At 71.4% G+C, this 56839-nt stretch carries 50 protein-coding genes and 2 pseudogenes (1 of these 52 cut by a window edge); 26 read left to right on the forward strand and 26 right to left on the reverse strand.

What is annotated here, in order from left to right; genetic code table 11:
- Positions 1-536, forward strand: partial view of a CoA-acylating methylmalonate-semialdehyde dehydrogenase gene (locus ACXKZF_RS16040; RefSeq protein ID WP_488984881.1) — the 3' end only. The gene continues 979 nt to the left of window position 1, outside the view; the window shows 536 of its 1515 coding nt (coding positions 980-1515); the start codon falls outside the window, past its left edge; its stop codon occupies positions 534-536.
- Positions 537-608: 72 nt separating this feature from the next.
- On the opposite strand, the gene ACXKZF_RS16045 is transcribed toward ACXKZF_RS16040, so the two are convergent.
- The gene (locus ACXKZF_RS16045) at positions 609-2123 is read right to left on the reverse strand and encodes a PucR family transcriptional regulator (RefSeq protein ID WP_488984882.1); all 1515 of its coding nucleotides are present in this window, start codon (positions 2121-2123) and stop codon (positions 609-611) included.
- 85 nt (positions 2124-2208) lie between these two features.
- Between ACXKZF_RS16045 and ACXKZF_RS16050 the strand changes: the two genes are divergently transcribed.
- Positions 2209-3534 (forward strand): aspartate aminotransferase family protein, encoded by a 1326-nt coding sequence (locus ACXKZF_RS16050; protein WP_488984883.1) that lies wholly within the window; start codon positions 2209-2211, stop codon positions 3532-3534.
- 255 nt (positions 3535-3789) lie between these two features.
- Here the strand turns inward: ACXKZF_RS16050 and ACXKZF_RS16055 are convergent, their stop codons facing one another.
- From ACXKZF_RS16055 to ACXKZF_RS16070, 4 genes are all read right to left on the reverse strand, one after another.
- Positions 3790-4206 (reverse strand): DoxX family protein, encoded by a 417-nt coding sequence (locus ACXKZF_RS16055; RefSeq protein WP_488984884.1) that lies wholly within the window; start codon positions 4204-4206, stop codon positions 3790-3792.
- 230 nt (positions 4207-4436) lie between these two features.
- Entirely contained in the window at positions 4437-5096 is a 660-nt protein-coding gene (locus tag ACXKZF_RS16060; RefSeq protein ID WP_055952357.1) for a methionine ABC transporter permease, read from the reverse strand.
- Positions 5093-6118, reverse strand: a complete 1026-nt coding sequence (locus ACXKZF_RS16065) for a methionine ABC transporter ATP-binding protein (protein WP_488984885.1) — start codon at positions 6116-6118, stop codon at positions 5093-5095. The genes ACXKZF_RS16060 and ACXKZF_RS16065 overlap by 4 nt, the downstream gene beginning before the upstream one ends.
- Positions 6115-7017 carry a MetQ/NlpA family ABC transporter substrate-binding protein gene (locus tag ACXKZF_RS16070; protein ID WP_488984886.1) on the reverse strand — a complete coding sequence of 301 codons (903 nt, stop codon included), beginning with the start codon at positions 7015-7017 and terminating at the stop codon, positions 6115-6117. Before ACXKZF_RS16070 ends, ACXKZF_RS16065 begins: the two co-directional genes overlap by 4 nt.
- Before the next feature lie 349 nt (positions 7018-7366).
- Here ACXKZF_RS16070 and ACXKZF_RS16075 point away from each other — a divergent pair, with 349 nt between their 5' ends.
- Genes ACXKZF_RS16075 through ACXKZF_RS16100 form a run of 6 tightly spaced genes read left to right on the forward strand, consistent with a single transcriptional unit; the run spans position 7367 to position 14824 of the window.
- Positions 7367-8542, forward strand: a complete 1176-nt coding sequence (locus ACXKZF_RS16075) for a glycosyltransferase family protein (RefSeq protein WP_488984887.1) — start codon at positions 7367-7369, stop codon at positions 8540-8542.
- Positions 8532-9761: a glycosyltransferase gene (locus ACXKZF_RS16080; protein ID WP_488984888.1), complete on the forward strand. Its 1230-nt coding sequence runs from the start codon at positions 8532-8534 to the stop codon at positions 9759-9761. Before ACXKZF_RS16075 ends, ACXKZF_RS16080 begins: the two co-directional genes overlap by 11 nt.
- A complete protein-coding gene (locus ACXKZF_RS16085; RefSeq protein WP_488986015.1) occupies positions 9761-10897 on the forward strand; it encodes a glycosyltransferase family 4 protein in 1137 nt (378 codons plus the stop codon). Before ACXKZF_RS16080 ends, ACXKZF_RS16085 begins: the two co-directional genes overlap by 1 nt.
- Positions 10894-12723, forward strand: a complete 1830-nt coding sequence (locus ACXKZF_RS16090) for an ABC transporter ATP-binding protein (RefSeq protein WP_488984889.1) — start codon at positions 10894-10896, stop codon at positions 12721-12723. Before ACXKZF_RS16085 ends, ACXKZF_RS16090 begins: the two co-directional genes overlap by 4 nt.
- Positions 12720-13805: a phosphotransferase family protein gene (locus tag ACXKZF_RS16095; RefSeq protein ID WP_488984890.1), complete on the forward strand. Its 1086-nt coding sequence runs from the start codon at positions 12720-12722 to the stop codon at positions 13803-13805. The genes ACXKZF_RS16090 and ACXKZF_RS16095 overlap by 4 nt, the downstream gene beginning before the upstream one ends.
- Complete coding sequence (locus tag ACXKZF_RS16100; RefSeq protein ID WP_488984891.1) at positions 13802-14824, forward strand: hypothetical protein; 1023 nt, start codon at positions 13802-13804, stop codon at positions 14822-14824. The genes ACXKZF_RS16095 and ACXKZF_RS16100 overlap by 4 nt, the downstream gene beginning before the upstream one ends.
- Before the next feature lie 54 nt (positions 14825-14878).
- Here ACXKZF_RS16100 and ACXKZF_RS16105 read toward each other — a convergent pair whose 3' ends face one another.
- Positions 14879-15535 (reverse strand): response regulator transcription factor, encoded by a 657-nt coding sequence (locus ACXKZF_RS16105; protein ID WP_055952383.1) that lies wholly within the window; start codon positions 15533-15535, stop codon positions 14879-14881.
- 1 nt (position 15536) lies between these two features.
- Complete coding sequence (locus ACXKZF_RS16110) at positions 15537-17033, reverse strand: sensor histidine kinase (protein WP_488984892.1); 1497 nt, start codon at positions 17031-17033, stop codon at positions 15537-15539.
- Positions 17034-17159: 126 nt separating this feature from the next.
- Here ACXKZF_RS16110 and ACXKZF_RS16115 point away from each other — a divergent pair, with 126 nt between their 5' ends.
- Complete coding sequence (locus ACXKZF_RS16115; protein WP_488984893.1) at positions 17160-17543, forward strand: hypothetical protein; 384 nt, start codon at positions 17160-17162, stop codon at positions 17541-17543.
- 63 nt (positions 17544-17606) lie between these two features.
- On the opposite strand, the gene ACXKZF_RS16120 is transcribed toward ACXKZF_RS16115, so the two are convergent.
- Positions 17607-18317, reverse strand: coding sequence for a TetR/AcrR family transcriptional regulator (locus ACXKZF_RS16120; RefSeq protein ID WP_488986016.1), 711 nt, complete (start codon positions 18315-18317; stop codon positions 17607-17609).
- On the opposite strand from ACXKZF_RS16120, the pseudogene ACXKZF_RS16125 reads away from it, so the two are divergent.
- The 4 genes and pseudogenes from ACXKZF_RS16125 to ACXKZF_RS16140 form a co-directional block, all read left to right on the forward strand.
- Positions 18316-19989: pseudogene (locus ACXKZF_RS16125) on the forward strand (amidase); the annotation flags it as partial. The gene ACXKZF_RS16120 and the pseudogene ACXKZF_RS16125 sit on opposite strands and share 2 nt — an antisense overlap.
- 374 nt (positions 19990-20363) lie before the next feature.
- Complete coding sequence (locus tag ACXKZF_RS16130; protein WP_488984894.1) at positions 20364-23222, forward strand: aminotransferase; 2859 nt, start codon at positions 20364-20366, stop codon at positions 23220-23222.
- A 36-nt stretch (positions 23223-23258) separates the two neighbouring features.
- Entirely contained in the window at positions 23259-24284 is a 1026-nt protein-coding gene (locus ACXKZF_RS16135) for an agmatine deiminase family protein (RefSeq protein ID WP_488986017.1), read from the forward strand.
- 56 nt (positions 24285-24340) lie between these two features.
- Positions 24341-25042 carry a gamma-glutamyl-gamma-aminobutyrate hydrolase family protein gene (locus tag ACXKZF_RS16140; RefSeq protein WP_488984895.1) on the forward strand — a complete coding sequence of 234 codons (702 nt, stop codon included), beginning with the start codon at positions 24341-24343 and terminating at the stop codon, positions 25040-25042.
- A 25-nt stretch (positions 25043-25067) separates the two neighbouring features.
- Here ACXKZF_RS16140 and ACXKZF_RS16145 read toward each other — a convergent pair whose 3' ends face one another.
- The 4 genes from ACXKZF_RS16145 to ACXKZF_RS16160 form a co-directional block, all read right to left on the reverse strand.
- On the reverse strand, positions 25068-26432 hold the full coding sequence (locus ACXKZF_RS16145) for a dihydrolipoamide acetyltransferase family protein (protein WP_488984896.1): 1365 nt from the start codon (positions 26430-26432) through the stop codon (positions 25068-25070).
- A gap of 79 nt (positions 26433-26511) precedes the next feature.
- Positions 26512-27489, reverse strand: coding sequence for an alpha-ketoacid dehydrogenase subunit beta (locus ACXKZF_RS16150; RefSeq protein ID WP_488984897.1), 978 nt, complete (start codon positions 27487-27489; stop codon positions 26512-26514).
- Positions 27486-28616, reverse strand: a complete 1131-nt coding sequence (locus tag ACXKZF_RS16155) for a thiamine pyrophosphate-dependent dehydrogenase E1 component subunit alpha (protein WP_488984898.1) — start codon at positions 28614-28616, stop codon at positions 27486-27488. The genes ACXKZF_RS16150 and ACXKZF_RS16155 overlap by 4 nt, the downstream gene beginning before the upstream one ends.
- A 243-nt stretch (positions 28617-28859) precedes the next feature.
- Entirely contained in the window at positions 28860-29933 is a 1074-nt protein-coding gene (locus ACXKZF_RS16160) for a histidinol-phosphate transaminase (protein ID WP_488984899.1), read from the reverse strand.
- Positions 29934-30030: 97 nt separating this feature from the next.
- Between ACXKZF_RS16160 and ACXKZF_RS16165 the strand changes: the two genes are divergently transcribed.
- The 5 genes from ACXKZF_RS16165 to ACXKZF_RS16185 all read left to right on the forward strand — a co-directional run bounded on the left by ACXKZF_RS16165 (position 30031) and on the right by ACXKZF_RS16185 (position 37535).
- Positions 30031-30435, forward strand: coding sequence for a phage holin family protein (locus tag ACXKZF_RS16165; RefSeq protein WP_488984900.1), 405 nt, complete (start codon positions 30031-30033; stop codon positions 30433-30435).
- A 337-nt stretch (positions 30436-30772) separates the two neighbouring features.
- Positions 30773-31279, forward strand: coding sequence for a low molecular weight protein-tyrosine-phosphatase (locus tag ACXKZF_RS16170; RefSeq protein ID WP_488984901.1), 507 nt, complete (start codon positions 30773-30775; stop codon positions 31277-31279).
- Between the two features lie 27 nt (positions 31280-31306).
- Positions 31307-32686 carry an adenylosuccinate lyase gene (gene purB, locus ACXKZF_RS16175; protein ID WP_055952432.1) on the forward strand — a complete coding sequence of 460 codons (1380 nt, stop codon included), beginning with the start codon at positions 31307-31309 and terminating at the stop codon, positions 32684-32686.
- A gap of 631 nt (positions 32687-33317) precedes the next feature.
- Entirely contained in the window at positions 33318-36149 is a 2832-nt protein-coding gene (locus tag ACXKZF_RS16180) for a discoidin domain-containing protein (protein WP_488984902.1), read from the forward strand.
- A 348-nt stretch (positions 36150-36497) separates the two neighbouring features.
- Positions 36498-37535 carry a zinc-dependent alcohol dehydrogenase family protein gene (locus ACXKZF_RS16185; RefSeq protein ID WP_488984903.1) on the forward strand — a complete coding sequence of 346 codons (1038 nt, stop codon included), beginning with the start codon at positions 36498-36500 and terminating at the stop codon, positions 37533-37535.
- A 666-nt stretch (positions 37536-38201) separates the two neighbouring features.
- On the opposite strand, the gene ACXKZF_RS16190 is transcribed toward ACXKZF_RS16185, so the two are convergent.
- The 3 genes from ACXKZF_RS16190 to ACXKZF_RS16200 all read right to left on the reverse strand — a co-directional run bounded on the left by ACXKZF_RS16190 (position 38202) and on the right by ACXKZF_RS16200 (position 39738).
- The gene (locus ACXKZF_RS16190; RefSeq protein ID WP_488984904.1) at positions 38202-38618 is read right to left on the reverse strand and encodes an amino acid transporter; all 417 of its coding nucleotides are present in this window, start codon (positions 38616-38618) and stop codon (positions 38202-38204) included.
- Positions 38615-39247 carry an acyl-CoA synthetase gene (locus ACXKZF_RS16195; protein ID WP_488984905.1) on the reverse strand — a complete coding sequence of 211 codons (633 nt, stop codon included), beginning with the start codon at positions 39245-39247 and terminating at the stop codon, positions 38615-38617. Before ACXKZF_RS16195 ends, ACXKZF_RS16190 begins: the two co-directional genes overlap by 4 nt.
- 107 nt (positions 39248-39354) lie before the next feature.
- Entirely contained in the window at positions 39355-39738 is a 384-nt protein-coding gene (locus tag ACXKZF_RS16200; RefSeq protein WP_488986018.1) for an LPXTG cell wall anchor domain-containing protein, read from the reverse strand.
- A gap of 239 nt (positions 39739-39977) precedes the next feature.
- Between ACXKZF_RS16200 and ACXKZF_RS16205 the strand changes: the two genes are divergently transcribed.
- A complete protein-coding gene (locus tag ACXKZF_RS16205) occupies positions 39978-40385 on the forward strand; it encodes an NUDIX hydrolase (protein ID WP_488984906.1) in 408 nt (135 codons plus the stop codon).
- Positions 40386-40487: 102 nt separating this feature from the next.
- Here the strand turns inward: ACXKZF_RS16205 and ACXKZF_RS16210 are convergent, their stop codons facing one another.
- The 6 genes from ACXKZF_RS16210 to pdxH all read right to left on the reverse strand — a co-directional run bounded on the left by ACXKZF_RS16210 (position 40488) and on the right by pdxH (position 46817).
- Complete coding sequence (locus ACXKZF_RS16210) at positions 40488-41975, reverse strand: SDR family NAD(P)-dependent oxidoreductase (protein WP_488984907.1); 1488 nt, start codon at positions 41973-41975, stop codon at positions 40488-40490.
- A 156-nt stretch (positions 41976-42131) separates the two neighbouring features.
- Positions 42132-42290: a hypothetical protein gene (locus ACXKZF_RS16215; RefSeq protein ID WP_156459090.1), complete on the reverse strand. Its 159-nt coding sequence runs from the start codon at positions 42288-42290 to the stop codon at positions 42132-42134.
- Between the two features lie 113 nt (positions 42291-42403).
- Complete coding sequence (locus ACXKZF_RS16220) at positions 42404-43561, reverse strand: acyltransferase family protein (protein ID WP_488984908.1); 1158 nt, start codon at positions 43559-43561, stop codon at positions 42404-42406.
- 185 nt (positions 43562-43746) lie between these two features.
- Complete coding sequence (locus tag ACXKZF_RS16225) at positions 43747-44406, reverse strand: HEAT repeat domain-containing protein (protein ID WP_488984909.1); 660 nt, start codon at positions 44404-44406, stop codon at positions 43747-43749.
- Between the two features lie 310 nt (positions 44407-44716).
- The gene (locus ACXKZF_RS16230) at positions 44717-45874 is read right to left on the reverse strand and encodes a GTPase family protein (protein WP_243501620.1); all 1158 of its coding nucleotides are present in this window, start codon (positions 45872-45874) and stop codon (positions 44717-44719) included.
- A gap of 295 nt (positions 45875-46169) precedes the next feature.
- Positions 46170-46817 carry a pyridoxamine 5'-phosphate oxidase gene (gene pdxH / locus ACXKZF_RS16235; protein ID WP_488984910.1) on the reverse strand — a complete coding sequence of 216 codons (648 nt, stop codon included), beginning with the start codon at positions 46815-46817 and terminating at the stop codon, positions 46170-46172.
- Positions 46818-47073: 256 nt separating this feature from the next.
- On the opposite strand from pdxH, the gene ACXKZF_RS16240 reads away from it, so the two are divergent.
- The 3 genes and pseudogenes from ACXKZF_RS16240 to ACXKZF_RS16250 all read left to right on the forward strand — a co-directional run bounded on the left by ACXKZF_RS16240 (position 47074) and on the right by ACXKZF_RS16250 (position 48543).
- The gene (locus ACXKZF_RS16240) at positions 47074-47676 is read left to right on the forward strand and encodes a DinB family protein (protein ID WP_488984911.1); all 603 of its coding nucleotides are present in this window, start codon (positions 47074-47076) and stop codon (positions 47674-47676) included.
- Between the two features lie 109 nt (positions 47677-47785).
- Positions 47786-47899, forward strand: a pseudogene (locus tag ACXKZF_RS16245) (alkylhydroperoxidase domain protein); the annotation flags it as partial.
- Positions 47896-48543: a VOC family protein gene (locus tag ACXKZF_RS16250; protein ID WP_488984912.1), complete on the forward strand. Its 648-nt coding sequence runs from the start codon at positions 47896-47898 to the stop codon at positions 48541-48543. The pseudogene ACXKZF_RS16245 and the gene ACXKZF_RS16250, both read left to right, overlap by 4 nt.
- Positions 48544-48897: 354 nt before the next feature.
- On the opposite strand, the gene ACXKZF_RS16255 is transcribed toward ACXKZF_RS16250, so the two are convergent.
- On the reverse strand, positions 48898-49896 hold the full coding sequence (locus tag ACXKZF_RS16255) for a hypothetical protein (RefSeq protein ID WP_488984913.1): 999 nt from the start codon (positions 49894-49896) through the stop codon (positions 48898-48900).
- 468 nt (positions 49897-50364) lie between these two features.
- Between ACXKZF_RS16255 and ACXKZF_RS16260 the strand changes: the two genes are divergently transcribed.
- From ACXKZF_RS16260 to ACXKZF_RS16275, 4 genes are all read left to right on the forward strand, one after another.
- Positions 50365-50961: a LysM peptidoglycan-binding domain-containing protein gene (locus ACXKZF_RS16260; RefSeq protein WP_488984914.1), complete on the forward strand. Its 597-nt coding sequence runs from the start codon at positions 50365-50367 to the stop codon at positions 50959-50961.
- An 18-nt stretch (positions 50962-50979) separates the two neighbouring features.
- Positions 50980-51252 carry a nucleotidyltransferase family protein gene (locus ACXKZF_RS16265; RefSeq protein WP_488984915.1) on the forward strand — a complete coding sequence of 91 codons (273 nt, stop codon included), beginning with the start codon at positions 50980-50982 and terminating at the stop codon, positions 51250-51252.
- Positions 51249-51596 (forward strand): HepT-like ribonuclease domain-containing protein, encoded by a 348-nt coding sequence (locus tag ACXKZF_RS16270; protein WP_488984916.1) that lies wholly within the window; start codon positions 51249-51251, stop codon positions 51594-51596. Before ACXKZF_RS16265 ends, ACXKZF_RS16270 begins: the two co-directional genes overlap by 4 nt.
- Positions 51597-51728: 132 nt before the next feature.
- A complete protein-coding gene (locus ACXKZF_RS16275; protein WP_488984917.1) occupies positions 51729-52805 on the forward strand; it encodes an alkene reductase in 1077 nt (358 codons plus the stop codon).
- An 86-nt stretch (positions 52806-52891) separates the two neighbouring features.
- Here ACXKZF_RS16275 and ACXKZF_RS16280 read toward each other — a convergent pair whose 3' ends face one another.
- The 4 genes from ACXKZF_RS16280 to ACXKZF_RS16295 form a co-directional block, all read right to left on the reverse strand.
- Entirely contained in the window at positions 52892-53518 is a 627-nt protein-coding gene (locus tag ACXKZF_RS16280) for an RraA family protein (RefSeq protein WP_488984918.1), read from the reverse strand.
- A complete protein-coding gene (locus ACXKZF_RS16285; protein WP_488984919.1) occupies positions 53515-54531 on the reverse strand; it encodes a tripartite tricarboxylate transporter substrate binding protein in 1017 nt (338 codons plus the stop codon). Before ACXKZF_RS16285 ends, ACXKZF_RS16280 begins: the two co-directional genes overlap by 4 nt.
- A gap of 63 nt (positions 54532-54594) precedes the next feature.
- Positions 54595-56118, reverse strand: a complete 1524-nt coding sequence (locus ACXKZF_RS16290) for a tripartite tricarboxylate transporter permease (RefSeq protein ID WP_440775124.1) — start codon at positions 56116-56118, stop codon at positions 54595-54597.
- Between the two features lies 1 nt (position 56119).
- Positions 56120-56755 carry a tripartite tricarboxylate transporter TctB family protein gene (locus tag ACXKZF_RS16295; protein ID WP_488984920.1) on the reverse strand — a complete coding sequence of 212 codons (636 nt, stop codon included), beginning with the start codon at positions 56753-56755 and terminating at the stop codon, positions 56120-56122.
- Positions 56756-56839 lie beyond the last annotated feature (84 nt).

The following is a 56839-nucleotide window of genomic DNA, read 5'->3' on the forward strand; positions in this document are numbered from 1 at the left end:
GCCCGCTGATCAGCGGACAGCACCGCGACAAGGTCTCCTCCTACGTCGACATCGCCGAAACCGACGGCGCGAAGGTCGTCGTCGACGGCCGCGGATACACCGTCGACGGTCACGAGGACGGCTTCTTCTTCGGCCCCACGCTCTTGGATGCCGTGCCCACGTCATCCCGCGCGTACACCGAGGAGATCTTCGGCCCCGTCCTCTCGGTCGTGCGCGTGGCCTCGTACGAGGAAGGCCTCGCGTTGATCAACAGCGGCGAGTTCGGCAACGGCACCGCCATCTTCACCAACGATGGAGGCGCCGCCCGCCGCTTCCAGAACGAGGTGCAGGTCGGCATGATCGGCATCAACGTGCCCATCCCCGTTCCGGTGGCCTATCACTCGTTCGGCGGCTGGAAGAAGAGCCTCTTCGGCGACGCCAAGGCGTACGGCGTGCACGGTTTCGACTTCTTCACCCGCGAGAAGGCCGTCACCAGCCGCTGGCTCGACCCCGCCACCCACGGCGGCATCAACCTGGGCTTCCCCCAGAACAGCTGAGCCCTCTGCACCGGATGCCGCGGCCCGAGCTCTTCGGAGCCCCGCGTCGCGGCATCCGTCGTCCGGAGACGATCACCCGCCGTCGTCGGAGAACTCCAGAGCGGCCCACAGCTCGGCGCGCGCGGCGAAGGTCGACAGGTCGAGCCGGAGCAGCCCCTCGAGCTGGGTGAGCCGTGCCCTCAGCGTGTGGCGGTGGATGCCGAGCGCTCGCGCAGCGGGATCCCACGCGCCGTTGGCCTCCAACCACACCCTCGCCGACTCCTTCAGGCGCTGCCGCTCCGCGGGGGGAAAGGCATCGAGCGGCTCGAGGAGCGAGCGAGCGAGCACCTCGCCGCCGCGCTCGCGCAGCGCCCCCACCAGGCCGCGACGGGCGAGATCGGCGTACGCGCGCACGGTGCCGGGCGGGGCATCGCGTGCCGCCTGCGCCGCCCGACCGAAGGCGGGAGCGAGGTCTTCGCCCTCCTCATGGCGGGCCGTTCCCACGGCGAGACCGCGCCGTTCGGCGAGCGCCGCCAGAGCGTCGCCCGCACCCTCGGCCACCAACACGATCACGTCGTCACCGCGTTCGGCCGAGAACAGCCGGCGCGGGTCGCTCGAGACGAGGTCGAGCTCGTCGAGCAGTCCGGGCGTCGCGCTCGCCCCGCGCAGGACGCCGATCAGGTAGGGCTCCGCGGGGAGTCCTCCGATCGCCGAGTCGGCCACCCGACGAGCGGTGTCGCCGTGGCCGTCGAGCAGCATCTCGACGACTCCCGCACGCACGCCGCGCAGCGACGTCTGCACCCCCCTCTGCTGCTCGAGGGCGATACTCGCGAGAGCGACGACAGTGGTGACGAGCTCCTTGCCTGCGGGGTCGAGCGGCTCCGCTCCCCCCACCGCCAGCACACCGCGCAGCCGCGAACTCTGCCCGATCGTCTGCAGCAAGGCGTGGCCGGCCGCCGGAACGGTGAGGCTCGCCGCGGTGCGGCGTTCGAGCAGGCGCCGCACATCGCGACCGACCTCGACTTCGGCCCCCACCGGCGCAGAGCGAAGACCGGGCAGCGACAGGCGCCCACCGACCGCGTCGTAGAGCTCGACCCAGGCGCCCAGCACACGGGACAGCGTCTGCAGGATCTCCCGAAGCCCGTCGTCGCGCACGGCTGCCCGCGCCACCGCCCGCTGCGCGTCGAGCAGCCACGACAGGCGCGCCGCGCGGTCGGCGGCGATGATGTCGGCGACGAAGCGGATGATGCGGATGAACGGCGCCCGATCTGCGATCTCGACGATCGGCAGGTCGGCGGCCTCCCCCGCCCGCACCACCGCGTCGGGCACGCGATCGTGGATGATTTGGGTCGCGAACCCGAGGCCGACGACCCCGTGCGCGCGCAGACGCCGGCAGTACTCAGTGGCGTCATCGGCATCCGGTTCGGAAGAGAACTGCGCACCGTTCGTCAGCAGGAGATTGCCGGGCTCGAGCCACGGAGTCGGATCCATGAGGTCGGAGCTGTGCACCCACGACACCGGCCGATCGAGGACCCTGTCGTCGAGTGCCGTCAGGACGCGCAGCGGAAAGGAGTCGTCGTCGAGGAGGACGCGGAGGGTGGCGGGCATGACTGGCCAAACTGTCGATCGTCATCCGACATTACCGACAGATCCGCGCTCCCCGCTCGCCCGGAGCCCGACGCACACTGGTGGCATGTCGACTCCCCTCACGACCACCCGTAACGCCGAGATCAGCGAGCGCGACCGCTCGAGCGTCTTCCACTCGTGGTCGGCGCAGGGCTCGCTCGCCCCGCTCCCCCTCGCCGGCGGCTCGGGTGTGGAGGTGTGGGATGCCGACGGCCGCCGCTACCTCGACTTCTCGAGCATGCTGGTCAACGTCAACATCGGCCATCAGCACCCCCGCGTCGTCGCCGCGATCCAGGAGCAGGCCGCACAGCTGACGACCGTCGCGCCGGCCCACGCGCACGAGATGCGCGCGCACGCCGCCGAGCTGGTGCTGAAACGGGCACCCCAGGGCTTCTCGAAGGTCTTCTTCACCAACGGCGGCGCGGATGCCAACGAGAACGCCATCCGCATGGCGCGCCTGACCACCGGCCGCGACAAGATCGTGTCGCACTACCGCTCGTACCACGGCAACACGGGCGCTGCCATCGTCGCCACGGGCGACTGGCGACGGATGCCGAACGAGTACTCGCGCGGCCACGTGCACGTCTTCGGTCCGTACCTGTACCGCTCCGAGTTCTGGGCCGAGACCCCCGAGCAGGAGTGCGAGCGGGCGCTCCGCCACCTCGAGCGCACCGTGCAGGCGGAGGGCCCCGACACCATCGCGGCGTTCCTGTTCGAGACGATCCCGGGCACCGCCGGCATCCTGGTGCCCCCGCCCGGCTACCTGGCGGGCGTGCGCGAGATCGCCGACCGCTACGGCATCCTGCTCATCCTCGACGAGGTCATGGCGGGCTTCGCGCGCGCGGGCGAGTGGTTCGCCTTCGATGCGTTCGACGTGCGCCCCGACCTCATCACCTTCGCCAAGGGCGTGAACTCGGGCTACGTGCCTGTCGGCGGAGTGGTGATCTCGGATGCCGTGGCCGCGGTGTTCGACGACCGCGTGTTCCCCGGGGGACTGACGTACTCGGGCCACCCCCTCGCGGCGGCGTCCATCGTGGCCGCGCAGGAGGCGATGGCCGACGAGGGCGTGATCGAGAATGCCCGTCGCATCGGCGACGAGGTCATCGGACCACGACTGCGCACCCTGGCCGAGGAGTCGCCGCTGGTGGGCGAGGTGCGCGGGCGCGGGGTGTTCTGGGCCGTCGAGCTCGTCGCCGACGCCGTCACCCGCGAGCCGCTGGCCGCCGCCCGTGTCGGTGGCATCAAGGCCGCGATGCTCGAGCGGGGCGTGCTCGGCTTCACCGCCGAGAACCGCGTGCACGTCGTACCTCCCGCCGTCATCGGTGACGCCGACGCGCACCGCGGTCTCGACGTGCTGGTCGAGGTGCTGCAGGCCGAGGCCGCGCGCGGCTGACGCGCGCCCCCCTCGGGGTCGAGTGTCCAGGACACGCCGCGGCCGCCGGTCCCCCACGGCGTGTCGCGGACACTCAACGCCCCCGCCCCCGCGCCGCGCCGCGCCCCGCGCCGCGCCGCGCCCACCTCGCGTTAAGTGTCCAGGAAACGCCGCACGCGCACGGCCGAAGCGGCGCGTCTTGGACACTCAACAGGGTGGGGATACCCGACCACGCGCGGCGGCGGGCAACCCGGGCATCAGCGCCCGACCGCAGGGTCAGCGGCCGGGGGACCGTCGCCGCGTTCGCCAGGCTTTCCACGCTCCGGTCGACCACAGGGCCCAGACCACCAGCAGAGGCTGGAAGAGCAGACGGATGCCGCGGGCCAGGTCGGTGTCGAGGCCGAACGCGTCGGTGCCCCGGACGAACTGCTCGATGTTGCCGGGGAAGATCGCGACGAAGAAGGCCGCGACGATCCACCCCACGGCCACGCGATAGCGGCGGAGGACGAGCAGGGCGAGGCCGAGCGCGATCTCGACGACCCCGGATGCCACGACCGTGACGTCGACCGGGAGCGGGAGCCACGACGGCACCTGAGCGACGAAGTCGTCGCGCGCGAACGTGAGGTGCGCGGTGCCGGTGAAGACGAGCGCGGCACCGAGCAGCCAGCGGGCGAGGGTGCGGGGCAGGCTCATCCTCCGAGGGTAAGCCGGGAGCCCCCCGGTCGAGATCGCCCTGACGATCCGACGTCACCGCCTTCCCGTCGGAAGCGACCCACGCAGCCGGACCACGTTGAGTGTCCACAACACGCCGCACGCTCACGCCGGGTGACGGCGTGTCGCGGACACTCAACGGGGCGGGGATGCCGCGGCCGCACCGTGCGAGGGCCGCGGGCGCGCGCACCGGGTGAGAGCGAGTCCTGACGTCAGCGGCGCAGGATGCGGTGGGCGAGCGCGTTGCCGAGCAGCTGACCGGCCTGCACGATCACCACGATGATCGCGACCGTCACCCACGTCGCCTGCTGGTTGAACTGCTGGTACCCGTAGATGATCGCGAAGTTGCCGAGCCCGCCGCCGCCGATGTAACCGGCCATGGCCGACATGTCGACGACCGCGATGAACATGAACGTGTAGCCGAGGATCAGCGGCGCGAGCGCCTCGGGGATCACCACGCCGAACAGCACGCCGATCCGCCGGGCGCCGACGGCCCGCGCAGCCTCGACGGTGCCGGGGTCGACGGCGACGAGGTTCTGCTCGACCACGCGGGCGATCACGACCGTGGCCATGATCGTGATCGGCACGATCGCGGCATCCGTCCCCAGGGTCGTCCCGGTCACCGCGCGGGTGACGGGGGCGACGGCGGTGAGGAAGATGATGAAGGGAATCGGGCGTATGAGGTTGATCACGAGGTTCGCGACCGCGAAGACGACCCGGTTCTCGAACAGGTTGCCGGGCCGGGTGGCGTAGAGCAGCGCCCCGATGACGAGTCCCGCGACGCCGGAGATGAGCAGCGAGACGGCGACCATGTAGACCGTCTCGCCGATGGACTGCAGCAGCACCGGGGTGAGGGTGTCCCACTTGTTCATGCGCGCACCTCCCCGGTGGGCACGACGACATCGGTGTGGGCGCGCAGCTCCGCGACGACGGCGCCGAGGTCGTCGGTGTGCACGCGATAGGTGAGCGTGCCGAGCTGGCGCCCGAGCACGTCGGTGACGCCGCCGTAGACGACGGAGTGACGGGCGCCGTGACGGTGGAACACGTTCGAGACGTCTTCGCTGGAGAACTCGTTGATCTCGACGCTGACCAGGTCGCCCCCGCCCGCGGCGAGCGCCGACAGTGTCTCTCCCGCCGGCACGCCCTGCGTCACCGCGGCGACGAACCGTTTGGTGAGGTCGGCGCGCGGGTGCGCGAACACGCGGTACGTGTCGCCGCTGTCGACGACGCGGCCGCCGTCCATCACGATGACCTGGTCGCACAGCTCGTGCACGATCGAGATCTGGTGCGTGATGACGACGATCGTGATGCCGAGGCGCCGGTTGATCTCGCGCAGCAGGTCGAGCACCTCGGCGGTGGTCTGCGGGTCGAGCGCGCTCGTGGCCTCGTCGGCGAGCAGGATACGGGGGTCGGTCGCGATCGCCCGCGCGATGCCGACGCGCTGCTTCTGCCCGCCCGACAGGCGCCGCGGGTACTGCTTCGCCTTGTCGCCGATGCCGACGAAGTCGAGCAGCTCGGCGACGCGCTTGTCGCGGTCGACCTTCTTCCACCCCGCCACCTTGAGCGGGTAGGCGACGTTCGCCGCGACGGTGCGCGAGGTGAAGAGGTTGAACTGCTGGAAGATCATGCCGACGCTCCGCCGCAGATCGCGCAGCTTCGCCTCGGAGGCCGCCCCCACGTCGACGCCGAGCACCTCGACGGTGCCCGATGTCGGCTGCTCGAGCCCGTTCAACAGACGCACCAGGGTCGACTTCCCGGCGCCGGAGTAACCGATCACGCCGACGATCGACCCCTCCTCCACGCTCAGCGACACGTCGTCGACGGCGGTCGTGGAGGAGCGGCGATCGGTGCGGAAGCTTTTCGAGACGCCCCGCAGCTCGATGACCGCGGTCATCCGTTCTGGGCCTTGAGGGCGTCTTCGAGACTCGTCAGTTCGTCCTGCAGCTGCGCGCCGGTCCACTCGGTCTTGAACTGCAGGTTGCCCTGGTTCAGCTCGGTGACCGCGGCCTCGACCTCGGGGCTGTGGTACGCCGCCACGAGCTTCTCCCAGCGCGGGTCGTCCTTCTTGTCGTCGCGCGTGACGAACGCGTTGATGTACGGCGCGAGCTGCGGGTTGTTCAGGTCTTCCTTGAAGATGATGAGCTCGTCGCCGAGCCCGCCCTTCTGGGCCTGCGTGTTGTTGACGATGGCGGCCTGGGCGCTGCCGTCTTTGAGCGCGGTGACGGTCTGGTTGGTGTCGACGGGGAGCAGCTCGATCTTCGAGGTGACGATGTCCGCCGGCGTCGAGAGGGCGGTGCCACCGTCCTTGAGGGTGAGCAGCCCCGCTGTCTGGAGGTTCAGCAGGCCGCGAGCGAGGTTGGTCGGGTTGTTGGGGATGGCGACCTTCGACCCCTCGGGCAGGTCCTTCACATCGGAGTACTGCTCGGAGTACAGCGCGAGCGGGTAGACCGCGGTGGCGCCGACCGGCACCAGCGAGCCGTTGTTCTCGACGTTGAACTGCGACAGGTAGATGAGGTGCTGGAAGAGGTTCACGTCCAGCTCGCCGTCCTGCACGCCCTGGTTGAGCTGCACACCGTCGTTGATCGTGCGCACCTCGAGCTCGATGCCCTCATCGGCGAGCTTCTGCGTCAGCACCGCCCAGTGCGCCTCGGTGCCGTCGTCGGCGCCCAGGACGATGCGCGAGGAGTCGTCGGTGGATGCCGCTCCCCCGGCGCACCCGGTCAGGGCGAGGAGGAGGGCTGCGGAGGAGGCGCCGAGGATCGTGGCCAGGCGTGCGGTGCGGTGCGAAGTCATGGACCCACGTCACCATGCGCTCGACGGACGCCCAAGCCGCGGCGTTACGGCCGGTAACGGGCTGTCACGCGAGGTAACGGATTCGTCCGGACGGCATCGTTCGACGATGATCGCGGCACCTCGGGCACCGGCATCCGGGGATCCGTCGCGCGAGGTTCGGCCGAAGCGGCCTTGGACGCCGGTGACGGATCGTCGGTAGGACGGGGCGCGCGCCCCGCACGCGGAACGCATTTCTAAGAACCCTCTCGTGGAGGGCTTAATCGCGCTTTACAGGCCGTGGCCAGCATGGGAGACGCGGGACACCCCGCGGATGAGGCGCAACGGGCGCCCACCACCCCAGGAGGCTGCTGTGGTTCACCGGATCGCCCTGTCGTCGCACGACTCCGTCGGGCTCGGACACGTGAGGCGCAACCTCGCCCTCGCCCATTCCCTCACCCGAGCGGTCCCCGGGATCGTCGGGCAGGACGTCACCGGGGTCCTCATCACGGGCCAGGCCTCCGCGACGGCGTTCCCGACCCCGCCCGGGTGGGACTGGGTGGTGGTACCCAGCGTCTCCGTCGACGACACGGGATACCGATCCCGGCACCTGGCGGCCGACATCCAGCGGGTCACCGCGATGCGGGCGGGCGTCATCGCCGGGGTGCTGCGGGCCTTCGCACCCGACCTCTTCGTGGTGGACCGCCACCCCTTCGGCGTGCACGGCGAGCTGCGCAACGCGCTGCGGGACCTCCGCGCCACCCACCCCTCGTGCACGACGGTCCTGGGTCTTCGCGACGTGCTCGACCGCCCGGCGGTCGCCCGGGCGGAGTTCCGCACGCTCGGCGGGGCCCGCGCCGTGCGGGAGCACTTCGACGCGATCTGGGTGTACGGCGATCCGGCCGTGCACGACCTGCGGCTCAGCGGCGAGACGCCCCCCGGGCTCGCGCCGCTCATCAGCTACACCGGCTACCTCGCGCACGGGCGTCCGAGCCGTCCGGCGCCCGCCGTCGACGGTCCGTTCGTGCTGACCACGGTCGGTGGGGGCTCCGACGGCGTGCACACCGCCGTCGCGGCGGCCGGCGCCGACCTGCCCGCCGGGCACCGCCACCTCATCGTCACCGGCCCCCAGATGTCGGATGCCGACCGCGATCGGGTGCGCGCGGCGGCGACGCGGACGGGCGCCGACGTGGTGCGGAGCGTGCCCGACCTGCCGGGCCTGCTCGAGCGCGCCGCCGCGGTCCTGACGATGGGCGGTTACAACACGGTGTGCGAGGTCATGAGCACCTCGACCCCCGCCCTCGTCGTGCCCCGCTCGGGCCGACGCGACGAGCAGCGCATCCGTGCTCGCGCCCTGGAGCGCATCGGCGCGTTCGAGACGGTCGGCGACGGCCCCCTCGACAGCGAGGCCATCGCCGCCTTCTTCCGCCGGACCCACCAGACCCGCTGCGCCCGTTCCGGCATCGAACTCGACGGCCTGTCCATGGCCGCCACCCTCTCGGCGCAGCTCCTCGCCCCGACGGAAGGACTCACCGCTCATGCCATCTGACGCCTCCCCCCTCATCGGCTACGTCGTGAAGATGTACCCGCGCTTCTCCGAGACGTTCGTCGTCACCGAGATCATCGCCCGCGAGGCGCGCGGCGAGCGCCTGGAGATCTTCGCGCTGCGCCCGAGCGACGACACCCGCTTCCACGCCGAACTCGCGCGCGTGCAGGCGCCCGTGCGCGCCGTCCCCGTGCCGCGTCGCCTGTCGGCGGCATGGGACGGCCTCCGTCGCGCGCAGACCGACCCCCGCCTCGGCCGGGCCGTCGCCCGCCATCTGCCGGAGCTGCTGGCCGTGGAGGCCGACGACGCGCTGCAGGCCGTCGAGGTCGCCCGGCAGGCGATCGATCGGCGCATCACCCACCTCCACGCGCACTTCGCCTCGACCGCGACGACCGTGGCGCGGCTGGCGGCGTTGCTCGCCGGCATCCCGTACTCGTTCACCGCCCACGCGAAGGACATCTTCCACTCCTCGGTCGACCCGGCCGACCTCGAGCGCAAGCTGTCGGATGCCGCGTTCACGGTGACGGTGAGCGACTTCAACCTCCGCCACCTCCGCGAGACCTTCCCCGCGGCGGGACGCATCGTGCGCGTCTACAACGGCATCGACCTCGAGCGCTTCCCGTTCGTGGAGCGCGCACCGCGGTCGGGGACGCTGCGGCTGCTCGCGGTCGGGCGGCTCGTGGAGAAGAAGGGCTTCGGCGTGCTGATCGACGCGGTCGGGCGCCTCCGAGCCGAGGGGGTGGATGCCACGCTCGACATCGTCGGCGACGGCGAGCTCGCGACCGCGCTGCGCAGACAGGCGGCCGCCTCGCCGGCCATCCGCTTCCTCGGTCCGCTGCCGCAGGGGGAGGTCTCGGCGCGCCTCCGCGCGGCCGACGTGTTCGCCGCCCCGTGCCTGGTCGGCGCCGACGGCAATGCCGACGGACTGCCCACCGTGCTCCTGGAGGCCATGGCGAGCGGCATCCCGTGCGTGTCGACGGCGGTCACCGGCATCCCCGAGATCATCGAGGACGGCCGCACCGGCGTGCTGTGCACGCCCGGCGATGTGGACTCGCTCACCGCGGGGCTGCGCCGCATCAGTCGGCCCGATTACCCCGTCGAGGCGACCACGCGTCGCGCGCGGCAGCTCATCGATCAGCGGTTCGACGCCGCGGCGCAGGCCGAGCGGCTCGCCGAGCTCACCGCGGCAAACGCCGCGACCGACCGGAAGGAGGCGGCGTGATGCGTGTGGCCTATCTCGTCGCCGACCCCGGCGTGCCCGTCTTCGGCACGAAGGGCGCGAGCGTGCACGTGCAGGAGATCGTGCGGGCGTTCCGTTCCCGCGGCGACGACGTGACGGTGTACGCCACCCGGCTGGGCGATCACGTCCCCACCGACCTCGCCGAGGTGCGCGTCGTCGTCCAGCGCGTGCGAGGAGCGGGGGCCGAGCAGCGCGAGCGCGGCATCCGCGACGCCGTCGAGGCTCTCTCCGCCGCCATCGTGGCCGACGGGTGCGACCTGGTGTACGAACGGTTCTCGCTCTTCTCGGCCGGTGGTGCCGACGTCGCCGACGCCCTCGGCGTGCCGGTCGTGCTCGAGGTCAACGCCCCGCTGGTGGAGGAGCAGCGCCGCCACCGCGAGCTGATCGACGAGCGGGCCGCGATCGCCATCGCCGGGCGCGCGCTGCAGCGCGCCGACGTGGCGGCCTGCGTCTCCGAGCAGGTGGCGGCCTGGGCGCGGGATCACGGCGCCCCGCGCCCGCTGGTGGCCCCGAACGGCGTGAACACCGACCGCGTGCGTCCGCCGCTCGTGCGGCGGGCCGACGACGTACCGCCCACCGTCGGGTTCGTCGGCACGCTCAAGCCCTGGCACGGGGTGGACGTGCTGGTGGATGCCATGGCCGAACTCGCGCGGCGGGGGCGACGGGCGCGGCTGCTCATCGTCGGCGACGGTCCGCAGCGCGCGGAACTGGAGGCGCAGGCGAAGAGCGAGGGAGTGGATGCCGAGTTCACCGGCGCCGTGGCCCCGGAGGACGTGCCGGCGGTGCTGCAACGCCTCGACATCGGCGTTGCGCCGTACCGCGCCGCTGACGACTACTTCTCGCCCTTGAAGGTCTCGGAGTACCTCGCCGCCGGGCTCCCCGTCGTGGGCAGCCGGGTGGGCCAGGTACCCTCCCTCGTCCGGCACGGGCTCTCGGGGCTGCTGACCACCCCGGGTGATGCCCGCGCGCTGGCCGACGCCCTGCAGACGCTCGTCGATGACACCGCGCTCTGTCGGCGGATGGCCGATCAGGCCCGCCAGCAGGCGGTCGCCGAGCACGGATGGGGCGGAGTCCTCACGGGCATCCTGGGCGGCGTGCCGACGGCGGTGGCGTCGTGAAGCGTCAGAAGACCGCCTCCCCCCGCGCCCTGCGGCGGAGCCTCGCCATCGTCCGACCGCACCTGCGCGGCAAGGCGTCGCTGATCGTGCTGGGCATGGTGGCGCTGCTGGCCGACGTGGTCTTCCGCGTGCTCGAGCCGTGGCCGTTGAAGTTCGTCGTCGACTCGGTGTCGGTGAGCCTGGGCGCATCGACGGGGGCGGCGGCGGGAATCCCGCAGGCGAGCCTCGGGCTGCTCGTCGCGTGCGCGACCCTGCTGCTGGGGCTCATCGCCCTACGGGCGGTGGCGGCGTACGCGAGCACGGTCGCCTTCGCCCTGGTCGGGTCGCGCGTGGCGACCGAGCTGCGCGCCCGCGCATTCGCGCACGTGCAGTCGCTGTCGGCCCGCTACCACTCGACCGCGTCGTCGGGCGACGTCGTGCAGCGGCTCGTGAGCGACATCGGCCGGCTGCAGGAGGTCGCCGTCACGGCGGGGCTGCCCCTGGTCGGGAACATCATGACCCTCGTCGTCCTCGTCGTCGTCATGTCGTTCATGGACCCCCTCCTCACCCTCGTCGTGGTGATCGCCGCCGCGCTGTACGCGGTGTCGTCGAGGCGGAGCTCCACCCGCATCACCGACGCATCGCGCACGACGCGGAAGGGCGAGGGTGCCCTCGCCGACACGGCGTCCGAGGCCCTGGGCGCCATCCGCGTCGTGCAGGCGTACGGTCTGGAGCGCCGCCTGGCCGGCGCCTTCGCCGACGGGAACGACCGGGCCCTGACGCAGGGTGTGCGCGCGCGCCGCCTTGCGGCCGGGCTGGAGCGACGCACCGACGTCATCGTCGGGTTCGCCACCGCGGCGGTGCTCCTCGGCGGCGGGTGGCAGGTGCTGTCGGGCAGCATGACCCCCGGCGACCTCGTCGTCTTCGTCGCCTACCTCAAACTCGCCATGCGCCCGTTGAAAGACCTCGCGAAGTACACCGGCCGCATCGCGCGGGCCGCGGCATCCGGCGAACGCGTCGCCGACCTGCTGGCGGAGCCCGTCGAGATCGCCGACGGCCCCGACGCCGCCCCCCTGCCCCCGCTTCGCGGCGACGTCGCCTTCGAGGCGGTCGCGGTCGACGACGGACGCGGCAGCACGGTCTTCCGGGACCTGACCCTGCACATCCCCGCGGGTCAGCACGTGTGTCTGCTGGGTCCGTCGGGTGCGGGCAAATCCACCCTGGCCGGCCTCCTCGTGCGCGCGGCGGATCCCCGCTCCGGTCGGGTGCGGCTGGACGGCATCGACGTCTCGCGCGCCACGATCGCGAGCGTCCGCTCCTCGGTGTCGCTGCTGCTGCAGGAGTCCATCCTGTTCGCCACGTCCGTCCGCGAGAACATCCGGTACGGCCGCCTGGATGCCACCGACGCCGAGGTCGAAGACGCGGCGCGCCGCGCGTTCGCGCACGACTTCGTCACCGCCCTCCCCGACGGCTACGACACCGTCCTCGGCGCGCGCGGCGGCACCCTTTCGGGCGGGCAGCGTCAGCGGATCGCGATCGCCCGCGCGCTGCTGCGCGACAGTCCGGTCATCGTGCTCGACGAAGCCACGACCGGGCTCGACCCGCACGCACGCGGCCAGGTCGGCGCGTCGCTGCAGGCGCTGACGAAGGGACGCACGACCCTGTCGATCACCCACGATGTGACCCAGGCGCTGTCGGCCGACCGCGTGCTGTGGCTGGAAGACGGACGCATCGTCGAAGACGGAGCGCCGCACGAGCTCACCGACCGCGCCGACTCGCGCGTGCACGCCTGGATGCGACGCGCCGACGACGAGGATGCCGTCGCGACGACGGGGGGCCGGCGATGACTCCGACCGTGCGCGCGCTGATCGCGCGAGACCCGGGCGTCCCCGGGCTGAGCACCCTGCTGGATCCGGCATCCCTGTCCGACGCCGTCGGGGCACCCGCCGAGGTGCGTCACCTGCGGTACAAGCCGGGGACGAGCCTGCTCCTCGCGTACACCACGTCGAAGGGCGCGTTCTGGGCGGGGGCGTGGGCGGGGCCCGACAAGCCGGGCTCGGCCGAGCGACGAGACCCCGCCGTGCGAGCCCTTCCAGGCGTGCCCTGGTCGGCCGGCGGGCCGGCGCGCAGCGACCGCGTGCTCACCCGAGCCGTAAGGGATGCCGAGCGGCACGAGCCGTCGTGGCGTCAGGCCGAGATCGTGCGGCACAACCCCGGGCGTCGGCTGGTCGTGCGCACCGGCGGCGAGTACGCCAAGACGGCCCCCGGACGCGCGGATGCCGCCCTGCGCAACGCCGAACTCCTTCGGCGCGCGGGTGTGCCCACCCTTCCTTCCCGTCTGGTCGCCGCCCACACCTGGGCCACGGCATCCTGGGGCGACGGAGACCTCGCCTCGTCTCCCTCACCGGCGCACGCCGCGGCCGCGGGCAGGGCCCTGGCCCGCCTGCACGCGGCGCCGCTCGTCGGCATCGAGGCCGGCGAGACACCCGCCGCCCGCGCCCGCAGCGCCGCCCTGGCCCTGCGCATCGCGCTCCCCGAGACCGCCCGACGCGCCGACGAGATCGCGCGGCGTGTTCCCTCGGCGCATCGGCGGACCATCGTGCACGGGGACTTCAGCGCCGACCAGGTGCTGCGCGGTCGCGACGGGCGGGTGCGGCTGATCGACCTCGACCGTCTCGGGGCGGGCGACCCGGCGCTCGATCTGGCCGGGTTCGCCGTCGAGGAGTTCCTGCGCACCGGCGACCTCGCGACGACGACCGCCCTCTTCGCCGCCTATCAGGCGGAGGGAGGTGTCGCGACCGAGAGCGAGTGGCGCGCCTGGACGCCGCTGTGCGCGCTGGAGCGGGCGATCGAGCCCTTCCGCCGGTGGCGACCCGATTGGCCCGTGGCCGTGTCTGCGCGCCTGGAGCGGGCGGAGGACCTGCGGTGATGCTTCCCCCGCGCGAGGTGCGCGACGAGCACGGACGCTGGCGCGTCCGCCGGGCGTGGCCGTCGTCGAACGGCTGCGACCTCGAGGTCGTCGACGCTGACGGGCGTCTGCGCGCCGGACGTCTGCGGGACGATCGGGTGGAGCTGCTCGCCGACGGTCGGGACAAACACCTGCCGGCCCTCGCACGCGCCTGGTCGACCGGCACGACCGTCTCGTGGCGGCGGGGACGCCGCGTCGTGCTGCGCGCCCACGACGGATCGGGCTACGTCAAGGTCGTCCGCAGCGACTCGCTCGCCGCGATCACGCGGGCACACGACCGCGCCGAATCCTTCCGCGGAGGGTTCGTCACCCCCGACGTCACACTCCTCGATCCGGCGGGCTGCGTGCACCTCACGCGCGTGGACGGCCGGACCCTGCACGACCTCGGTGCCGACCCCGGGGCTCCGGATGCCGTGGTGCACGCGGCGTGGGACGGGTGGGCCCGCGGCTGGGAACGTGTGCTGGCGGCGCCGGTCGCGGCCGACACCACCGTGCACACCGCGGCCGCCGAAGCCGAGATCCTGCTCCGGTGGCGCGATCACGCGGTCCGAGCCGGTGTCGAGCCGGCTGTCGCGGCAGCGTTCGACCGCGCGGCCGAGGCCCTCACGGTCGACGCCGGCGATGCCTCGGCTCCCGCCCACCGCGACCTGCACGACAAGCAGGTGCTGTGGGACGGGCACCGCGCCGGCCTGATCGACCTCGACACCGCCGCCCGCGCCGAACCCGCCCTCGACCTCGCGAACCTGCGCGCCCACGTGGCCTGGCGACGGGGGCAGGGGCGCCTGTCGCCGGCGCGCGCGGTCGGGGCGCTCGAGGCGATCGGCCGGGTCGCCGCCCGCTCGCGCGTCGACCCGGCGCGGATCGCCGCGTACGAGGCATCCACGCGTCTGCGCCTCGGGGCGGTCTACCTGTACCGGCCCGCGTGGCGGGCGCGGGCCGCGCAGTGGCTCATCCGCTGCGCCGCCGAGACGGGCCGGTAGACGGCTGGTCGGGCGCTCGGCGCGCCGGCGCCGCGCGAGGGCCCGTCGCCCTCCTCACACCAGCCGATACCCCGCGCCCCGCACGGTCTCGATGCGATCCGCGCCCAGCTTCTGGCGGAGGTAGCCGATGTAGACATCGGCGACGTTCGATCCGGGGTCGAAGTCGAAGCCCCACACCCGGCTGAGCAGCTGCTCACGGCTGAGCACCTGGCCGGGGTGACGCACGAGTTCCTCGGCGAGCGCGAACTCGCGCGCCGACAGCACGATCTCCCTGCCCGCGACGGAGGCGGTGCGCTGGCGCACGTCGAGCACGATGTCGCGGTGCTGCAGTTCCAGGCCCTTCGCCGTCGGCTCCCGACGGATGCGGAGCCGGATGCGGGCCACCAGCTCGTCGAACCGGAACGGCTTGCCGAGGTAGTCGTCGGCTCCGCCCTCGAGACCAGCGACGGTGTCTTCGAGTTCGACGCGCGCGGTCAGCATGATGACGGGCACGGCGGAGCCCGAACCGCGAAGCTGCTCCAGCACCTCGAACCCCGTCATCCCGGGCAGGTTGACGTCGAGCACGACGAGGTCGAACTCCCCCGAGAGGGCGAGTCCGAGGGCCTCGCGGCCGTCACCGGTGACGCGCGTCGCGTACCCCGCCGAGCGCAGACCCTTCTCGATGAAGGAGGAGATGCGGGTTTCGTCGTCGACGATGAGGATGGATGCCACGTCAGCCCTCCGGGCGATCATGTGCGGGGATGCCGCGGGGCAGCGGCGGTCGCGGGGGAACGGAATCGGTCGGCATCTCGGCGACGATCGGGATCGTGAGCACGAACTCGGCCCCCGGTCCCGTCGCCGGATCCCGCACGGTGGCGGCACCACCGTGGTTCTGGGCGATGGCGGCGACGATGTTGAGGCCGAGGCCACTGCCGCCGCGGCCGTCGTCGGCCGCTCCGCGGTGGAAGCGCTCGAAGACGCGCTCTCGCTCGTCGACGGGGACCCCGGGGCCGTGATCCCGCACGAAGAGCTCCATCGTCTCCCCGCGTGAGCGGATCCCCAGCACGAGGTCGCCCCCGCCGTGGCTGACGCCGTTCTGCGCCAGTTGCAGCAGGGCCTGGGTGATCCGCGCTCGGTCGACGACCGCGTGGATCGGAGCGACCGGTCCCCGCCGCACCGACGCCCCCTCGATCCCGCGCACCTTGACGACGACCTGCTCGACGAGCGCCGTCATGTCGGTCGCCTGCGGGCGGAGCGGGCTCGGTCCGCGCAGGGCGGCCTCCTGGGTGAGGTCCTGGATCAGGCGTCCCATCCGCCCCAGCTCGTCGAGCACGAGCTCGCGGGTGGCTCGCACGTCGGCGGGATCGCTCGCGTCCATCACGTCGAGGTGACCGCTCACGATGGTCACCGGGGTCTTCAACTCGTGCCCGACATCGCTGAGGAGCGTGCGCTGCGCGCCGAGCGCGCTGTCGAGGCGGTCGAGCATGTCATTCATCGTCGCGGCGAGCGCGCTGACGTCGTCGTTTCCCTCGACAGGCAGCCGTTCCGCGAGCGAACGCGCCGACACCCGTGCTGCCGTCTCACGCATGCGGCGCAGGGGTTGGAGCAGCCGTGCGGCCACCAGGCCCGCACTCGCCGCGATCACGACGAGCGCGATCCCGGCGGCCACGAGGTAGACGCGGGCGGCGTCGTCGATCTCGGCGAGCTCGCCCTCGAGGTCGTAGGCCGTGATGAACATCACCGGAGACGGGGGCGCCGACCCCTCGACCGCGATCGGAGCGGCGAGGTACCGCCAGGCGACCCCCTCTTCGGCATAGGTGCCGATCACGGGGTCGCCCTGGGCCACCGCGGTGACGTACGGCACGAAGCCGGGCGCGGACTGCAGGTCGACGTCGAGCGGTACCCCGGGGATGAAGGCGGCGACGCCGTCGATCACGCCGAGGGCACCGGTGTTGTCGTCGGGGCTGATGCGCGTGACCGTGGCCTCCAGCGCCGCGGTCGACGACGCCCACGCGGTCTCCCCGTTCCCCGCTGCGACCAGCGCGCGGGCCGACTCCAGCGCCGCCTCCAGGCGGGTGTCGACGTCGGCCAGGATGCGTGTGCGCTCCACCAGGTAGACGGCGGCGCCGACCGACATCAGTCCGATCGCGGCGACCACGGTGATGACCACGACGATGCGCGTTCGAACGGTCCACCCGCCGCCCGTTGCAGAGGCGGGCGCCGTTCCCATGCGCTTCAGTATGCCGGGGCGGCGACCCCCGACCCGTCGAAATAAGAAGGCTCTCACGATCGTCTTCCCACGCCCTTACCGGCGGACGACAGACTCGAATCACCTCACCACGGATGGAGTCCTCGAATGTCTCGTCGCGCTTGGATCGGCACCGCCCTCATCGCCGTCGCCGCCTTCGGCGCCATCGGGGCGACCGCCGCCGTCGCCACCGCCTTCGAGCCGCGCACCGCGACCGAGCGCGTCCTCCCGGGCGGCACGCTCACCGGCGGACCCGCTGCGGCCACGCCGTCGCCGACGCCCGTCGTCGACCCGTCGGCTGTCTCCACCGAGCAGGCGACTCCGGCCCCGGAGCAACCCGCGGCCCCCACGGACCCGCAGCCGGTCGCACCGCCCGCGCCGCAGCCGGTCGACCCTCCGGCCCCGGTCCCGGTCTCTCCCGTCGATGACGACGACGATGACACGGATGACGACGTCGACGACGACGGGTACGACGACGGCGACGACGACTGACCGTCCGCACCGTCCGCACCGCGCGCCGGCGTGCGCACGGCGGGGATCGGCCCGGCCGCGTCATCAGCGGGGCCGGGCGGAAGCGATCAGCATGTCGAGACCGAGCTCGAAGGCCCGCGTGGCCACCGGGTCGGCGGGGTCTTCCTCGGCGAGCGTCTCGAAGGCGGCGGAGAAGCGCGGGAACACCTCTTCCTGTCCCGTGGGGTCGAACACGACGGAGGGTCCCGACATGTCGAGGACGCTGCCGAGGATGAACGATTCGAACGCGGTCAGCAACGGGATGACGTCGCGCAGCGTCCAGCCGGCGGCTTCGGCGGCCGCGGCGAAATCCTCGTACTGGGCGAGGAGGACGGGCGCCGAGGCGCGCTCCGTCATCAGGAGGGGCACCACGCGCGCGTGACGGGCGAACGCCCGCCGGTACGACCGCCCCCAGGCACGCAGGGCCTCTTCCCAGGGCAGCTCTCTGAGCGGCTTCGAGTCGATGTGCGCCGAGACGAGCGCCCGGACGTCCTCGATCATCGCCGCGCGGTTGGGGACGTGGTTGTACAGCGACGCGGGGTTGACCCCGAGGCGGGCGGCGACGCGGCGCACGCTGGCGCCGTCGGGTCCGTGCCGGTCGACCAGCGCGAGGGCCGTCCGCGCGATGAGATCGCGGCTCAGCAGCGGCGTGTGCGGTCTGACGATGGCGGCCTCCCCGGGTCGGTGCGAGCCTACGTGCGGACTCCGAGATCCACTCTCGCACACACAAAACAAACGGTGTATGTTTACCGCCATGACCTCCGAGGCCTTCACCGTCGTCGACGCCGACGTCTCCGCCCTGAGCGCCGCCCTCGACTCCGGAACCGTCACCAGCGTCGAGCTCGTCGCGCGCTACCTCAACCGCATCGCGGCCTACGACCGAGCCGGCATCCGCCTCAACGCCGTGCCGGTGTTGAACCCCCGCGCCTTCGACGACGCCCGCGCCTCCGACGCGCGCCGCGCCCGCGGTGAAGCGCGCGGCCCGCTCGACGGCATCCCCTTCACCGCCAAGGACAGCTACCGGGCCCAGGGGCTGCCCGTGGCATCCGGATCCCCCGCCTTCCGCGATCTCATCGCGCAGGACGACGCCTTCGCGGTGGAACGGCTGCGCGCGGCCGGAGCGGTGCTCCTGGGCCTGACGAACATGCCGCCGATGGCCGCCGGCGGCATGCAGCGCGGCGTCTACGGCCGCGCCGAGTCGCCCTACAACGGCGACTATCTCTCGTCGGCCTTCGGCTCGGGCTCCTCGAACGGCTCGGGCACCGCCACGGCGGCCAGCTTCGCCGCCTTCGGACTCGGCGAAGAGACCTGGTCGTCGGGCCGCGCCCCCGCCTCGCACAACGCTCTCGTCGCCTACACCCCCTCGCGCGGGGTCATCTCGGTCCGCGGCAACTGGCCGCTGGTCCCCACGATGGACGTCGTCGTGCCGCACACCCGGTCGGTCGCCGATCTGCAGCACGTGCTGGATGCCGTCGTGGCCGACGACCCCGACACCACCGGCGACCTGTGGCGGACGCAGCCGTACATCTCCCTGCCGCGCCCCTCCGAGGTACGGCCCGAGTCCTTCGTAGCGCTCGAACCGCTGCCGCTCGCGGGGCTCCGCCTGGCCGTACCGCGCATCTACGTCAATGGCGACCCCGGCAGCGCCTCGCCCATCGTCACGCGCGACAGCGTCATGAAGCTGTGGGAAGACCTGCGCGCCGACCTCGAAGCCGCCGGGGCGGAGGTGGTCGAGACCGACTTCCCCGTCGTGGACCGCTACGAGAAGCTCCACCCCGGTGACGAGGACTTCCTCGACCGCGGGTTCGTCACCCGGCGCTTCCTCGACGACGAGGTGGGCGACCTGGCCGTCTGGGCGATGGACGCCTTCCTCCGCCACAACGACGACCCGGCCCTGAACCGCCTCGCCGACGTCGACGCCGCACTGATCTTCCCGCACCCCCCGGGCGCCCTCCCCGACCGCTACGGCATCTGGCACTACGACATCTCGTACGACATCGGCGACTACGTGCGCCGGGCGACGGAGTGGGAGCCCGACTGGCGCGAGGTGGCGAGCCTCGAAGAGGGCCTGCGCGGCCTCGAGCACACGCGCCGCGTCGACTTCGAGGAGTGGATGGATGCCGCCGGCTTCGACGCCGTGATCTTCCCGACGCAGTCCGACGTGGGCCCCGCCGACGCCGACGTGAACCCCGACGCAGCCGACATCGCGTGGCGCAACGGCGTGTGGGTATCCAACGGCAACCTCGTGCCGCGCCACCTCGGCATCCCCACCGTCACCGTGCCGATGGGCACGATGGATGACACCGGGATGCCGGTGGGCCTGACCATCGCCGGTCCCGCGTACAGCGACACCCGGCTCGTGCGGCTGGGCTCGGCCGTGGCCGCTCTCGGTGAGCGCCGCACGACGCCGCCGCGAACGCCGGCGCTGCCGGACGAGACGGTGTTCACGACCGCGCGACCGGTCGGCGACACGGCGCTCCGCGTGAGCATCGACACCGTCGAGACCGAGGTGGAGGGCGACCAGACCGTGGTGCGGTTCCGCGCGAGCGTCACCGGCGGATTTGCGCGCGACGGCGCCGCGTACGTCGACGGCGCGCGCGTCGAGACGCATCTCGACGGCGGTCTTCTGCGGGGCGCCTCTCGCGTCCCGACCGCGGATCACGCGACCCCGGCGAGTCCGTGGACCGCCCCCTACGGACCCCTGGTCGTGGTGGTCGTCCGCGACGACCAGGGCGCCGTGGCCGGAGACCTCGCCACCACCGCCGCCTCCCCCCTCTGACACCCGAGTCCCGAGGAACAGCCATGACCGAGGTCTTCGACTACTTCACGCAGGTCGATCTGCCCACCCCCACCCTCAGCGACGACGAGGTGCGGCGCCTGTTCGCCGAGGCGTTCGGCGTCGAGGTCGAGCTGCGCGGGCTCGGAAGTCAGCAGGACCAGAACTTCCGCGTATTCCCCCGCGGCTCGACCGAGCCCCTCGGCGTGCTCAAGCTGAGCAACCCGGTGTTCAGCGAGGCCGAGATCGAGATGCAGGATGCCGCCGCGGCCACGGTCGCCGCGCGCAGCCCCCACGTGCGCATCCCGAAGCTCGTGGAGGGGCCCCTCGGGGCGATGTCGGCGTGGTGGGACTCATCGCAGGGGCGCATCCACGCCCGCGTGATCGAGAACATCTCGGGCTCCACGCTCATGGGATCGGGATACCTCTCCCCCGCGGTGGTCGAGGCGATGGGCGCGCTCTCCGGTGCGGTGAGCCTGTCGCTCGCCGACTTCGTCCATCCCGCGAGCGGCCGCGTGCTGCAGTGGGATCTGCGCCACGCGGGTCGCGTCATCGACACCCTCCTCCCCGACGAACCGGATGCCGAGGTGCGCGCGATCGTGCGGCGCGCCGCCGACGCCGCCCGCGCCGCCCTCGCACCGGTGCAGGACGCCCTGCCGGTCCAGGCCGGGCACTTCGACGTCACCGACGACAACGTGCTGCGCGCCGACGGGGCGCTCGTCCCCGACGCCGTCATCGATTTCGGCGACGTGTGCTCCTCGTGGCGCGTCGGCGAGATCGCCACGACCGTGTCATCGGTGCTGCACCACGACGGCGCCTCGCCCGAGACGGCGCTGCCCGCCATCCGCGCCTTCGATCGCCTCCGCGACCTCGACGACGGCGAGATCACGGCGCTCTGGCCCCTCGTCGTTCTTCGCGGCGCCGTGCTGGTGCTGAGCGGTCGCGCCCAGGTGCGTCTCGACGACGCGAACGACTACGCCGCCGTCGCGCTCGATCGGGAGTTCCGCATCCTCGTGCAGGCGGCATCCGTCCCTCTTCCCGTCATCACCGCGGCCACGCGAGCCGCGCTCGGCCGCCCGCCCGCGAACAAGCCCGCGTGGACCGCCGCCCCGCTGCTGCCGGCGGGCCCCCACGTCGAGCTCGACGCGACGACCGAGTCGCCGCTGAACGACGCCGGCGCCTGGCTCGACGCCGGAACCCTCGACGTGGCCGCCCTCGACGCCCTCGACGCGGGAGCGGCGATCGTGACGGTTCCGGCCTGGCGCGCCCAGCTCACCGGCACGAGCGACCCCCTGCCCTCGACTCCCGACTCGGTGCCGACCGGCGTGACGGTCTGGCTCGCGCAGCCGACTCCCCTCGCCCCCGGCGACACGCGACGCGACGGCGACGATCTCGTCTGGACCTCGGGCCGCGAGACGGTGACGATCACGGGCGTGACCGACCCGGCATCCCCGGTCCTGCCCGCGCGCACGCGCCTTGTCCTGCGACGCGGGATCGACCGGTCGACCCCGCCGGTGCGCACCACGCCCGCCCTCGCCGCTGCCTGGCGCGAGACGGCCGGAGACCCCGGCGTCGCGATCGGCGCTCCCGCCGCCGCCCCGGTCGTCGACGACGTGCTCGCGCGCCGCCACGAGGTGCTCGCCGAGGTGCAGGAGCACTACTACGCCGCTCCCCCGCGCATCGAGCGCGGGTGGCGAGAGCACCTGATCGACGTGAACGGCCGCGTGTACCTCGACATGGTGAACAACGTCGCCTCGGTCGGCCACGCCCACCCGCACGTGGTCGAGGCGGGCTCGCGGCAGATGCACCTGCTGAACACGAACTCGCGCTTCCACTATCGCGCGATCACCGACTACGCCGACCGGGTCGCGGCGACCCTCCCCGAGGGCTTCGACACGGTGTTCTTCGTCAACTCGGGGTCCGAGGCCACCGACCTCGCCATCCGTCTCGCGATGGCCGCGACCGGCCGCCCCGACATCGTCGCGATGCGCGAGGCGTACCACGGCTGGACCTACGCCAGCGATGCGGTGTCGACATCCATCGCCGACAACCCGAACGCCCTCGCCACCCGGCCCGACTGGGTCCACACCGTGGACGCCGCCAACTCCTACCGCGGGACCCACCGGGGGGCGGATGCCGTGCACTACGCACCCGAAGCGGTCGCGGTGATCGACGAGCTCGCGGCATCCGGTCGGCCGCCTGCGGGCATGATCGCCGAGACGTACTTCGGCAACGCCGGCGGGGTGGCGCTGCCCGACGGCTACCTCACCGAGGTGTACGCCGCGATCCGCCGCCACGGCGGTCTCGCGATCGCCGACGAGGTGCAGGTCGGGTACGGCCGGCTGGGCGAGTGGTTCTGGGGCTTCCAGCAGCAGGGGGCGGTGCCCGACATCGTGGCCGTCGCCAAGTCGATCGGCGGCGGACACCCGCTCGGCGCCGTCATCACCCGACGCGAGATCGCCGACCGGTACCGCACCGGCGGGTACTTCTTCTCCTCGACCGGCGGCTCCCCGGTCTCCGCCGCCGTCGGCATGGCCGTGCTCGACGTCATCGAGCAGGAGGGCCTGCAAGAGAACGCGCGCGTCGTCGGCGGCCACCTCAAGAAGCGTCTCGAAGAGCTGGGCGAGAGGCACGAGCTCATCGGCACCGTGCACGGTTCGGGCCTGTACCTCGGCGTCGAATTCGTCCGCGATCGCGAGACGCTCGAGCCCGCGACCGCCGAGACCGCGGCGATCTGCGACCGCCTGCTCGAGCTCGGCGTCATCATGCAGCCGACCGGCGACCACCAGAACGTCCTGAAGATCAAGCCGCCGCTGGTCGTCACGCGCGCCTCGGTCGACGTCTTCGTCGACGCGCTCGATCGCGTCCTCACCACCGGCTACTGACCCGCCCGACCCCGAAAGGAGCACGCCATGTGGCGCATGCCCGCAGAATCCCACCCGCACGAACGCACCTGGATGGCGTTCCCGCGCGAGGGCATCACCCTCGGCGAGGGAGCGGAGAACCGCGAACAGGGCTACCGGGCGTGGACCGACGTGGCTCACGCGGTGCAGGAGTTCGAGCCGGTGACGATGGTCGTCGACCCCACCGAGATGACCCGCGCCCGGCGCATGCTCGACTCCGCGATCGAGATCGTCGAAGCCCCGCTCGATGAGTTCTGGATGCGCGACGTGGGCCCGACCTTCGTCGTCGATCCCGACCGCCCGGCGGTCCTCGGTGCCGTCGACTGGATCTTCAACGGGTGGGGCGCCCCCGACTGGGCCGAGTGGCAGAAATCGGCCGGCATCGCCCGCCTCGTCGCCGAGCACCTGGGGGCCGAGCTCATCGACTCGCTCCTCGTCGCCGAGGGCGGCGGCCTCCACGTCGACGGCACCGGCACCGTGCTGCTCACCGAGACCGTGCAGCTCGACCCGCGTCGCAACCCCTTCGCCGACCGCTCCCGCGTCGAGGCCGAGATGGCCCGCACGATCGGAGCGACGGATGCCATCTGGCTCTCGCGCGGCCTGACCCGCGACTACGACGACCTCGGCACCAACGGGCACGTCGACATCGTGGCCACCTTCGCCTCGCCCGAGCACGTCCTCATCCACGAGCAGACGGATGCCACCCACCCCGACTTCGAGGTCTCACGACTCGTGCGTCGCGAGCTCGAGGAGGCCTTCGCCGCGCGCGGCCGCCACGTCACCCTCACCGGCATCCCGGCCCCGACCGCCCTGCGCGACGACGAGGGGTGGCTCGACTGGAGTTACATCAACCACCTCGTCACCAACGACGGGGTCGTGCTGTGCGGGTTCGGCGATGACGCGGCCGACGCGCGGGCTCGCGAGATCGTGGCCGACGCCTACCCCGGCCGCCGCGTCGTGACGGTCGACGCCCGCCCCATCTTCGACCGAGGGGGCGGCATCCACTGCATCACCCAGCAGCAGCCGAAGCTCGCATCCGCGTAACGTCTCCGTCGCGCACCCCTGGCATCCTGAAGTTCTCGCTTCTCCCAAGGATTCGCATGCCGTCAGCCGCCCTGTTCAACATCCGCGACACCCGCCCGAACGCCCCGCGCTACCAGGCGCTCCTCGACGACCTCAACGGCGGAGCCGTCACGGCCCTCCGCGACGCCGGATGGACGGTGGCGCTCCACCCCGCAGCCGAACGGCCGCTCGCGACGCTCCTCGACGCCGCCCGCCGCTCCGATGTCGTCGTCATCCTCGGCGGTGAAGACGTCGAGCCGCGCGCCTACGGCTCCTCCGACCTCCGGCCGCACGCGACGCCCTACGACCCGGCCGCCGATGAGGCGCAGCTCGCCGTGATCCGCGACACGGTCGCCGCCGGTCGTCCCCTGCTCGGCATCTGCCGCGGCATGCAGCTCGTCAACGTCGCCCTCGGCGGCACCCTCCACCAGGACATCCCCGGACACCGCCGTTCTGAGGGCGACCCCTTCGTCGCAACCGAGGTCCGCTTCGACCGGCCCGACCCGGTCTCGACCGCCGGCGACCTCCTCTGCAGCCACCATCAGTCGGTCGACCGCCTCGGAGAGGGCCTGGATGCCACGGCTCGCGCAACCGACGGCACCATCGAGGCCGTGCGGCACCGCGACCTGCCGGTCTGGGCGTACCAGTGGCACCTCGAGCACCCGCGGTCGGCCGCCCGTCAGCTCACTCCCGTGATGACGTCACTGCTCGCCGCGGGCGCACCCGAGCGAGTCGCATAACCCGACCGCGCGAAGCCGCCCGCGCTCAGTCGAGCAGCAGCGCCGGCTCCTCCAGCACGGATGCCACATCGGCGATGAACCGCGAGATCCCGTCGCCGTCGACCACGCGGTGATCGAACGAACCCGAGACCGTCGTGACCCAGCGGGGGCGCACCTCGCCGTCGACGACCCACGGCTTCTGCCGGATCGCGCCGAGGGCGATGATGCCGGCCTCGCCCGGGTTGATGATCGGGGTGCCGGCATCCACTCCGAACACGCCGATGTTGGTGATCGTGAACGTGCCGCCGGACTGGTCGGCCAGGCTCGTCTTGCCCTCGCGGGCGGTGAGGGTGAGGTGCTCGAGGGCCTTTGCCAGCTCGCGCGTGTTCATGCCCTGTGCGTCCTTGATGTTCGGCACGAGCAGGCCGCGCGGGGTTGCGGCGGCGATACCGAGGTTGACGTAGTGGCGCACGCTGATCTGCGCGCCGTCTTCGGTGTCCACCCAGGCGGCGTTGATCATGGGCGTGCGGCGCAGGGCCCAGATCACGGCGCGGGCCATGATCAGCAGCGGCGAGATCTTCACGTCGGCGAAGTCGGCCGAGGCCTTGAGGCGCTTGACGAGCTCCATGGTGCGCGAGGCGTCGACGTCGACCCACACCGAGACGTGCGGGGCCGAGTACGCGCTCGAGGTCATCGCGTTGGCGGTGGCTTTGCGGACGCCCCGGACGGGAATGGACTCCTCGCGGGCGTCGGCGGACTGAGCTGCGGGAGCGGGAGCGGATGCCGTCGGCGCGGGCGCTGCGGGAGCGGAGACCTCGATCGTCTCCTCGCGCACGTCGCCCCACGCGGGCGTCTCGATGTTGCGGAAGACGCTGGCCTGCTCGGCGTGCTTCACCACGTCGTCGCGGGTGACCTCACCGGCGGTGCCGCTCGGCGTCACCGCCGACAGCTCGACGCCGAGATCGCGCGCGAGCTTTCGGATCGGGGGTTTGGCGACCACGCCGACGGATGCCGCCACCGGACGCTCGATGGACGGTCCCTGAGCCTGTCGAAGGGTGCGGCGCCGCGACGACACCGCGCCTCCCGTGCCGTAGCCGACGAGCACGGCGCCGCCCGGGTCGCTGGGCTCGGGGACCGTGGTCGGAGCCGAGGGCGCCGGGGGCGCGGCATCCGCTGAGCCGATCGTGATGATGGGCGACCCGACCTCGACGGTCGCACCCTCGGATGCCAGCAGCTCGCCGACCGTGCCCGAGTACGGCGAGGGCAACTCGACGAGCGACTTGGCCGTCTCGATCTCGACGATCACGTCGTTGACGGCGACGGTGTCACCGGGGGCGACGCGCCACTGCACGATTTCGGCCTCGGTGAGGCCTTCGCCGACATCGGGGAGAACGAACGTCTGATCGGTCACGGTGTGTCCTTTGCTCGGAAGCCAGCTTGTCACCGGGGTCGCCGCGACGGAATGCTCGGGCGAGGCGGAGGGGTGCGGGTCAGTAGGCGAGAGACCGGTCGACGGCCTCGAGGATGCGGTCGGCGTCGGGCAGGTAGGTGCCCTCGAGCTTCGCGGGCGGGAAGGGCACGTCGAAGCCCGAGACGCGCAGCACGGGAGCCTCGAGCGCGAAGAACGCCTTCTCCATGACGGTCGCGGCGATCTCGGAGCCGAGCGAGGTGAAGCCCGGTGCCTCCTGCGCGTAGACCATGCGGCCGGTGCGGCGCACCGAGTCGAGCAGCGGGCCGTAGTCGACCGGCGACAGCGACCGCAGGTCGATGACCTCGCAGCTCGTGCCCTCGCTCTCGGCGAGCGCGGCCGCCTGCAGCAGCGTCGTCACCATCGCGCCGTGACCGACGAGCGACACGTCGGTGCCGCGGCGCACGACGCGGCTGGCGTGCAGCGGCAGGGCCGGCGCCGACGTGTCGACCTCGCCCTTCTGCCAGTACTTCGCCTTGGGCTCGAAGAAGACGACCGGGTCGGGCGAGTCGATCGCCTGCTGGATCATCCAGTACGCGTCGTTGGCGTTCGAGGGGCTGACCACGCGCAGACCCGGGGTGTGCGTGAAGTACGCCTCGGGGCTCTCCTGGTGGTGCTCGACCGCGCCGATGTGCCCGCCGTAGGGGATGCGGATGACGACGGGCATCTGCAGGGCGCCCTCGTGGCGGTTCGTGAGCTTCGCCAGCTGCGAGGTGATCTGGTCGAACGCGGGGAAGACGAACCCGTCGAACTGGATCTCGAGCACGGGGCGGAACCCGCCCATCGCGAGACCGATCGCGGTGCCGACGATGCCCGACTCCGCCAGCGGGGAGTCGATGACGCGGCGCTTGCCGAAGTCCTTCTGCAGACCCTCGGTCACGCGGAACACACCGCCGAGCGGGCCGATGTCCTCGCCCATGAGCAGCACGCGGTCGTTCGTCTCGAGCGCGCGGCGGAGCCCGGCGTTCAGAGCCCGGCTGATCGGAAGGTTCTCGGTCACTGGGCGCCTCCGTCCATCGACGTCTCGTAGTCGTCGAGCCAGCGCTGCTCCTCCTGGATGAGCGCGTGCGCCTCGGAGTAGACGCTCTCGAACATGTGGCCGCGCGGGATCGTGCCCAGCTCGTTCGTGCGCACGCGCACGTCGTCAGCGAGGGCGGCGCCCTCGGCATCCGCGTCGTCGAAGAACTGCTGCGGTGCCCCTCGTCCCTCGAGGTAGGTGCGCATGCGGGCGATGGGGTCGCGCCCGGCCCATGCCTTCTCTTCGTCGGAGGTGCGGTACTTCGTGGGGTCGTCGCTCGTGGTGTGCGCGCCCATGCGGTACGTCATCGCCTCGATCGCGCGGGGGCCGCCTCCGGCACGCGCCTCGTCGAGGGCGGTCTTCGTCACGGCGTAGCTGGCGAGCACGTCGTTTCCGTCGACCTGCAGGCTCGGGATGCCGTAGCCCTCACCGCGCTTGTACAGCGGCGAGCGCGATTGCGTCGCGACCGGGACGGAGATGGCCCACTGGTTGTTCTGCAGGAAGAACACCTGCGGCGTCTGGAAGCTCGCGGCGAACACCATCGCCTCGTGCACGTCGCCCTGGCTGGAGGCGCCGTCGCCGTAGTAGACCATCACGGCTTCGTCGCTCTCGGGGTCACCCGATCCCGCCTTGCCGTCGAAGACGAGCCCCATGCCGAGGCCCGTGGCGTGCAGGGTCTGCGCGCCGAGCACGAGGGTGTAGATGTGCGTGTTGCCGTTCTTCGGATCGGTCGGGTCCCACCCGCCGTGGGTGAGTCCGCGCATGAGCCGGATGATGTCGATCGGGTCGACGCCGCGGATGCGGGTGACCACGTGCTCGCGGTACGAGGGGAAGATGTGGTCCTGTGCGCGGGCGGCGCGGGCCGAGCCCACCTGTGCGGCCTCCTGCCCGAACGACGGGGGCCACAGGGCGAGCTGTCCCTGCCGCTGCAGGTTGGTCGCCTGCACGTCGAACGCGCGGATCGAGACCATGTCGCGATAGAACGTCTCGAGTTCGGCGTCGGTCAGGGCGTCGATGAGCGGCAGGTAGCGCTCGGCCGCGGGCGTGGGCGCCAGCGTGCCGTCGGCTGCCAGAACGCGCACGAGAGCGGGATCGTCGAGCGGGGTCATTCCCCCACGCTAACGCCCGACCCATGCTCACGACCGCATGAGGTGCACAACGGATGACGGAATCCGCCGTCGACGTCAGACAAACGGATGCCGCCGGATGCCGCGCCGGATGGCGCCGCGTCAATGTCCGGTCGCTTCGACGGGCTCAGGGACCTAGGAGCGACCCAATGAAATCGCTGCGCGAGGTGGCTGAGCCTGTCGAAGCCGCCGGGGTGCCGCAACGACCGCGGCCACGTGCCGCGCTCAGGGCGCCGTCGCCGCGGCGACCTCGACGACGCGCTCCAGCGACTCCTCTTCGCCGATGGAGATGCGGATGCCGTCGCCTGCGAACGGGCGCACGATGAGACCCGCCTCCTCGAACGCCGCCGCGACCTCGAGCGTGCGCTCCCCCGCGGCGAGCCAGACGAAGTTGCCCTGCGCGTCGGGCACGTCCCACCCGGTCGCGCGCAGACGGTCGACCAACCGGTCGCGCCGTTCGGCGATGACGGCGACGCGGTGCAGCAGCTCGCTCTCGGCATCCAGGCTCGAAAGCGCCGCGGCTTCCCCGGCGGCCGTGACCGAGAGGGGTATCGCGGTGCTGCGGGCGGCGTTCAGCACCGCCTCGTTGCCGATGGCGTAGCCGACACGCAGGCCGGCCAGGCCGTAGGCCTTCGAGAACGTGCGGAGCACGACGATGTTGGGCCGGTCGAGCACGGCGCGGACGCGCTCACCCTCCACCGAGGTGCGGTCGGTGACGAATTCGGCGTACGCCTCGTCGAGCACGACGAGCACGTCGCGGGGCACCTCGTCGATGAACGACGCGAACTCGTCGTAGCCGACGGTCGGGCCGGTGGGGTTGTTGGGGCTGCAGACGATCACCAGGCGCGTGCGCTCGGTGACGGCGGCGGCCATGGCCGGCAGATCATGCCGCGCCTCTGCGGTGAGGGGCACCTGCACTCCGGTCGCGCCGGTCACCGCGACCAACGAGGGGTACGCCTCGAAGGAGCGCCACGCGTAGACGACCTCGTCGCCCGGGCCGGAGGTCGCCAGCAGCAGTTGCGCGAGCAGCGAGACGCTGCCGGCGCCGACGTGCACCTCGTTGGAAGAGACGCCGTACCGCGCGGCGAGTCGTTCGCGCAGGCGTGCCGCCGTGGCATCCGGGTATCGGTTGAAGGCCCCCGCAGCGTGGACCGCCTCGAGCACACCTGGGAGGGGCTCGAAGGGGTTCTCGTTGCTCGAGAGCTTGAAGGCGTCGGGGCTGGCCTGCCGACCCTGTCGGTACGCCGGGAGGGCGGCGATCTCGGGACGGATACGGGGCAGGACCGGCTGTTCGCTCACCCCGCGAGCCTATCCGTGGGCCCCCGGGTTTCGTCAGCCCCTCCTCCCCAGCCGCGAGACCCTGACGGCGGTGTCCCTCGCGTGCCAGGGTGGGGGCATGCGCTTCGTCATCCGCATCGCCGTCAACGCCTTCGCCATCTGGATCGTCACGCTGCTGCCCGCGCTGCAGGTGCGCCTCATCCCCTTCGCCCCGGGCGAGTGGGTGCAGGTGCTGCTCACGCTGCTGCTTGTGGGACTGATCTTCGCCCTCGTGAACACGATCGTCGGCACCGTGGTGAAGATCGTCGCCATCCCGCTCTACATCCTCACGCTCGGGCTGATCTCGCTGATCATCAACGGCTTCCTGCTGTGGCTGACGGCGGTCATCACCGAGAACTGGGACTGGGGCCTGCGCACGGGCGAGTTCTGGCTGACGGTGGTCGCCGCCCTCCTGATCGGCATCATCAACGCTGTGCTCGGCGGCATCCTGCGCCCGCGCCGCGAGGAGCGCGAGCGCCGCTGAGTCCCCGCGTCCGCGGTTCCCGAGCCGAAGGGAGCGCAATCCGCACGCCAGCCCCGGTCGCCGAGCCCGTCGAAGGGACCGCAACCCGCGCGCCAACCCAGGTCCCTGAGCCCGTCGAAGGGACCGGAACCCGCGTGTGCTCGGAGGCTTCGACGGGCTCAGCCTCCGTCGTCCGGGATGCCGCCCACCCAGGCCCCTGAGCCCGCCGAAGGGACCGCAACCTGCGCGTGCTCGGAGGCTTCGACGGGCTCAACCTCCGTCGTCCGGGATGCGACTTGGCGTGCTCCGCCAGGAATCGACGGGTGCGGACACGACGCGTCCCCGCCATGATGGAGGGATGACCGCGAGTGCCTACGCGCCCTTCCGCGTCGTGTTCGTGTGCAGCGGTAACATCTGTCGGTCGCCGATGGCCGAGGTGGTGTTCCGCCGTCTCGCCGAGACCGCGGGACTCGGCGCCCACGTCTCGTCGACTTCCGCCGGCACCGGCGACTGGCACGTCGGCGAGCGCGCCGACCACCGCACGATCGCCGCCCTCGATCGCCTCGGCTACGACGGCGCGGCCCACCGCGCGCGGCAGTTCCAGTACGCCGACTTCACCCGCAACGACCTCGTCGTCGCGCTCGACCGCAGCCACGAACGGGTGCTGCGCGGCTGGGCGCAGAGCGACGACGACACCGACAAGATCGCGCTGCTGCAGTCCTTCCTTCCGGATGCCGAGACCCCCGACGTACCCGACCCGTACTACGCGGGGGCCCCGATGTTCGACGAGGTGCTCGGTATGATCGAACGCGCAAGCCGAGCCCTGTTCCGACAGCTCGAGCCCGCCATCCGTTCCGCGGGCTGACCCGTTCGCGCGACCCTCGGGAGACCCGTGTCCTCTCTGCCTCCGCAGCCCCTCAGCCCGCTCGACGGTCGGTACTTCGCCACCGTGTCCGAGATTGGCGACTACCTGTCGGAGGCGGGCTTGAACCGCGCCCGCGTCGAGGTCGAGGTCGAGTGGCTGCTCGCCCTGACCGACCGCTCCCTGTTCGGCACCTCTCCCGTGTCCGACGCCGACCGGGGGCGCCTCCGCGCCCTCTACGAAGACTTCGGCGCCGACGAGATTGCCTGGCTCGCCGCCAAAGAGGCCGTCACCCGTCACGACGTGAAGGCCGTCGAGTACCTCGTGCGCGACCGTCTCGACAGCCTCGGGCTCACCGGCCTCGCCGAACTGACGCACTTCGCCTGCACGAGCGAAGACATCAACTCCACCGCCTACGCCCTCACCGTGCAGCGCGCGGTCGAGCGCGTGTGGCTGCCCAAGCTCCGCTCGGTCACCGCCGCCCTCGCCGAGCTCGCCGTCGCGCACCGCGACGCCGCGATGCTCTCGCGCACGCACGGTCAGCCGGCCACGCCCACAACGATGGGCAAAGAGATCGGCGTCTTCGCATGGCGTCTCGAGCGCGTCATCCGCCAGCTGGATGCCGGGGAGTACCTCGCGAAATTCTCCGGGGCCACCGGCACCTGGTCGGCGCACGTCGCCGCCGAGCCCGACGTCGACTGGCCGGCGCTCACGCGGGAGTTCATCGAGTCGCTCGGCCTGGGCTTCAACCCGGTCACGACGCAGATCGAGTCGCACGACTGGCAGGTCGAGCTGTACGACCGCGCGCGTCACGCGGGCGGCATCCTGCATAACCTCGCCACCGACATCTGGACCTACATCTCGCTCGGGTACTTCACCCAGATCCCCGTGGCCGGAGCCACCGGATCGTCGACGATGCCGCACAAGATCAACCCGATCCGTTTCGAGAACGCCGAGGCGAACCTCGAGATCGCCGGCGGACTCTTCAGCACCCTGGCATCCACCCTCGTCACCAGCCGTCTGCAGCGCGACCTGACCGACTCGACGACGCAGCGCAACATCGGCGTCGCGTTCGGTCACTCCCTGCTCGCGCTCGACAACCTGCAGCGCGGCCTCACCGAGATCTCGCTCGCCGAGGACGTGCTTCTCGCCGACCTCGACGTGAACTGGGAGGTGCTCGCCGAAGCCATCCAGACCGTGGTGCGCGCCGAGATCGCCGCAGGTCGCTCGCAGATCACCGACCCGTACGCGCTGCTCAAGGACCTCACGCGCGGTCGCCGCGTCGGCGCTCCCGAGCTGGCCGAGTTCGTGCGCGGACTCGACATCGGCGATGCCGCGAAGCAGCGCCTGCTCGCCCTGACGCCCGCCGCCTACGCGGGCCTGGCGTCGCGAGTGGTCGACGCGCTGTAGGCCCGTCCGCTCCCCGCGCGCCGCGCCAGCCTCACTCCCGGTCGCTCCACCCCTCGGTGGCGCCAGCCTCACCGCCGGTCGCTCGACCGGTGGGTCGCGCGCGCCTCACCCCCGGTCGCTCGACCGGTGGGTCGCGCGCGCCTGCCGCTGCGCCGCTCTTCCTGCTGAGCGTCCAAAACACGCCGCCCCCGGCACGACGAAGCGGCGCGTCCTGGACACTCGACGGGTCTCCGACGCGTGCCCCGCACCCGTGAGTACCCCCTGTCGAGCGCCCGACACCCCCGCACCGCTCCCTCGCCCTCGCCCTCGCCCTGTTGAGCGTCCAGAACACGCCGCACCCGACACGACGCAGCGGCGCGTCCTGGACACTCGACGGGTCTCCGGCGCATGCCCCACACCCCCGCACCCCTCCCCCCGTTGAGTGTCCAAGACACGCCGCCCCCGGCACGACGAAGCGGCGCGTCCTGGACACTCGGCAGGTGCTGCCGCATGCGCCGGCCAAGACGAGGCTGGACGCGGGCCAGCACCTCCCCGTAGGGTGTTGACGTCAACATCCCCGACCCCCGGGTCACCCGTGCGCCGCATCGTCGCGGCGCGGATCGGAACAGACGCGATGACGCATCGACGCCCCTTGACCGCACGCCGCCTCCTCGCGGCCGCAACGGCCGCTGTTCTGGCCGCCGCCCTGGCATCCCCGCTAGCAGCGGTCGCCGCCACGGGCGTACCGACGAACCCGAACGACGGGGTGCCCCGGATCGATCCACCCGTGACCTACGACAAATTCCAGCCCCTCGCCGACCCCGGTATGAGCGCCGCCGACTACTTCCAGCCGAAGTGGTACGACACCGACGGGCGGCACATCCAGGCGCACGGCGGCCAGGTCGTGACGACCGAGGAGAACGGTCAGACCGTCTACTACTGGTACGGCGAAGACCGCACCAACGGCTACTGGAACAGCCCCGGCGTCGCGGTGTACCGGTCGACGGATGCCAAGAACTGGACCAACCTCGGCGACGCCCTGCGCAGCATCAGCACGCGCGACGACCTGCTGACGCCGTACTTCGAAGACCTCTACGACACCCTCGACGATGCCGGCCAGCCTCGCAACGACAAGATCGATGCCCTCGCGTACCACTTGAACTCGACGCGAAACTCCGACTACACGGCGATCTTCGAGCGGCCCAAGGTGCTGCAGAACGAGAAGACCGGCCAGTGGGTCATGTGGTGGCACGCCGACGGGCGCATCGAGCCCGGCGGCAGCACCTACGCACGCTCGATGGCCGCCGTGGCCGTGTCGGACTCCCCCGCCGGACCGTTCCGCATGACGGGCGCCTTCCGCATGCCCAACCGCTCGAACTACCAGGCGTGCACGCAGTACGCGGTGCCCGGCCAGGCGCGCGACATGACCGTGTTCAAGGACGACGACGGTAAGGCGTACATCTCGTACTCGTCGGAGGAGAACTACAGCCTCTACGTCGCCGAGCTCGACGACTCGTACACGAACGTCACCCACACCACCGGCACGGACACGCTCGACGTGAATCAGTACTCCGAGGACGGCCGCTACCCCTACATCTTCGCCGACGGCACTCCCGAGGCGCCGGTGCGGGGTGAGGACTTCCAGATCGTCAAGGAGTGCGGCCACCTCGAGGCCCCCGCGATCTTCGAGCGCGACGGCACGTACAGCGTCGTCACCTCCGGCGCCACCGGATGGGCACCCAACCCGCAGACGTATTACACGACAAAGAACCTGATGGGCACGTGGATCCGCGGCATCGAGGCGAACGACGTGAACGAGAAGGTTCTGTACAACTCCATCCCCGACGGCGGCGACGGGCTGCTCTCGATCGGCGATGCACGGCGGACGACCTTCGGTTCGCAGACGACGAACGTGTTCGAGCTCGAGCCGGGCAAGTTCATCTACATGGGCGATCGCTGGAACGAGGGCGAGGCCGACTCGACCTACGTTTGGCTGCCGCTGACGGTGGGCGAGAACGGTCGCCTCGAGATGCACAACCCCGCGGCCGAGGACCCCGCGCGCTACGGCACCGGGTGGGACGCCTCGTACTGGGACGACAAGGGCTTCGGCCACGGCACGTGGAAGGTCACCACGGCACTGCCGACGACGGTCCTCCGCGGTCAGGCGCCGCAGCTGCCCAGCACGGTGTCGGTCGACACCGACGGCACCGCCTCCGCCGTCGCCGTGACCTGGAGCACCGTCGACACCAGCGTGCTCGGACCCCAGAAGCTCACCGGCACCCTCGCCGCCGACGCGAACTTCACGGTGGGGCGCACCTTCCAGCGCACGATCACCGTGACGACGCCGGGCATCGCCAACATCGCCCCCGAGGCGACGGTCACGGCCTCGAGCCGGAACGACCTCGTCGGCACGATCACCGACGGCAACCGCGCCGGCAAGGGCTGGGACGACTGGACGGGCAACGGCTACCCGCGCAACAGCTGGCTCCAGTTCGACTGGGGGACGAACCGCACCTTCGACTCCCTCGTCGTGTACACCTACAAGGACGGCGCCACCGCGACCTGGCCGTCGCGCATCCAGGTGCAGTATCGCGACGCCGCGGGCGCCTGGCAGGACACGACGGTCGCTACGACCCTGGCTCAGGATGCCGCTTCAGCCGCGCCCGTTGTGACTCTCGACGGGAAGGGACTGCCGGCATCCAGCGCTCTGCGCCTGCGCCTCACGAGCGATGCCAACACGTGGCAGTCGATCGCCGAGGTGGAGATCTGGGGCAACGCCCTTGCCGCCAACGTCTGCCGTGGCACCGACGCCACCGTCTCGGCATCCTTCTCCCAGACGAAGTGGGCGACTCTGCCCGCGGGCAACGCCTGCGACGGCCGGCAGAACACGCAGTGGTCGACGTGGACCGACGCCGGGTTCAAGGACTCCGCGACGTTCACCCTCGAGACGAGCGCCACACACCGTCTGGACAAGGTGCAGTTCACCAACATCGAGGGCTCGGTCACGGGCGTCTCCGCCGAGTACCGCACGACCTCCAACGAGTGGAAGCCGGTCACCCTGACCGGCGCCGCCCCGACGGTGACGAACGGCCGCGAGACGACCCTGGCGTTCACCCAGGTGGCCGCGACCGGCCTGCGGTTGACGTTCGCCACCCCGGGTTCGTACCTGAAGATCCCCGAGATCGTCGTTCCCGAGGGTGTTGCGGCACCGAAGGCCACCACCACGGTGACCTCTCGCTGCATCGCCGGAAAGGTGACGCTGCTCATCACATTGCGCAACGAAGAGACGACTCCCGCGACCGTCGAGGTCGCCTCGCAGTGGGGCCGCAAGACCCTCACCGCGATGGCTCCCGGTTCGACCACCTCCATCGCACAGTCGACCCGCGCGGCCTCCATCGTCGCCGGTGCGGTGACGGTGAAGACCTCGGTCGACGGCGCCCAGGGAGAGCAGAGCGTGCCGTTCACGGCGCGTAGCTGCAGCTGACCGGCGGGCGAGGCGACCCGACGCCTCGTCCTCCCGCCCTCGCGACCCGCCCCGACCACCCCCGGTCGGGGCGGGTTGCTGCGTGGCGACCGCGCTTCGCCTCCTCCCCCGTTGCCGGACGGCCGCCATGACCGCGGCACCGGAGCGGGTTGATGGGTGGCGACCGTGCTCCCTCCCGACGCCGGAGGGCGACGGTGACCGGAGCATCGGAGCGGTGCTGCGTAGCGACCGCACTCCCTCCCCGAGGCCGGACGGCGACCGCGGCACCGGGGCGGCTGCTGCGTAGCGAGCGCACTCCCTCCCGACGCCGGACGGCGACCGCGGCACCGGGGCGGGACAATGGATGCCATGCGCGCGATGATCATGGACGCCCTGGCCGAGCCCCTCGAGGTGCGCGACGTCGAGGCGCCGAGCGCCCCGGACGGAGGCGTGGTCGTCGAGGTGTTCGCCACCGGGCTGTGCAGGAGCGACTGGCACGCCTGGGTCGGGCACGACGACGTCTCCCTTCCGCACGTCCCCGGCCACGAACTGGCGGGCGTGATCGTCGAGATCGGTGCCGGCGTTCAGCGGTGGCAGGTGGGCGATCGTGTCACGGTCCCCTTCGTCATGGGGTGCGGGGCGTGCGAGTGGTGCCTGAGCGGCAATGCGCAGGTGTGCCCCGACCAGCAGCAGCCCGGCTTCACGCAGTGGGGCTCGTTCGCCGAGCGGGTGGTGCTGCGAGCCGCCGACACCAACGTCGTCCGCATCCCCGACGGGGTCTCGTTCGAGGCGGCGGCGGCCCTGGGATGCCGCTTCGCCACCGCGTACCGCGCGCTCACCGGCCGCGCGCGCGTGCAGGCCGGCGAGTGGATCACGGTGGTCGGCGCGGGTGGAGTGGGTCTGAGCGCGGTGATGATCGGCGCGGCCCTCGGGGCCCGCGTGATCGCCGTCGACCGGACGCCGGCGGCGCTCGAGGCAGCACAACGGCTGGGCGCCGAGCACACTCTCGTGGCCGGGTCGGATATCGCCGCTGCCGTCCACGAGCTCAGCGGCGGTGGCAGCCACGTCTCGGTCGACGCGGTGGGCAGCGCGCAGACGGCGCGCGACGCCGTGCTGAGCCTCCGCCGACGGGGTCGTCACGTGCAGATCGGCTTGCTGCCCACGCCCGACGGCATGAGCGCGATGCCCATGGCCCGTGTGATCGCGTGGGAGCTCGACCTGCTCGGCAGCCACGGCATGGCCGCGGTGGATTACCCCGAGATGCTGTCGCTCATCGAGAGCGGTGCCCTGCGCCCGCAGGAGCTCATCGAGCGGGTCGTCGGCCTCGGCGAGGCGGCCCGGCTGCTGCCGACCATGGACTCCGCGTCACCGGCCGGCATGACGATGATCGACCCTCGGCGCGACTGACCGCGGCGGCGCGACTAACCGCGGCGGCGCGACTGACGCGCGGCCGCAACGGTTCGCGGCGCGGGCGGAGCGGGGCGGTGCGCGGCACGACCGGGGCTGGGCCGGTCGAGTGATGAGCGGAGGAGATACGGCGAAGGGAGGACCAGCTCGGCTCGCTGAGTCCTCCGCTCACCCGAAGTCCTCCGCTCGCCACCCCGCCGCGCCGCGACCGAACCGCGCGCGGTCGGATACGGAACAGGGCGGGCCCCGGCGCGATACGCAGCGCAGGCGAACCGGTGCTGAGCGGAGGAGATACGGCGAGTGGAGGACCAGCTCCCCTCGCAGAGTCCTCCGCTCACCCGAAGCCCTCCGCTCGTCACCGCCGGGCGCAGGCGCGCAACGCGCGTGGCCGACGGCGGACCACAGCAGGGCACGAGCGCAACCAGGCGCAGCACGGGGCCGAGCGCGGGCACGCACGCCGCGAGAACCGGTGCTGAGCGGAGGAGATACGGCGAAGGGAGGATCAGCCCCCCTCGCTGAGTCCTCCGCTCACCCGATGCCCTCCGCTCGTCACCGCGCCGCACCGCACCGAGCCCTCCGCTCGTCACCGCGCCGCACCGAACCCTTCCCCCGTCACCGCGCGAGAGCTCGCGCAGGCGCGCAACGCGCAGGCGCGCGCAGCCGGCGTCAGGCCTTCGGGGTGGCGGCGTCGTCGTCGGGCTTCTCGGCCGCCGGCCGCACGGGCTGCTCAGACGCCGCGGAGCCCGCAGCCCCTGCAGCGGGGGCGGCCGTGGAGGCGCCGGGGGTGGTGGCATCCGGAGCATCCTTGGGCAGGAGCAGCGGACGATCGACGGTGGCGGTGACCTTGGCGGGATCGACGGCGAGAAGCATGAGGGCGACGCTGACGAGCACGACGATGAACGTCGCACCGGCCGCGACGAGCGCGACGATCAGGGCATTCTGGATCTGGTCGGCGGGACGCGTCTGGAAGAACCCCATCGACATCAGCGTGACGAAGCCGGCGAACAGGGCGGCGACGAAGGCCAGCCCAAGCAGCTGAACGGGCTTCATCAGGTCTTTGCGCGTGGTGGGCTTGTCGGTCATGACGCGGCCTCCTCAGGGGATACGGCCGCTACGGGCTCGGGGCGGCGCGGCGAGAAGCCCGCGATCGCGAGGAACACGGCGACGACCGCCGCGTATCCGCCGAAGAGTCCCACGGCGATGGTGATGCCGGTCAGCGTGAAGGACCCCGCACCGGTGATGTCGTAGTCGAGCGCGTACTGCGCCGGGGTGAGCAGCAGCACAGCCGCCAGCACGATGCTCAGGATGCCGATGAGCATCCCGTCGCGCACGCCCGCGGTGCGCCCCGCCTTGCGGTCGCGGAGGGCCCCCAGCAGTTCGATGAGGCCCGACACGAGTGCCCAGGCGATCACGACGCCGAAGAAGACGCCTGTCGTGCGCCACGCTCCGACGCTGGACACGAGGCCGGCCAGGATCGAGACGGATGCCAGGAGCACCGGGATCATGCGCTCCCCGCGCGGGAACACGAGCCACGCGGAAAGCGCGAAGACCAGTCCCGTCGCGAGCGCGAAACCGCTGAAGACGCCGAGCCCGAGGACGGCGGAGTGATCCGGCGAGAACGTGACCATGATGGCCGCGAGCGCCGCGAAGGCGGCGCGCGCCAGCTGCAGGTGGCGAACGTCGAAGGCGCGCGGTGTGGAGGAAGAGGTCACGGAGGGTCCCCGAAGAGCGGAATGGATGGGATCCAGTGTATTCCTCGGCACCTGTGCGGCCTCCGCGGAACCTCGACGGCGAATCAGTGGGTCCGCCGCCCCTCGCCTCAGACGCGTCGGCGACGACGGGCGCGGATCGCGAGTCCGGCTGCGAGCGCCAGGAGCGCGACCACGGCGCCGCCCACGGCGATCTCGCCGCCCGTGGCCGGAAGCGCACCGGGTCGGGGGTTCGCGGCATCCGATCCCGGGTCGGCCGGGCCGGGGTTCGCGGCCGACGTCGGGGCCGGCGACGCCGAGGGGGTGGGGACCGCCGTCGGAGACGGGGTCGCGGTGGGCGCCGTCGTCGGCGGGGGCGTCGGGGCGCCGGTGCGGGCGGGGATCTCGACCGAGATGAGCAATGAGTCGCCCGTCGATTCTCCGGGCGTACTCGGCGCGGCAAGGGGAGACCCCAGGGCCAATGCCACCACTACCGCCGCCAACGTCTTCGTCATCACGCGATCAACCTCCTTGTCGAGGATGCCGTGAAACGCCCGTATTGCGCAAGGAATCGACGGCGACGCACGATGAATTGCGCACGATGGCATCCATTCCGAGGCGTTCCACCCGCCTTCGGCGGTCTCCTCCGACGTGGCGAGACGCGATCGAGGGGACTTTCCGAACCCGTGACCACCTTCGGCACGGCGGCCGCCGACCTCCTCGACGCGGCCGGCGCGGGTGCTACCGTGCCGATGTGACTCCGGATGCCATCCCCCCGCGCCGCATCCACGTCTCGGCTGCGGTGATCACCGACGCCGACGGCCGGCTGCTGGTCGTGCGCAAGGCCGGGACGACGGCGTTCATGCAGCCCGGGGGCAAGCCCGAGCCCGACGAGACGCCCGCCGAGACCCTCGCGCGCGAACTCGCCGAGGAGGTCGGCCTGCGCGTCGCGCCCGAACATCTCGAGCCCCTCGGGCGCTTCACCGCGAGCGCCGCGAACGAGCCCGGCTTCGAGGTCGTCGCCGACGTGTTCCGTGTCGACATCGGCGACCAGCAGCCGATCCCGGATGCCGAGATCGCCGAGCTGCGCTGGGTCACCGCCGCGACGGCATCCGGAATCGAGATCGCCCCGCTGGCGCGCGAGTACTTCCTGCCCGCCTGACCGCCCCCGCGCGACTCAACCGCGGTTGAGTGTCCAGGACACGCCGCAAAGCTCCCGCCCGCGCGACGTGTTCTGGACACTCAACCGCGGTGGAACGCGACCTCACCAGGAGCTCTTGCAGTAGTCCTTCAAGAAGATGCCGAACAGGTCTTCGCCGGCCTCGCCGCGCACGATCGGGTCGTACACGCGGGCGGCGCCATCGACGAGGTCGAGCGGAGCGTGGAAGCCCTCTTCGGCCAGCCGCACCTTGGTGAAGTGCGGGCGCTCGTCGGTGATCCAGCCGGTGTCGACGGCCGTCATGAGGATGCGGTCGTTCTCGAACATCTCGCGGGCGCTCGTGCGCGTCAGCATGTTCAGCGCGGCCTTCGCCATGTTCGTGTGCGGGTGGCCGGGGCCCTTGTAGCCGCGGCCGAACACGCCCTCCATCGCCGAGACGTTGACGATGTACTTGCGGTCGGCCGTGGATGCCGCCATCGCGGGGCGCAGGCGGCTGACCAGCAAGAACGGCGCGGTCATGTTGGCCAGCTGCACCTCGAGCATCTCGAGCGGCTCGACCTGGTCGACGTGCTGCGTCCAGCTGTTGATGCGGTCCTCGTCGGGCACGAGGCCGCCGGCGTCGATCGCGGTGCCCGCGGCCAGACGGTCGAGCGACGAGGAGCCCGCGGCCATGGCCTCGGCGGTGAGCTCGTCGGCCGTGCGCGCCGCCGACGCGAGGATCGGGTGCGCCGACACCGACTGCGCGAGCGCGAGGGGGTGGGCGTCGTTGGTGTGGCCGAAGGTGAGCAGCTCGGGCAGCGGACCGTCGGGGAGCGGCGCCAACTCGGCATCCACCAGGGGTTTGTAGGCACCCGGCGAGCGCCGCACGGTTTGGGCTGCGTTGTTGATGAGGATGTCGAGCGGACCCGCGGATGCCACGGAGTCGGCGAGTCCGATCACCTGGGCGGGGTCGCGCAGGTCGATGCCGACGACCGTGAGGCGGTGGATCCACTCGGCGCTGTCGGGCAGCGATGAGAACCGGCGCACGGCGTCGCGGGGGAAGCGCGTGGTGATGGTGGTGTGCGCGCCGTCGCGCAGCAGCCGCAGCGCGATGTACATGCCGATCTTGGCGCGACCGCCGGTGAGCAGTGCCCGACGACCGGTGAGGTCGGTGCGGGCGTCGCGCTTCTCGTGGCTCATCGCCGCGCAATCGGGGCAGAGCTGGTGATAGAACGCGTCGACGAGGGTGTAGTCCTGCTTGCAGATGTAGCAGGCGCGTGCCTTGATCAGCTCGCCCGCGAACGGCATCGAGGTGCGGGCGGCCAAGGGGATGCCGCGGGTCTCGTCGTCGATGCGGTCGGCGGCTCCGGTCGCGGTGGCGGCGACGACTGCGCGGTCCGCATCGGCGATGCGCTGACGCTTCTCTTTGCGCGACTGCCGCTTGACGTCCTTGTAGAGCTTGCCGGTCTGGCGACGCAGGGCGATGTAGGCCGGGTCTTCGGGGTCGAGCGAGGAGGCCGCGTCGATGACGCGCAGCGCGATCTCGAGCTCGTGCGGGTCGATGGATGCCACGGCTCCGGCCTCGCGATCGGGATTCAGCAGTGTTTCGGGCACGGGGCATCGTATCGGAGCGTTGCTGAACGCGGGGTGGGCCGGGCGTGTCGCGGGTCGCCAGGGGCGGCGACGGGAACAGGGGATGCCCCGGGAACAGGCCGGAGCGGCGCCGATCCTCCTGTTCTCGACGCGTCTGGTGTTCTGGTGACCGGCGGGCTACTGCTTCCCGCCGTCGACCCAGCGCGTGTGCGCCTTGAGCGCGTGCAGCACCGCCAGGCGGACGACGAGGTAGACGACCGCGCCGATGACGGCGAGGGTCAGCCCCCACGTGAGGATGATGATGAGCAGGTGCGGTCCAGCGAGTCCGGAGAACATCCGGCGAGCCTAGCCACACGGGCGACGGCGATTCAAGGATGCGGAGCCCCGGCCGGGCCGTCTCGCGCGTCGGCGTCCGCGACACGATGCAGGCGCAGCACACAGCGATGCGTCTATCGCGCTGCGCCGACCTCCGCCGCCTGCCGAGAAGAGTCACGCCGCGCACGGTCCCGGTCGTACCGCAGCAGCCACCGCTGCGCGGGGATCTCGATCAGCCTGTGCATCGCCCACGCGATGGCGAGCGCGATGCCGAAGGCGGCGAGCGCGAGCGGCACCGCCTGCCGCCAGGGGAGTTCGGGGTGCCCCTCGGGCCAGCCCGACGACACCGAGGCGATGACGAGCAGGTGCACGAGGTAGAACGCGAACGACACGCGTCCGAGCTCCTGCCAGAGCGGCCGGGCGAGGAACGTCGACCGCCCCCGCGCGTCGGCGTTCGCGAGGGATGCGACCAGCAGCGCGTAGAACCCGACGGTGGCGGCGAGCCCCGGGTGGATGTCGGTGCCCGGCACCATCGGCGCCTCCGACAGCGCGTAGCCCGCGACGGCCAGGGGCACGGCGAGGCTGAGGCGCAACGGCATCCATTCCCCCCGCTTCATCATCACGGCGAGGGTCATGCCGATGACGAACTCGGGCAGGCGCAGGAGGGGGGTGGATGCCGACGACAGCACGCCCGGCGCGAAGGCGGCGATCTGCGGGGCGAGCGCGACGAGCACGAGGGATGCCACGGCCACGACCGTGAGCATTCGGTTCGACGCCCGCACGAGGGGGCGGATGAGGAAGGGGAAGCTCAGGTAGAAGAAGGCCTCGCACACGAGCGACCAGCTCGCGGGGTTGCCGGCCTGCCACCAATCCGGCACCCAGCCGTTGACGAGGAAGACGTTGGCGACGAGGGGCGCCGCGCCGTCGGTGCGGATCTCGGGCACGAGGGTCGCCGCGGCGATCAGCGCGAGCACGACACCGACGACGTGCAGAGGGTAGATGCGCGCGACGCGGTGCCACCAGAACGAGCGGGCGGTCTGCTGCGGTTTGTATCCCCACGCGAGCACGAAGCCCGAGAGGATGAAGAACAGCGTCACTCCGGTCTTCCCGGCCTCGAACAGCACGCCCCACACGACCCCGGCGTTGCCGCCGAAGTAGTTCACGGCCATGAGGTGGTGGCCGAAGATCAGCAGCGCCGTCGCCCAGCGCAGCCCGGTGAGCGACGGCAGGTTGCGGACGTGATCGAGGGGGCCGGGAGCGGCTGCCTTCGGGGGTGCGACGGGCGCGGTCATCGTGCTGGTGATGGTCGCCTCCCCTCGTCGTGTGCGAGCGCGACCGCGTGATCATCGACGACACCGTTGGAGTCGACCTGAGCACGTGGAGTCGCGCAGACCTTCCGAGAAGGTACTCCTCCTCGGTCTGGAGGTTCCTGAAAAGGGTGGGGCTTGACCCGGGGCACGCGGGCGGCGCGGTCGACTCAGTCTTCGGCCGGCAGCGCCCGCTGCGCCACGACCCGTCGCGCCTCGACCACCGCCTCGGCGAACTCGGTGTCGGGGTCGTCCATCACGATCGCGGTGGCCCGGGCATGCGCGCTCACGACGTCGTAGGGCGACGCGGCCGCCTGCTCGACGACCGCCTCGGCGCGGAATCCGATCGCCGCGAACGCCCGGCTGAGGCTGCGTTGGGTGTCGTGATCACCGCGTCCGAACTGGGTCGCGAGCTCCTCGGCGAGCGACTCGTGTGCGTCGTCGGGGACGAGACCGGATGCCGTGCGCCACGCCGCCCGCGCCACCTCGGGGTGCCGGTCACGCAGCACGGCCGGCGTGATCACCGCGAACGCGGCGGGATCGCCGATCTTCGACAGCGTGTGGAGCGCCTGGCTGCGCGCCTGTGGAATCTCCGACCCCACTTCGGGCAGCAGCGCCGCGACGGCCCGAGCGGGGTCGTGGCGCGTGAGCGCCCAGGTCAGCATGTCGCGTACGAAGAAGTCGGTCTCGAGCGCGCATCGGGCCACGAGCTCGACGATGTAGTCGTCATGCGGCCGCGTCCCCGCGGCGAGCGCGGCCTGCAACCGGCCCGACGCGTCGGACTGCGCGAGGGCTGCGCGGAGGCGTTCGGCGGGGGTGGTGTCGGTCATGGTGCCTCTAGCGTTCCACGGCGCGGGAGGTGTCGGGGCGGCGGTGGGCGCCGCGGCGGGCGCGGCGGGGCACCGCGGACGGTCGCGGCGGGGGGGGGAGGATATCCCGCGGAGGGAGGACCTCAGCCGCGGCATCCATCCTCCGCACGCCGAATCTCCTCCGCTCCCCACGCACGGCGCGAGCACCGTGACCAGCGGAGGAGGGCGGACGACGGGAGGACGCGTCAGTGGCATCCATCCTCCGCACGCCCCTCGCCCTCCGCTCATCACGGGCTCGGCGCTGCGCGGCCATCGCGTGGTGGCGCGGCGGCTACTTCCTGCCCACGCGGCGCTCGACCAGCTTGCGCGCGACGTCCATGAAGCTCGGCGCGTACTTGGCCCACTCCTTGTCGAGCTTGCGCACGTCGATCTTGCCCGTGTGCAGGAGCTCGCAGATCTTCATCCAGCTCTCCCCGGTCGCCGCGGTGAGGGCACCCGCCACCGCGGCGTTCACCACGATCCCGGCGCCCGGGATCAGCTTCAGAAAGCTCGTCGCCAGGGCCCGTCCCGCGACCTGCACGCCGAACTGGGCGAGGGCTCCCGCCGACAGCATCGTCTTGACCTCGAGGTCGTAGATGGCGGCGATCCGCCCCATCATCGTGAGCTGGATCGGCGCAAGAGTGAAAGCATCCGAGACAGGAAGCGGAACGGTCGCCGCTCCCGCGGCTGCCGCGGCCGCCGTCGCGATGATCGGGCGAGCCATCTCGCGCTTCCACGGGAGGTTGAGGCGCTGTGCGATGCGAAAGGCATCCTTGTCGCGCTCGGGAGCGAGGTCGAGCGTCTCGGTGACAAGGTCACCGAGGCCGTGCCCCTTTCCCTTCCCGTGCCGGTCTCGCGTCGAGGTGAGGATGACGCGCCGGTAGGGCACGTGCAGGCGTTCGCCGGTCGCGGCATCCACCGGATCGTTGAGCCAGTCGACGAAGGCCTGCACGTCCTTGGCGACACCCTGATGACCGGTCAGAGGGTTCTTGATCCAATCGACCTTCGTGAGCACGAGGATCACCGGCAGACCCCGCGCGTCGAGTTCGCGGATCATGGCGATGTCGGCGGGAGTGAGTCGGTCGTCGTTGGCCTGCACGCAGTACCAGACGACGGATATCTGGTGATCGCCGGAGTGCGCCGCGATGGCGTTCAGGTGGTTGCGCAACTGCTGGTCGGGGGGAACGGGCGAACCGATCTCGAAGCCCTCGACGTCCCAGATGCCGAGCGAGTCATCGCTGTAGAACTGCACACCCCGCGTGACGGGGAGGCCGCGGCCGACCTTCGCCCAGTCGCGACCGAACACCGCGTTCACGAGCGACGATTTGCCGACGCCGGAACTCCCGACGATGGCGAGATTGAACCGGCCGTAGCGCGACTTCGCCTCGGACGTCGCCTCGACGAAGGCCTTCTGGTCGAGGTCGGGTTTGTCCGCGTTCTTCTTCGCCATGGTGTCTCCTTACCCCCAGAGGAAATCGAGATCGCGCGTTGTTCCCGCGGGAATGCGGATGCCACGAATCTACGGCCCGGGGTCCTTCGCGGCGTTTTCGGCGCCTCCCCTTGCGTTCACGGTCGCGACGGGAGGAGATTCGGCGGGCGGAGGAACCTCGCCCGCGGTGCCGGTCCTCCGCCCGCCGAATCTCCTCCGCTCCACGCGGAGGAACGGGTCACGGCCGCGGCGCCCTCCGCTCCGCGCGGAGAAATCGCTTGCGGCCGCACCTGCTCTCCTCGCTTCCCGAGGCGCGTCACGGCTGCCGCCGCACCGCGGCCCACTCCCCCGCGGCATCCGGTCGCGAGAACACGATCCGGTCGTGCAGCCGGGACGGCCGGCCCTGCCAGAACTCGATCTCGCGAGGCTCCACCCGAAACCCGCCCCAGTGCGGCGGGCGCGGCACGGGCCGGTCGTCGCCGAAGCGGGCGCTGACCTCGGCCATCTGCTCCTCGAGGGCGGTTCGGGATGCCACGGGCTCCGACTGGTGGCTCGCCCAGGCCGACAGCTGCGAGCCGCGCGGACGCGAGGCGAAGTACGCATCGTCGCGCTCGGGCGGTAGGGGCGTCGCGGTGCCGAGGACGATGACCTGGCGCTGCAGCGCGTACCAGGGGAAGAGGACCGACACGGACGGGTTCTCGGCCAGGGCCCGTCCCTTCCGCGAGTCACGGTTGGTGAAGAACCACAGCGCTCCGTCGTCGTCGATCCCGCGCAGAAGCACCGTGCGCGAAGTCGGTCGGGCTTCGGCATCCACCGTCGACACGACCATCGCGTTCGGCTCGGGAAGGTCGGCGGCATCCTTCAGCCACCGGTGGAGGAGATCGTTGGGGGATGCCGCGAGCGCGGAGTCGTCGAGCTCGTCGAGCGTGTAGTCGAGTCGGTGGGCGAGGGGGTTCTCGGTCATCGCGGTCCTCCGGTTGCGGGAGGCCCATGGTACGGCGGGGTCGTGATGCGCGGCGTGGGGTCGCGCTGAAGACTGGGCCGTGACCAGCGGAGGAGACGGGACCGCGGGAGGACGCGTGCGCGGAATCCATCCTCCGCTCCTCCCTCGTCCTCCGCGCGGCACGTGCGCGCCCCCGCGGCGCATCGCCCGCGCTCCGCCCGACACGTGCGCCCGCGCCCCACCGGCGCACCGCGGATGCCCCCTCTAGCCGGTGTCGGTGGCCCGGAGTACCGTCGTCGCCATGAAGCCCGCCGAACTCTTCCTCCACTCCGATGCCGCTCTGCGCGAGGTCGTCGACCAGCTCGATCCCGCAGATTTCTCCACCCCGGTGCCGCCGGAATGGAGTCAGCACGAGGCGCCCACCCTGCGCGACATCCTCGGGCGCCACGCCTACGACGAAGCGTGGATTCCCGACGTGATCGCCGGTCGCGCGGCGGCCGACGGCGACCCGTTCGCCGACGCCGATCTGCTCGGCGATGACCCGATCGCCGCCTACGACGCCCTCAACGACACCGCGACCGCCGCCGTGCAGAAGGGCGACATCGCTGAGACCTTCCACTTCACGTACGGCGACTATCCCGCCGCCGAGGGGTTCGCGCACCTCGCGACCTATCGCGCATTCCAGGCGTACTCGATTGCGAAGCACTTCGGCATCCCGTTCCACCTCTCCCCCGACCTGGTCGACGGTTTCAACGAGCACGTCACCCCGCACGCCGACGAGTGGCGGCAGTGGGGCGTGTTCCCTCCGGCCATCGACCCGCCGGCGGACGCCGACGACGAGACGCGGCTGCTCTGCACGCTGGGGTTCTGGATGCGGTAGGGCGGCGGCGCATCGGGGCGAGCCTCACCCGCCAGAGGCGGACCCTCCGTATCCGAGCGATCCATGACGCGAGGGCAGTGACGCGCGTCTGCGCTCAGCGGGCCTCGACGACGTCGACATCGTCGACGTGATCGGCGGCGCCGCCTTCTTCAACTGGGCGAACCGGCTCATGCTGTCGCTCGGCGAGCCCGAAGTCCCCACCCGACAGCAAGGGCAGTCATGAGCATCCCCCGCCTCCTCGACCACGTCGTCGTCGCCGGCCCCGACCTCGCGTCCCTGATCGACTGGTTCGCCGCGCGTACCGGCGTCGTCGCGGCGCCGGGAGGCGCGCACCCGACCGGCACGGCGAACGCACTCGTCGCCCTCACCGTCGACGGCTCGCCCGGCCCGCAGTACATCGAGCTGATCGGCCCCGATCCCGATCGCACCCAGCCCGCGGTACCGACCACGTTCGGCATCGACGCGCTCACCGAGCCGCGCGTGCAGGCTTACGCCGTGCACCCCGACGACATCGACGCGACCGTCGCCACCGCACGCGCGAACGGCTACGACCCGGGCGACATCAGCGACCTGTCACGTCGCACCCCCGACGGAACCCTGCTCGAATGGCGCCTCACCCGCGGCGAGCACGACCGCATCGACGTCCCGTTCCTCATCGACTGGGGACATACGGCGCAGCCCGGCCTGAGCGACATCCCGACGATCGAGCTCGTCTCTCTCGTCCGCACCGAGCCCGACCCGGCGCCGCTGGTCGGCATCCTGAACGCCTTCGGGTTGGGCGACGGTGTCGCCGAGGTGATCGCGGGCGACGAGTCGGGGTTCCGGCTCACGCTTCGGACGGCGGACGGAGAGGTCGTCGAGCTCTAAGCCGCTGGCGGCGGTGGTGCGGCGGCCGTAGCGGGGGTGGGAGGGGAGCGGATGCCGGGAGGTCGGCATCCGCTCCCCTCCGTCGAGATCAGCTGTTGCGATCTCCTGTACCCGTTGGAGGTTGTTCCGCTTCCTCTCGTCGGTACCGCATGTCGGTGGCGACCGTCCAGGCCGTGAAGGTCAGCAGAGGGATCACCGACAAAGGCCCCAACACGTCAGCCCCCTGCCCGCGGCCCATATACAGCGCGCTCACTCCCGCGAACCACGCGAACGATGCGCCGCAGAGCAGCAGGCGGGTGGGCGCGAAGAGGAGCGACAGCCGTATTCGGAGGGAGGTGCGGTAGGTCGGGGGCATCAGCGGCACGACCCTCCGGAGTACGTTCCGAACCAGGGAAGGAAGGACAGCTGGATTGTGAATACAACCGTCGCATACATCTCCAGGCATCGTTGGGGCCGGGAGTTCTGCGCCACTCCAGCGGTGTACACCGCAGCGCCGCCAGCAGCCAGACACGCTGCGCTGCCGATGGCTGCTCCGGGAGGGCCCGCAAGCGCAGAGCCCGCGAGGCCGCACGCCCCGGCTGCTCCCGTCGCGCCCCACCCGCCCGCAGCGATTGTCGCGGTCTCGGCACGGTTCCAGCGGACGCGCACCTGGTTCCAGCTCGTCACGGACCACTGCGGATCAGCAACGACCGGATAGGTCGTCGCGGAATCGGTCTGCACGTGTTGCGTGAGCACACCGTCCTCGATCTCGTAGGAGGTGGGGACGTCTCGCCCCGCTGCATCGATCGCCCACGCGGGTTCCACATATCCGACGATCTTGAAGATCTCCGCCTTGCCGTTGTCGACCTCGACCTGCTCCGTCAGTTCGATACGGCCATCGCTGCGCAATTCCGCCGTCACCCCGTCTGGCAGCGCATATTCGAACGACCGATCGGCCGTGTGGCTGTTGATGACCGTCGTGATGCGAGCGCCCGACGGAAGCACTTCCACCGTTACGTCCGGGCTATCCCCCCTGCCGGCGAAGACCATAACGCCGTCGGACGATTCCACCCCCGCATCCAGATCCACAGCATCGGGAAGAGGAATCTCGAGGACGGGGTCCCCTTGCTGCCCGACGATCACGTTCGCGTACGGGTCTCGCGGAACGTCGACCGCTGCGTCCGTGGTGAGTATCGCGGGGTTCGGATCCTGCGACGCAGTTGCCGCCGCAGCAGCAGTTTGAACGAGGTTGGCGACGGCGTCCGCCGCGCCCTGTTCTTCCGCATATGACGGCGGGGCGATCAGAGTCGAAACCGTTACGACCGCGGCGATGACTACAACCCCGACCCGGGATCGCATTATGTTCTTTCGCATTTCTCTCCTTCGAGCTTGAGCGTCCTTCCAACGGCGTTGGATTGGTTGGGTTCTACCTCCGACGTTGCGTCGGCTAATTGGGGGACAAAGCTGGATCCGGCGCCGGGTGAGAAGCGTGATGCGGGCGGGACGGGTCAACGTGCGTGGCCCTGCAGCAGTAATCGGGCGGCCAGGCGGCGGACGTGCTCGACTCACCGCCGATAGGTGCTCGAGGGGTCGACGCGAGCGTGGCTTCGTTTCACCCGCAACTTCACCCATGTGAGCCGGTCGACACGCCGCGAAGGTCGCTCCACACGAACCGGCAGCCGTCACTCTCGATGCGTAAGCGCGGCCGGTGACCGTGGGGGTGCGGCGGGCGTAAGGGGTGGAAGGGGGCGGATGCCAGGGGATGGCATCCGCCCTCCTCCCGCGCGGATGCGAGGGCATGCCGCATCGCGCCTCACCGACTCGCCGTGCGAGGGTGGACGAATGGAACGCGCCGCGAAGATCGCCTTCGCCGCGTCGGCCTTCGTCATCGTGGGCCTCGTCGCTCTGGTGGTGCCCGCCTTCTCGGGCTTCGGCGCGACGGAGCCCGAGGCCCCCGCCGAGGCGGTCGGCGCCGCGGCAGCCGTCGCTCCGGCCGAACCGGCCGCCGCGCCCGCACTCCCCGACTGGGCGAAGAACTCGGGCCCGTGGATCATCTACCCCGAGGGTTTCCGGTGCCAGGGCACCGAAGGCTGCCCCAACGACTACCGCGCGTTGATCGGTGAGCCCGGAGACGTGCTCCCCGCCAACGTCGAGTACTACGATCCGGCCACGCACGACTATGACCCCGCCAACCCGGGCAAGTTCTCGGTTTTCCCGGCGGCCGCTCCCGAGGCCGACCCCGGATCCCGTCCCGGCGCGAACGGCTTCGCTGTCGTTTCAGGCGGAAAGGTCGTGTCGTACGTCGTGGTGCACGGCGACACCCTCACAGGGATCAGCGAGCGCTTCTCCGTCGACGCGGGCGGACTGACCCGCGACGATGACCCCGTCATCCCCGACGAGACGCAGATCAACCCGGGCGACGTGCTCGTCCTCCCCTGATGAACGAGCGCCAAGGCGTTGGGTGGGTATATCGCCCCCGATAACCCCTCTCGTACACTGGTCCCGTCGACCGCCCCGCGCGTCTTCGGGTCCGTCGCCCGCGGCGAGGCGACCGGGTCGTCCGACGTCGACCTGCTCGTGGATTTCACCCCCGAGGCCGGGCTTCTGGACGAGATCGGGTTACGCCTCGCCCTCGCCGACCTTCTCCACGTCGAGGTGGATGTCGTGGCATCCGACACTCTGCGTGGCGAGTTCCGCGAGCGAGTGCTGCGCGAAGCTGTCGCGCTGTGACCGCCGACCGTCAGAAGACTCGGGATGCCGCGGCACGGGTCGTCGCGGTATGCGAAGTGATTGCGCAGATCGTCGCGCGCGGCGAGGACCGCTTCATGACTGATGTGAAGGCGCAGTGGGCGGCAGAGATGGGAATGATCCGGATCGGCGAAGCCGTCGCGAAGATCCCCGTGTCCGTTCGCGGGCGCTTCGGTGACCAGCCGTGGCGGCAGATCATCGACATGCGCAATTTCGCAGCGCATCGGGACGACGACCTCGACCCGCATCGGGTCTGGCGCACGCTCACGCGGGATGTCCCGCGGCTGCGCGACTACCTCGCCGACGAGGTTCTGCCTGCCCTCTGAATCCGATCAGCGGCGAAGCCGATGTCCCTCGCGCGTCAACCCACCCAGAACGCGCAGGCCACCCCGGTGGAATAGGCAGCCGCCGCCCCTCGTTGGCATGGCGTGGCCCCCGTTCCCCACGAAAGGACCCCCGTGAGCCTGTTCAGCCCCACCACCGTCGGCGACGTCGACGTCCGCAACCGCGTGTCGCTCGCCCCGATGACCCGCCTCCGCGCCGACGCCAACGGCGTCCCCGGACCCATCGTCGCGAAGTACTACGCGCAGCGCGCGGGCATCGGCCTGCTCGTGACCGAGGGCGTGTTCCCGAGCGCCGAGTCGCGTGCGTACCCGGGCCAGCCCGGCATCGTCACCGACGCGCAGGCCGCCGGATGGGCGAAGGTCGCAGATGCCGTGCACGCCGAGGGCGGCACGGTCTTCATGCAGCTCATGAACGGCGGACGCGTCACCCACCCCGACATCACCGGCACCGACCGCATCGTCGCCCCCTCGGCGATCGCGATCGAGGGCGAAACCCGCGTGGCCGACGGCACCAAGGTCGCCTACGCCACCCCCCACGCGCTCGAGACCGCCGAGCTCGCCACCGTCCGTGACGAGTTCGTCGCCGCCGCCCGACAGGCAGTGGATGCCGGTTTCGACGGCGTCGAGCTGCACGGCGCCAACGGATACCTGCTGCACGAGTTCCTCTCCCCCGCCTCCAACCAGCGCACCGATGAGTACGGCGGATCGCCCGAGGCCCGCGCCCGCTTCGCCATCGAGGTCGCCGAGGCCGTCGTGGCCGAGATCGGCGCCGGACGTGTCGGCATCCGGATTTCGCCCGCCCACAACATCCAGGACGTGTGGGAAAAGGACGAGGCTGAGACCCGCGCCACCTACGAAGCGCTCATCGCCGGCCTCGCTCCCCTGGGTCTTGCGTACCTGAGCGTGCTGCACGCCGATCCCGCTGGCGAGCTGATCCAGGACCTCCGCAGGGCGTTCGGTGGAACGGTCATCGTCAACACCGGCTTCTCGAGCATCACCACGCGCGACGAGGCCGTCTCGGCCGTCGACGAGGGCATCGCCGACCTGGTCGCCGTCGGCCGTCCCGCGATCGCCAACCCCGACCTCGTCACGCGCTGGCAGAAGGGCGCCGACGAGAACCAGGTCGACCAGCCCACCGTCTACGGCGGCGACGAGCGCGGCTACACGGACTACCCGTTCCTCCAGGGCTGACTCGCGCCGAAGGGCCTCGCACGGACGGTGGATGCCGTTCGCGCGAGGCCCTTCCTCGTGTCCGGTGACACCGGCCCCGGTGGGGCTCAGCCCACCGACGCCCGGATGCTCGCCCGCTTCCGGGCCTCGCTCTCGAGCTTCTGCTCGGCCAGGTCGACGATCGTGTCGAGTTGTGCGCGCGGGATGAACACGACACCGTCGGCGTCGGCGACCACCACGTCGCCCGTGAGCACTGCTACTCCCCCGATCGCGACCGCGCCGCCGATCACCCCGGGACCGTTCTTGTAGGGACCGGCCGGCGTCACCCCGCGGGCGAAGACGGGGAGCCCGAGCTCGCGGATGGCGTCGACGTCGCGCACGCACCCGTCGACGACGAAGCCCGCCACCCCGAGGCTCAGCGCCCGCTCGGCGATGAGGTCGCCGATCAGCGCCCTCGTGGTGTCACCGAACCCGTTGAGCACGATGACCTCGCCCGGTTGGACGACGTCGAGCGCGGCGTGGACGATCTGGTTGTCGCCCGCCGCCGTGAGCACGGTGAGCGCCGGTCCCACCAGACGCGCACCCACCCAGGTCGGTGAGATGCCGGCATCCGGAGACCCGAGGCGCTGCATCGAGTCGACGACCGCCGAAGCGGCCAGGGGCGCGAGGCGCTCGCGCTCGGAGGCGCTGAGGGGAGCGCGCTCGATGACGTTCGTCGCCACGGCCGAGGTCACGGCGAGACCTGCAGCAGTTCGTCGATGATGGGCGAGATCGTGGCTTCGCGCTCTTCCCAGAGCTTCGCGACCTCGGCTCCCGGCATCCAGGAGGCGACGGTGGCCGCGTTGGTGAGCTTCTCGATGACCGCGGGGTCTTCGGCGGCGACCTTGAGGGCGGCCTCTAGCGAGGAGCGGATGTTCTCGGGCGTCTCCGCCGGCACCGACAGGGTGAAGCGGCTGTTCATCGGCGCGACCTCGTAGCCCTCGCCTGACAGCGTGGGCACGTCGGGCATGAGTTCGCTCTGCTCGTCTTCGACGATCGCGAGCAGGCGGATGTCGCCGGACTTGTACGGGCCGTAGAAGCTCGAGACCCCGCCGAGAGCGAAGTTGACCTCGCCCGACATGACCGCGGCCACCTTGTCGGCACCGCTGTTGTAGTGGACGATGTTGAACCCCAGGTCGAGTTCGTTCTCGAGGATCCGCAGGTTGACGTGGTCGTCGCCGGCGCGCGAGTCCGTGCCCGCCGTGATCGTGCCGGGGTCGTCTTCGACGGCGTCGAAGAGGTCGTCGATCGTCTTGTAGGGGCTGTTCGCGGCCACGCCGATCACGACCGAGTTGGTGGCGAAGGAGCCGACCGGCAGGAAGCTCTCGCGATCGAAGGTGGCGTTCTTGGAGGGGTCGAGGTAGCGACCGAGGATGGACGGGATGTTCGTGTAGCCGAACGTCGTGCCGTCGGGTGCCGAGGTGGCCAGCTTGCTGAGGCCGACGACCTGGCTGCCGCCCTCGAGGTTCACGACCTGGATGTTGGCGTCGAGCGACTCCTGCATGGCCGGCGCGACGATGCGGGCCAGGATGTCGTTGCCGGCACCGGCGGCCGAGGGGACGATCCATTCGATGTCGGTTCCGGCAGCGGGCCAGGCCTCGTCAGCGCCGTCGCCTCTCGAGGTCGATCCGGTGGCGGACGAGCATCCGACGAGGGCCACGGCAGCCAGGGCTGCAACGGCGCCGAGGGTCAGGGAGCGGATTCGCATGCTGTTTTCTCCTTCTGGTGGGGATGACGAATGAGTCGGGATGACGAGGGTGCGGGGACGGGACTAGGCGTCGACACGTGCGCGGGAACGGGACCGCGACCGTGACCGCACGAAGGCGGCGAGCGCGGGGCGGCTCGCTCCGAGCGCGACGGCGAGGGCGCAGACCACGAGCAGGCCGGTGGCGATCGGGCTGCTGGTGAACACTCCCCAGTCACCGCGCGACAGGGCGAGCGACCGCTGGAAGTTCTCCTCGAGCATCGGGCCGAGGATGATCGCGAGCACGAGCGGCGTCAGCGGCACGCGCAGCAGATGGAAGACGTAGCCGATCACGCCCGCGGCGACCATGACGAAGATCTCGAAGGTGCTGCCGTTGATCGAGTAGGTGCCGAGGAACATGAACGCGAGGATCGCGGCCATCAGGTAGGCGAACGGCAAGCGGAGCACGGCGATCCAGACGCGCACGAGGGGCACGTTGAGGATCAACAGGATGACGTTGCCCACCAGGAAGCTGGCGATGATGGCCCAGGCGACCTCGGGGTTGTCGCGGAACAGGAGCGGTCCCGGGATGAGGCCGTTGACGGTGAACGCCCCCGCCATGATGGCGACCGTCGCCGACGTCGGGATGCCGAGGGTGAACAGCGGGATCATCGACGACACCGCGAGGGCGTTGTTGGCGGATTCGGGCCCGGCGACGCCCTCCATGGCGCCCCGGCCGAACTCGGAGCGGTGCTTCTTCGAGAAGCGCTTCTCGGCGGCGTAAGAGGCCAGTGACGTTGCCGCTCCGGGCGAGCCGGGGAGAAGGCCCATGAAGAAGCCGATGATCGAGCCGCGGAAGAAGGGCTTCCACGAGCGGCGGAAGTCGTCGCGGGTGGGGTAGAGCCGTCCGATCGAGAGGGGCTTGGCGATGCCTGCGGGGCCACGCTGGGCCTGCGCGAGGATCTCGCTGAGGCCGAAGGCGCCCATGACGATCGCGACAAGGCCGATGCCGTCGAAGAGCTGCGGCATATCGAATCCGAAGCGCACGATGCCGACGCCCGGGTCGAGGCCCACCGTCGCGATCGCAAGGCCGACGCCGGCGCTGATGAGCGCCTTGGCGGGGTTGCTGCCCGCGAAGCTCGTGATGAGCAGCAGCCCGAGGAACGACACGAGGAACAGCTCGGGGGCGCCGAACTCCAGCGCGATCCGCGCGAAGGGGGCGACGAGCACGAACCCGACGACTCCGACCAGCCCGCCGATGAACGAGCCCACCGCCGCGATCACGAGCGCCGGGCCGCCGCGGCCGCGCTTGGCGAGCTCGTATCCATCGAGGGTCGTGGCCACGGACGAGGCTTCTCCGGGGATCCGGAGCAGGACGGCCGTGATCGTGCCGCCGAAGGCCGCGCCGTAGAGGATGGCGGCGAGCATGATGATCGCCGTCGTGGGCGAGAGCCCGAACGTGACCGGGATGAGCAGCGAGACGGCTGCTGCGGGCCCAAAACCGGGCAGCACGCCGACAAGCATGCCGAGCACGCAGCCGAGGAGGGCGAAGAGCAGGTTCTCGGGGGTCAGGACGGTGAGGAGTCCTTGGAAGAGTGCGCCGAATTCCATGTCAGAGGCCGATCATCCGGAGCACGGTGATGCTCGAGTGCGGGAGGGCGGTGCCGAGCAGGTCGGCGAAGACGAACCGGCTGATGACGGCGACGCCGACCGCGATGAGAAGGGCGACCCACCAGCGGCGAGCGCTCACGAGGGTCATCACGCTGAAGAGCAGCAGCGTCATGGTGAGGAGGTACCCGAGCACCGGCAGGAGGATCGCCGCGAGCACGAGCGATCCCGCCACGATGGCGACGCGCAGCACTCCGCGACGGTCGGGGAGGGCGATGTCGTCGTCCTCCTCGTCGATCCCGTCGACAACGAGCACGCCGATCGCGGTGTCGGTGGGCGGGTCGACGCGGTTGCCCTCAAACGGCGTCCGCGCGTCGAGCTCCGACCGGTTCGCCTCGCGCCGCTGCGTAGCAGCCGCGCCGAGCAGCTGCAGCGCCCACAGGACCGCGCCGAGGGCGATCGTGGCTCCCGCGACGACCGGGAAGAACCCGGCGCCCACCCCGGTCACGTTGGTCAGGCCGTAGCCGAAGCCCGACACCATGACCGCGATGCCGGCGACGGCACCGATCGCCACGACAGACCACTCCAGGTACTGCCGTGCCCTCGTCGGGGACGAGGTTTGCACCACATCAGACGCCATCGTCATCCGCCTCTCTGCGGGTTTCGTGCTAGGTGTGTGTGTGCAAGACCGTTGTCGCAACTTGCGCACTTGCACAGGATTGCA

It is taken from the genome of Microbacterium sp. ABR10 (genome assembly GCF_057812175.1).

Excerpts from the sequence above, each read along its gene's own strand:
- ACXKZF_RS16285 (WP_488984919.1), bottom strand. The coding sequence starts at position 54,531 with ATGCGAATCCGCTCCCTGACCCTCGGCGCCGTTGCAGCCCTGGCTGCC.
- ACXKZF_RS16290 (WP_440775124.1), bottom strand. The coding sequence starts at position 56,118 with ATGGAATTCGGCGCACTCTTCCAAGGACTCCTCACCGTCCTGACCCCC.
- ACXKZF_RS16065 (WP_488984885.1), bottom strand. The coding sequence starts at position 6,118 with ATGACCGCGGTCATCGAGCTGCGGGGCGTCTCGAAAAGCTTCCGCACC.
- ACXKZF_RS16225 (WP_488984909.1), bottom strand. The coding sequence starts at position 44,406 with ATGACCGACACCACCCCCGCCGAACGCCTCCGCGCAGCCCTCGCGCAG.
- ACXKZF_RS16115 (WP_488984893.1), top strand. The coding sequence starts at position 17,160 with ATGTCTCGTCGCGCTTGGATCGGCACCGCCCTCATCGCCGTCGCCGCC.
- ACXKZF_RS16055 (WP_488984884.1), bottom strand. The coding sequence starts at position 4,206 with ATGAGCCTGCCCCGCACCCTCGCCCGCTGGCTGCTCGGTGCCGCGCTC.
- ACXKZF_RS16140 (WP_488984895.1), top strand. The coding sequence starts at position 24,341 with ATGCCGTCAGCCGCCCTGTTCAACATCCGCGACACCCGCCCGAACGCC.
- ACXKZF_RS16120 (WP_488986016.1), bottom strand. The coding sequence starts at position 18,317 with ATGGCGGTAAACATACACCGTTTGTTTTGTGTGTGCGAGAGTGGATCT.
- ACXKZF_RS16230 (WP_243501620.1), bottom strand. The coding sequence starts at position 45,874 with ATGGCGAAGAAGAACGCGGACAAACCCGACCTCGACCAGAAGGCCTTC.
- ACXKZF_RS16200 (WP_488986018.1), bottom strand. The coding sequence starts at position 39,738 with ATGACGAAGACGTTGGCGGCGGTAGTGGTGGCATTGGCCCTGGGGTCT.
- pdxH (WP_488984910.1), bottom strand. The coding sequence starts at position 46,817 with ATGACCGAGAACCCCCTCGCCCACCGACTCGACTACACGCTCGACGAG.
- ACXKZF_RS16260 (WP_488984914.1), top strand. The coding sequence starts at position 50,365 with ATGGAACGCGCCGCGAAGATCGCCTTCGCCGCGTCGGCCTTCGTCATC.
- ACXKZF_RS16070 (WP_488984886.1), bottom strand. The coding sequence starts at position 7,017 with ATGACTTCGCACCGCACCGCACGCCTGGCCACGATCCTCGGCGCCTCC.
- ACXKZF_RS16060 (WP_055952357.1), bottom strand. The coding sequence starts at position 5,096 with ATGAACAAGTGGGACACCCTCACCCCGGTGCTGCTGCAGTCCATCGGC.
- ACXKZF_RS16045 (WP_488984882.1), bottom strand. The coding sequence starts at position 2,123 with ATGCCCGCCACCCTCCGCGTCCTCCTCGACGACGACTCCTTTCCGCTG.
- ACXKZF_RS16190 (WP_488984904.1), bottom strand. The coding sequence starts at position 38,618 with ATGACCGACAAGCCCACCACGCGCAAAGACCTGATGAAGCCCGTTCAG.
- ACXKZF_RS16095 (WP_488984890.1), top strand. The coding sequence starts at position 12,720 with ATGACTCCGACCGTGCGCGCGCTGATCGCGCGAGACCCGGGCGTCCCC.
- ACXKZF_RS16220 (WP_488984908.1), bottom strand. The coding sequence starts at position 43,561 with ATGACCGCGCCCGTCGCACCCCCGAAGGCAGCCGCTCCCGGCCCCCTC.
- ACXKZF_RS16250 (WP_488984912.1), top strand. The coding sequence starts at position 47,896 with ATGAGCATCCCCCGCCTCCTCGACCACGTCGTCGTCGCCGGCCCCGAC.
- ACXKZF_RS16050 (WP_488984883.1), top strand. The coding sequence starts at position 2,209 with ATGTCGACTCCCCTCACGACCACCCGTAACGCCGAGATCAGCGAGCGC.
- ACXKZF_RS16130 (WP_488984894.1), top strand. The coding sequence starts at position 20,364 with ATGACCGAGGTCTTCGACTACTTCACGCAGGTCGATCTGCCCACCCCC.
- ACXKZF_RS16110 (WP_488984892.1), bottom strand. The coding sequence starts at position 17,033 with ATGGGAACGGCGCCCGCCTCTGCAACGGGCGGCGGGTGGACCGTTCGA.
- ACXKZF_RS16165 (WP_488984900.1), top strand. The coding sequence starts at position 30,031 with ATGCGCTTCGTCATCCGCATCGCCGTCAACGCCTTCGCCATCTGGATC.
- ACXKZF_RS16170 (WP_488984901.1), top strand. The coding sequence starts at position 30,773 with ATGACCGCGAGTGCCTACGCGCCCTTCCGCGTCGTGTTCGTGTGCAGC.
- ACXKZF_RS16255 (WP_488984913.1), bottom strand. The coding sequence starts at position 49,896 with ATGCGAAAGAACATAATGCGATCCCGGGTCGGGGTTGTAGTCATCGCC.
- ACXKZF_RS16185 (WP_488984903.1), top strand. The coding sequence starts at position 36,498 with ATGCGCGCGATGATCATGGACGCCCTGGCCGAGCCCCTCGAGGTGCGC.
- ACXKZF_RS16295 (WP_488984920.1), bottom strand. The coding sequence starts at position 56,755 with ATGGCGTCTGATGTGGTGCAAACCTCGTCCCCGACGAGGGCACGGCAG.
- ACXKZF_RS16080 (WP_488984888.1), top strand. The coding sequence starts at position 8,532 with ATGCCATCTGACGCCTCCCCCCTCATCGGCTACGTCGTGAAGATGTAC.
- ACXKZF_RS16135 (WP_488986017.1), top strand. The coding sequence starts at position 23,259 with ATGCCCGCAGAATCCCACCCGCACGAACGCACCTGGATGGCGTTCCCG.
- ACXKZF_RS16215 (WP_156459090.1), bottom strand. The coding sequence starts at position 42,290 with ATGTTCTCCGGACTCGCTGGACCGCACCTGCTCATCATCATCCTCACG.
- ACXKZF_RS16085 (WP_488986015.1), top strand. The coding sequence starts at position 9,761 with ATGCGTGTGGCCTATCTCGTCGCCGACCCCGGCGTGCCCGTCTTCGGC.
- ACXKZF_RS16155 (WP_488984898.1), bottom strand. The coding sequence starts at position 28,616 with ATGACCCCGCTCGACGATCCCGCTCTCGTGCGCGTTCTGGCAGCCGAC.